Source organism: Catellatospora chokoriensis, from assembly GCF_011297315.1.
Taxonomy (GTDB): domain Bacteria; phylum Actinomycetota; class Actinomycetes; order Mycobacteriales; family Micromonosporaceae; genus Catellatospora; species Catellatospora citrea.
This window is the reverse complement of sequence record NZ_JAAOTI010000011.1, coordinates 167,279-223,269: the sequence shown is the minus strand read 5'-3', so window position 1 is coordinate 223,269 and position 55,991 is coordinate 167,279. Positions and strand designations below refer to the sequence as shown.

Below are 55,991 nucleotides of genomic sequence, written 5' to 3'. Positions count from 1 at the left end.
CGGGCTGCAGTTTCGGGGAAAGTGCAGCGACAGAGCCAGACGTTCGTGCTATTTCCCCGAAACTGCCTGGTGCCTGGTGCCTGGTGCCTGGTGCCTGGTGCCTGGTGCCTGGTGCCTGGACTGTCTGGCGGGTGCGGCGATGCGGGGGTGGTTCGGCGGGGGTGGGCGGGGTGGGCGGGGGTGACGGGAAGGGGGTAGCCGCCTACGCTGTCGCGAATGGCAGACGACGAGCGTCGATCGGTGCGCCGGTTCGCCCGGCTGCTCAGCCCGGCCGGGCTGGTGCTGGCGGGCCTGCTGTTCGCGGCCCCGTTCCTGACCGTGTCCTGCGATGCGCCCGGCGGCTACGGCCGGGCCGCGCCGGGCGGCACGACGACCTACACCGGCTGGGACCTGGCCACCGGCGGCACACCCGACGTGACCGCGGACAAGCTGCTGCCGCCCGAGCAGGGGCGCGGCGACGTGCTCGCCCCGCAGCCGCTGGCGGGCGCGGTGCTGGTGCTGCTCGTGGTCGGCGTGCTCATCGCGATCGGGGTCGGCCGGGCCCGCACCCGCCGCGGCGTGGTGGCCGCGCTCGCCGCGATCGCGGCACTGTTCCTGCTGGTCAATCAGGCTACCGTGCGGTTGCTGGTGGAGGAGCGGCTGCGCGAGCAGCTCACCGGGCCGCTGCCGGCCGGCAAGGACGTCGGGGACTTCGTGCAGGACCAGGGCGGGTTCGGGTTCGCGCTGCTGGCGCTCGTGCTGGTGGCGCTGGGAAACCTGGCCGGCTGGGTGCGGCTGGTGCGCGGCCCTGGCGCGACGGCCGCCGCGGCGGGCGGCGAGGCCGTGACGGCGGCACCCGAGCAGAGCGGACCCGCCGCCACGGCGACGCTCCCCGAGGGCTAACGCTCGTTCAGCTGGTAGGGCAGGATGTGGGGATGGCCGCCACCCACGAGGTCTTCAACCAGGTGCCGCCGCTGACCGGGCACGACGTCGCCGCCGACCCGCCGCTGCTGGCCGCGGTGGTCCGCGAGGGCGCGGCCTGGCACCTCGACGACCTGCACCGGCTCGGCCGGCTCGCGGGCACCGAGCAGGCCCAGCGCTGGGGCGACGAGGCCAACCGGCACACCCCCGTGCTGCGCACCCACGACCGGTACGGCAACCGCGTGGACGAGGTCGACTTCCACCCGTCGTGGCACGAGCTGATGCGGGTCGCCGTCACCGAGGGGCTGGCCGGCGGGCCGTGGACCGACCCGCAGCCGGGCGCGCACGTGGCCCGCGCCGCCGGGCTGCTCGTCTGGAGCGTCGTCGAGCAGGGCCACACCTGCCCGATCTCGATGACGTACGCGGCGGTGCCCGCCCTGCGCGCCCAGCCCGACCTGGCCGCGCGCTTCGAGCCGCTGCTCACCTGCCGGGTGTACGACCCGGGCCTGCGCGCCCCGCAGACCAAGGCCGGCCTGCTCGCGGGCATGGGCATGACCGAGAAGCAGGGCGGCTCGGACGTGCGGACCAACACCACCACGGCCACCCCCGCCGCCGACGGCAGCTGGCTGCTGCGCGGGCACAAGTGGTTCACCAGCGCGCCCATGAACGACCTGTTCCTCGTGCTGGCCCAGGCGCCCGGCGGCCTGTCCTGCTTCCTGGTGCCCCGGGTGCTGCCCGACGGCGCCCGCAACACCTTCCGCATCCAGCGGCTCAAGGACAAGCTCGGCAACCGCAGCAACGCCAGCAGCGAGCCCGAGTTCGACGACACCGTGGCCTGGCTCGTCGGCGAGCAGGGCAGGGGAGTGGCCGTCATCCTCGAGATGGTGTCGCTGACCCGGCTCGACTCCAGCCTCGGCTCCGCCGCCGGCATGCGGGCCGCGCTCATGCAGGCCGCGCACCATGCTCGGCACCGCCACGCGTTCGGCGGGCCGCTGCTGGACAAGCCGCTGATGCGCAACGTGCTGGCCGACCTGGCGATCGAGTCGGAGGCCGCGACGACGCTGGTGATGCGGGTGGCGGGCGCGGTCGACCGGGCCGCGCGCGGCGACCGCGGCGAGCGGGAGTTCGCCCGGCTGGGCACCGCGCTGGCGAAGTACTGGGTGTGCAAGCGGCAGCCCGCGATGGTCGCCGAGGCGCTGGAATGCCTGGGCGGCAACGGCTACACCGAGGACTCCGGCATGCCGCGCCTGTACCGGGAGGCGCCGCTCAATGGCATCTGGGAGGGCTCCGGCAACGTCAACGCCCTCGACGTGCTGCGGGCGCTGGCCCGGGAGCCGCAGAGCCTCGCCGCGTACGAGCAGGAGGTCGCGGCGGGGCTGGGCGGCGACACCCGGCTCGATCAGGCCTGGCAGGAGCTGCGCAAGGAGCTGGCCGACACCGCCGACGCCGAGCTGCGCGCCCGGCGCACCGTCGAGCGGATGGCGCTGGTGCTGCAGGGTTCGCTGCTGGTCCGGCACGCGCCGGGCGCGGTGGCCGACGCGTTCTGCGCCTCGCGCCTGGCCGGCGACCGGGGCCTGGCGTTCGGCACGCTGCCGCCCGGCCTCGACCTGGCCGCGATCCTGGGCCGGGTGCCACCGGCCTGACCGCGACCCTGACCCGCGCGGCGCGCTCCTTGAACCTCGGTGACGCGCCAGGCCGGCGGGGTCGCACCGCCCCGCCGGGCGCGGGCCGCCCGTCAGGAGGCGACGCTGACCGTGGTGGCGCTGAACAGGCCGAACATGCCGAACATGGTGACGGCCATGAAGCACCAGAGCAGGACGAAGGCCGCCAGCAGGCCGGTCAGCACCCAGCCGACGACGACACCGGCGTTGGCCAGCTCGATGCCGCGCTCGCCGGTGGCGGCGATCTGCTGCTTGGCCTTGTTGCCGAAGTAGATGCCCAGCGGCGGGAAGACCAGGATGCCCAGCGCCAGCGACAGGATCGCGTAGACGTTGTACGGCGGCTGCGGCGGGTAGTGGCCGTACGGATACGGCGGCGGCTGCTGCGGTGGCGGGGTCTTCGGCTGCTCGTCGGTCATGGCGGCCCTCCTCGAACCTTCTGCCGTGCAGGTTAGGCCACCTCCGCCACCGGCCGCCGTGGCAGCTGGACGGTCGGTTGGCGTTAACAAGGTGCCCTTCCGCTACGCATAGCGATAAGAAGGTGCCCTTCCTTGCTCGGGTTTGGAGGGTGCGCGGCGGATCAGGGTGCTGGCGCGGACGGAACCGCACGGTCGGCGTGTTCGGTGGGGGTGTGAAATGATCAGTTGATGGGTCGCCCGCCGCAGATCTTCGCCGCGTCCGGACTGCTGCGCCTGCCGCCGGGTGCCGCGCCGCGCAAGCGCAGCGTGCTGATGGAGCACGCGGTCTCGCTGACCGGGGTGCGCCGGGCGCGGATCTGCTACGTGCCGACCGCCGTGGGCGACGACCCGGCCGCGATCGCGGCGTTCGGGCAGGCCTTCGACGACACCGCGCACACGGTCACCCACCTGCGGCTGTTCCCGCAGCCCAACCACGCCGACGTGCGGGCGCACCTGCTGGCGCAGGACCTGATCTGGGTCGGCGGCGGCAGCGTGGTGAACCTGCTGGCCGTGTGGCGGGCGCACCGGCTCGACGCGGTCATGCGCGAGGCGTGGGAGGCCGGGGTGGTGCTCGGCGGCGGCAGCGCGGGCAGCATCTGCTGGCACGTGGGCGGCAGCACCGACTCGTTCTCCGACGACCTGGACCCGGTCACCGACGCGCTGGCGTTCCTGCCGTACAGCAACGGGGTGCACCACGACTTCCCCGACCAGCCCCGCCGGGCCCGGTTCCACGAGTACGTCGGCAGCGGCCTGCTGCCCGCGGGATACGCCACCGACGACGGCACCGGCCTGCATTACGTCGGCACGGCGCTGGCCGAGGCCGTCACCAGCGCCGAGGGCGCGGACGCGTACCTGGTCGACGTCGACGCCGCGGGCGTGGTGAGCGAGCGCCCGCTGGGCGCGCAGCTGCTGTCCTGACCCCGGTGCGGGGAGCCGCCGACGCGCGGGCCGCGCGGTGCGGCGTACCCGCTGGGTGTTGAAAGGAATTTCACGCCGCCTCTGGAGCAGGGGCAGCGGGTCAGGCGCATGCCATAGATGGGTGCGGGTCTTTACATGCCTGAAATCTGTTGCTAGCTTTCAGAAACTTTCAATCGCCTTGCGCAAGAACGGTGTCCGCATCCACCATGGATGAACCGGCCTCCGTCGATGCCGCACGGCCCCGTGTGAGGAGCTGTCGTGAGCGCTCGACGTCGTGCTCGCGCCCGGTGGGGAGCAATGCTGCTCGCCCTGACCGGTCTCGTCGCGAGCCTGGTGCCCGTGCTGACGCTGCCCGCGTCGGCCGCCAACACCGTCACCGTGTTCTACCGGCCGAACCCGGCCTGGACGACCGTCAACATCCACTACGCGCCGACCGGCGGCTCGTGGACGGCAGTGCCCGGGGTGGCGATGGACGCCGCCTGCACGGGTTGGCGCAAGAAGACCATCGACCTGGGTGCGGCGACCGGGTTGCAGGTGGTGTTCAACAACGGCTCCGGCACCTGGGACAACAACAACGGGGCCAACTACAGCCTGGGCACGGGTAACGTGACCGTGTCCGGCGGCGTCAAGGGCACCGGCGACCCGTGCGCCACCGCCTCGCCGTCGCCCACCCCCTCGTCGGCGGGCAACACCGTGACCGTGTTCTACCAACCGAATGCGGCCTGGACCACGGTGAACATCCACTACGCGCCGACCGGCGGGTCGTGGACGGCAGTGCCCGGGGTGGCGATGGACGCCGCCTGCACGGGTTGGCGCAAGAAGACCATCAGCCTGGGTGCGGCGACCGGGTTGCAGGTGGTGTTCAACAACGGCTCCGGCACCTGGGACAACAACAACGGGGCCAACTACAGCCTGGGCACGGGCAACGTGACCGTGTCCGGCGGCGTCAAGGGCACCGGCGACCCGTGCGCCACCACCTCGCCGTCACCGTCGCCGTCCAGCCCGCCGCCGGCCTCGCCGACGCCGTCGCCCTCGCCGAGCACCCCGCCGCCCGCCACGACCGGGACCATGCTCGGCGGCGACCCGCGCAAGGACGCCATCTACTTCGTGCTGACGGCCCGCTTCTACGACGGCGACAACGCCAACAACCGCGGCGGCAGCCAGCACACCAAGTCCGGCAACGCCGCCAACGACGACCCGATGTTCCGCGGCGACTTCTCCGGGCTCATCCAGAAGCTCGACTACATCAAGGGCCTGGGCTTCTCCGCCATCTGGATCACGCCGGTGGTGCTCAACCGGTCCGACTACGACTACCACGGCTACCACGGCTACGACTTCTTCCGCATCGACGCGCGGCTGGAGTCGCCGGGCGCGAGCTACCAGAACCTCATCGACACCGCGCATGCCAAGGGCCTGAAGATCTACCAGGACGTGGTCTACAACCACAGCTCGCGCTGGGGCGCCAAGGGCCTGTTCACACCGACCGTGTACGGCGTGCGCGACAGCCAGTGGAGCTGGTACTACGACGTGCCCAATCCGTCGTTCACCTATGACGGCCTGTTGGTGGAGCCCGGTTCGGGCAAGAGCTACTACACCGGCGACCTGTGGTCGACGCCCGAGCCGGTCGGCAACACCTGCCGCAACTGGGGCGTCTTCAGCGGCTTCTACAGCGCCGAGGGCTACAAGGTCTACCACTGCCAGTGGCCGAGCCCGACCAGCGGGATGTTCCCGAGCAACCTCTACCACCAGTGCTGGATCGGCAACTGGGAGGGCGAGGACGCGCGCAGCTGCTGGCTGCACGAGGACCTGGCCGACTTCAACACCGAGAACCCGGCCGTGCAGCAGTACCTGATCGACGCGTACAACCGGTTCATCGACATGGGCGTGGACGGGTTCCGCATCGACACCGCGGTGCACATCCCGCGCGTCACCTGGAACCGGCGCTTCCTGCCCGCCCTGGAACAGAAGCTGATCAGCAAGTACGGCGCCGCGAAGGCCAAGGACTTCTACGTCTTCGGCGAGGTCGCCGCGTTCGTCAACGACAAGTGGAACCGCGGCTCGGTCAACCACTCCGCCCAGTTCTTCACCTGGAAGGAGCGGGCCGCCTACAGCGCCGACGACGTCACGGCGGCGATCGAGCAGTTCAACTACGAGAACAACCTCGGCACCGGCAACCAGCCCACCAGCACCAACGCTTTCCTGCAGGGCAACGTCTACCACGCGCCCGACCGCACCCAGTTCTCCGGCATGAACATCATCGACATGCGCATGCACATGAACTTCGGGGACGCGCCCAACGCCTTCAACAACGGCAAGGACAGCGACGACAGCGTCAACGACGCCACCTACAACGTGGTGTACGTCGACTCGCACGACTACGGCCCGAACAAGTCCAGCACCCGCTACGCCGGGGGCACCGACGCGTGGGCCGAGAACATGTCGCTGATGTGGACGTTCCGCGGCGTGCCGACGCTGTACTACGGCTCGGAGATCGAGTTCCAGGCGGGCAAGCAGATCGACTGCGGGCCCAGCTGCCCGCTGGCCAACACCGGCCGGGCCTACTACGGCGCCAACGTCGAGGGCAGCGTCACCGCCCCCGACTTCGGCGTGGTCTCCTCGGCCTCCGGCGCGGTCGCGACGACCCTGAACAAGCCCCTGGTCAAGCACCTGCAGCGGCTCAACCAGATCCGCCGGGCCGTGCCCGCGCTGCAGATGGGCCAGTACTCCACCGAGGGCGTGTCGGGCCAGATGGCCTACAAGCGCCGCTACACCAGCGGCACGGTGGACAGCTTCGCGCTGGTCGCCGTCTCCGGCAGCGCCACCTTCACCGGCATCCCCAACGGCGTCTACACCGACGCCGTCACCGGCACCTCGATCACCGTCACCAGCGGCACCCTGACCGCCACCGCCTCCGGCAAGGGCAACCTGCGCGTCTACGTGCTGTCACTGCCCGACAACCCCGCCCCCGGCAAGATCGGCGCCGACACCGCCTACCTCCACCCGTGACAGGCCGAAGGAAGGGCACCCTCTTGTCGCTCCGCGATGGAGAAGGTGCCCTTCCCGGCGCTGTGCGCACGGCGGCCGGACACGCGGGCCGCCGCGCAGCGCGCAAACTGTACGGTCGGATTGCCGACCGCCAGAACACCGGTCTGACCAGGGATAACGGCGTCGCAAGCGGACCGTACGCGGACGATTGCCGCCCAGGCACTAGCTCATAGTGGCGCGGGCGTCGCACAATGCTGATCATGCGTTGGTTCGGTCCGCGATGCCCCGTCAGTCCCGAGGAGGACGCCTGGGTGGCGTCGTCCTTGACGTGGCTCGTGGGCGAGTTCGGCCGCGGGCCGCTGGAACTGCCGCCGGTGCGCCCGGCGGACCTGGTGCCCGCCGGCTACTCCGGTGGCGTGCAGGAGGCGCGCAGCCTGCTCGACGCGATCTGCCTGCGGATGGGCGTCGACCCCGTGCGGGTCGAGCTGGAGCTGCACTCGCGGGAGGTGCCGGACGGGCACCTGCGGCTGCGCGAGGGCCACCCGGTCATCGCGGTGGCGTTCGGCCACGCCGCCGACCCGGTGCCGCTGGTGGCGACGATCGCGCACGAGCTCGGCCACGTGCTGCTCGTCGGCGACGGGCGGATCAAGCCGGACCAGCCCGACGCCGAGCGGCTCGCCGACCTGGTCAGCGTCCATTTCGGGCTCGGCGTGTTCGGCTCCCGGGTGGCGGTGCGGTGCTCGCGCCGCCGCCCCGGCATGACCCTGCCGCTGTATGCGTACGCGCTGGCGAACTATGCGTGGCGCCGCGCCGAGCGCGCCCCGGACTGGCTGGCCGACCTGCGCTTCGGCTCGCGCCTGCAGGTGCGGCGCGGGCTGCGGCACCTGGCCTACCGGGCAGCCGATCCGGCCTCGGCCCACTCGCTGTAGGGCGTGCCCTCCCGCAGCCGCGCCAGCGCCGCGCCCGCGTAGCCGACCAGCGGCGTGGGCAGCTTGCGCAGCGAGAACCAATGCAGGTCGGCGCACTTGTTCGGCTCGGCGTTGACCGGGCTGCCGGACCACTGGCGGACCTGGAAGAACAGGTTCAGCCGCGGCGGCGCCTCGTGATAGTGCAGCAGGTGCACCAGTTCGGCGTGCGCCGGGTCGACGGTGAGGCCCAGCTCCTCGGCCGACTCGCGCACCAGCGCCTTCAGCGGGGACTCGCCCGCCTCCAGGTGCCCGGCCGGCAGGTGCCAGCACCCGTCGGACCAGCCCGTGTTGACCCGCAGACCCAGCAGCACGTCGTCGTCGCGCCGGAGGATCAGGTGTACCGCGACGATCGCCTGCGCCCTGTGCTTCACCTGCGCATTCTCGAACGCCTGTACGATCGCCGTCAAGCGGCGCGCCGGACCCGCGACGCCGTTTCAGGCGGTCCGCACGGCCGGGTGGATCTTTTGTCCGGTGCGGACGGCGAGATTAGGATGCCGCCATGACCACCGTTTCTAATGACTGTGCATAAGTTGCGTATGCGCAGCCGTGTGCCCCGAACGGTGTTGGGCACGCTGGTCTCCCGCTTTCACGGCGGTGTCCGGCGGCGCGCATCGTGTGCGCGATCCGGGAGCACCCGGGCGGGGTCCCTCACGCCCAGGAACACCGGGTCGGGCCTGGACGCTCCGATGCCCGCAGCGATCACTCTGGTCGTCGCGGGGCGGTGGCGTCCGTCGCCTGATCCGGTGCCCGAGGGCGCGTCTGGCTATCGCGATGGCGGCGCCATCGTGACGGGTGGGTTTGCGGCGGGGCGTGGCCATGGGCTGCTGCCAGTGTTCGGCGCCCCATTTCGAGGTGTAGGCCGGGTCGACCGCGACGACCGCCAGGCCGACCGCGGCGGCCATCGAGACGAGCCTGGCTTTGAGCCGGCCGGTGGGCATCCCGGAGATCAGCTGCCTGAACCTGCGTCGGCGGCCGTGCTTCTCCCGGGACTTCTCGCCGGTGAAATCGAGATCTTCCACGGCGATCGCGGTGACGCCCGCACGTTTGGCGTAGTGCAGCAATCCGGTAATGGCGTGGCGGATCTGGGCGTCGCGCCGGTCGGCACCGCCGGACAGGTCGTAGCCGAACCGGCGGGGGTCACCGACCGGGTTGCCGTGCACGTCGAGCAGCCATGCGGCGAGGTGGTCGGCGTTCATGTCGACCCCGACCATCCCCGCAGCCCGCGCCGCGGCCAGCGGAATCGTCTGGACCTGGGGCTGCTGCCACGATGCGGTCAGGTACCAGCGGCCGCGCTGCGGGTCGTAGTGGATGCGGTACGCCACCGCCAGGTTCGCTTCGACACGGTCGCGCCACCCAGCACCGCGGTGCGCGAACACGACCCGGCCCGGCAGGGTGTAGCGGCCGTGGGCCGTGTTGGCCAGATGCGCCAGCGGCACCGGCAGTTTGATCGACACCTGCCCGTCGGGCGTGACGCGGATCGTCTCGTTGCCGTAGCGCTTGCCGGTCTCGCCGTCGGCGGACAGGAACCGCCGTGCCGCCTGCCAGCGTTGCCGCCACTGAGCCTCAGTGAGTCCGGCTTGGTCGAGGTGGTGACGGGTATTGGCCAGCCTGCGCCCACCACGCACCACCCGCACCCGCCCGTCACGCCAGTCCTTGACCGCGGCAGTGTGCCGGTCCCGCAGCATCGCCAGGCGACGCGACTTGCCGAACCACTCCTGCCGCGACCGGTATCCGCCCGGGGCGTGTTTGGCGCCGGGCTGCCCGAGTGGCTGTGCCAGGCGGTGGCCCAGGATCGCCATCCCGGCTTCCAAAGCGCGGATGTGGGCGTCGAGGTTGCGTCGGGCCAGGGCCCACTGGTCGTGGCTGGCCCGGGTGATCGCCCCAGCCCACCGCGACGACGACACCCCGGTCAACGACCGCTTGCGCGCCGCCCACCGGTCCGCGTCGTGCTCGTGGCCGTCACGGCAGCGGGCCTGCAGATCAGCCGACGCCAGCCCGCCCAGATGCTGACCGATCAATGCCAGCACGTGGGCGTCGGCGGGCGTGAGGTGTTTGAGCCGGTCCCGCACCGCCACCCCCGACGGCCCCGTCGCCACGAACGGCGCAGCGACCGGCCGCAACACCCGAGGAAAACCGGCCGTCACCGACCACCACCACCGCGCATCTGCACCCGGCCCCCGACATGCCGCTGCGGCGCGCAGGACCTGCTCGGACCACATCGACCCGCCCATCCCGCCAACCGACCGGCATGCACATTGGACACGAAGGGCAGGCTAGACCCGGGGTACGACATCCCGTGACATCACACCAGCCAGCCCCAAGCCACCCCCGAAAGACGAGGTATACCCATGCACATTCACACACAACAAAGTTCAGTCGAACCGGACCAGTTGCGTGCCCCCGCCACCACTGCGACCGAGCAGAGCATCAAGCCGCTGCGGCTGCTGTTCACGCTCGCGCTGCTCGGCTACGTCGCGCTCCACCTCGGCTTCCAGTTCCTGCGCTGGATCCTGCCGGCGGAGAACACGACGTTGATCTCCCGCTCGCAGTCGGCCGGCTTCCTCGACCTGTTCCTCCTGGCGTTCCCGCTGGTGGCCGTCCTGATCGCCACGCACGTGGCCCCGCAGCTGGCCGGTTCGAAGATCTTCGCGCTGGTCGCGCTGATCGAGTACGCCGTGGCGGTCGTCTTCGGCGGCATCACGTTCCTGATCGGACTGGGCGGCCTCGGCTGGGTCGACACCTTCCCGGAGACGATCGACGCGCTCGGGCACGTGGTGCTCACCGTCGCCCGCCTCGGCCTGGTGGCCCTGGCCGGATACGCCGTGCTGCGGGTGTTCCTGGCCCTGGGCGGTCGGGTCACGCTGCCGGCCGCCCTGCACCCGCCGGCCTGAGGACGGGAACTCCGATGGGCAGCCGGGTTCTGCTGCTGGCCACCAAAAACACCATCGCGTACCGGCGGCGTGCCGGGCGCGAGTCCGTCGCGTCGGGCGCGGAGCTGCACGCCGCTGCGGGCCCGGTCGGCGCGGAGGTCACCGTCGTGGACGTGACCTCCGAGCCGGGCTGGGACATCTCGCCGACCACCATGCTGGCCCTGGGCCGCCGGGTGCGGCAGGCGGCGGGCGACTACGACGGCGTCGTGCTCACCCACGGCGTCGACACCGTCGAGGAGACCGCCTACCTGGTGGACCTGATGGCGGGCCCGGCCGCCGAGCGGGCCGCGATCGTGCTGACCGGCGCGGCGCGGGCGCTGGACGACCAGGACAGTGACGGCCCGGCCAACCTCGCCGCGGCGCTGGCCGCCGCGGCCGACCCGGCGGCGCGATCCCCGCTCGCGGCCTGCGGGCGGAGAAGGCCCGCGTCGCCCTGATGGCCGCACTCTGCGACAGGTACGGCGTGGACGCCGTGCGGGACTGGTTCGCCCGGCTCTGACGTGAAGGAGGGGCACCTTCACCTCGCTCCGCGTGGTAGTAGAAGGTGCCCCTCCCGTCGGTTGGGCTGGAGCGTGGCTGCTCACGCCGTCGCTCGGGCGGGTGAACCTTTCACCCGCGAGGCGGCGGGCCACCTGTCCGGACTACCGTGTCGCACATCCAGTCCGTCCAGGTGTAAGACAGTTGACTGTCAATGGCGGGGATTTGCCCTAGTGTGCGGCTTGAATACCATTGCCGCGCCGTGCGCGCGAGAGCCGGGGAGCGCCATGGACGTCAGGACCGTCGGCGGGACAACGCGTCTGCAGCCGGACTTCACCAGAGTCAACGAGTTGGCGGTGCGGACAGAACGGCTGCCGCGGCGCGAACGCGACGGCGTGCTGCCGTTCCCCGGCGCGATGTGGCTGTGGGTCGGGCTGTCGACGCTGCTCCGCCTGGTGGTGTGGGCGGCCGGGGCGGTGCTGGCGGTGGCCGTCGTCGCGGCGTCGGCCGTGCTGCCGGGTGTGCCGGGACCGGTGCTGTTCGCCGCGGCGGGCGCGCTGCTGGTCGCGCTGCTGGTGCGGGTCGCCCGCGGGCTGCGCCGGCGCAGCGAGGCGAGCCGGCAGGCGGCGGTGGCCCGGGAGTACTGGTCGTGGCGGCGGCCGCCGGTCCGCTTCGAGCACGAGCCCGCCGCGCTGGACCTGCCGTCGTGGCTGGGCGACCCGATGCACCGGCGGCTGCTGCGCCTGGTGCGCCCGCGCCGCATCGCCCCGCACGCCGTCCGGGTGCGCTGGGCGCACCGCTGGGCGCGCAGCCGTGAGCTGCGGGCGGTGGTGCCCCGGCTGACCGGGGCGACCGCGCTGGCCGCGGTGCTGACCGTCGGCGCGTGGCGGGCCGGCTGGCTGAGCGTGTACGCCCCGGCGGCAGTGCCCGCCGACGTGGAGCTGGGCGGCCGGGTGCCCAACCCGAGCGTGCTGCCCGCGCTGGACGTGGTGGTCGCCGCCGTGGCCGACTACACCTGGCAGCTGGTGGACATGGTGCCGCTGCTCGGGCTGGCCGAGGTCCTCGGCTGGGCGCGCCCGGCGGCGCTGGCCGCCGGCGGCCTGCAGGACGGCCTGGCGGTGCTGTTCCGGCTAGCGGTGCTGCTGATCCTCGCCGCGACGGTGGCCGCCATGGTGGGCCGCCGGGTCGACGTCGACGCCAAGCCGCCGCTGCTGGCCGGTCAGGTCGAGCGAGCCCTGGTCGAGGAGCTGGTGAAGGCGCGGCGGCTGCTGGAAGGCGGCGCCGGGCGGGGCGATCAGCGGCTGTTCGACGCCGCCTGCCGCCGGTTGCGCGCCGACGCCGTCGCCGTGCCCGCGCCGTACGAGCAGTGGACCGCCGAGTCGCTGTGCCACGCGCTGGCGCTGGAGCAGTCGTGGATGTCCGACTGGCGAGTGCCGGAGCAGCGCTCGGTGCTGTCCTGACCGTGACCGGCCCCCGCCGGTTGACGATGGTTGCTACCTTCGCCGGTCATGACCGACGGGGAGCACGGGACGGGCACGGACGGGACGAGAGCACCGGGAGCCGACGCGCCCGGCGAGGTGGCGGCGGTGCAGGCGGCCGTGGTGTCGCCGGGCGGCAGGCTGAAGAAGACCGCGGGCAAGGTCGGCACCGGACTGGTCGCGGCCGGCGGGCTGGCGAAGCTGGGCAGCAAGGTGCTGCTGCTCGGCAAGGGCCTGGGCGTGCTGCTGAAGTTCAAGACGGCGGGCAGCATGCTGCTGTCGGTGCTGTTCTACGCCCTGCACTGGGGCCTGCCGTTCGCGGTCGGCTTCGTGCTGCTGCTGTTCGTGCACGAGATGGGGCACGTCGTCGCGCTGCGTGCGCAGGGCGTGCGGGCGAGCGCGCCGATGTTCATCCCGGGGTTCGGCGCCTTCGTCACGGTGGAGGGTGAGCAGCGCTCGGTCGTGGACGAGGCGCTGTCGTCGCTGGCCGGGCCGGTCGCCGGCGTCTGCGGCGTGCTGGCGGTGTACGGGCTGTCCGACCTGACCGGCTCGACGATGCTGCGCGCGCTGGCGTACACGGGATTCCTGCTCAACCTGTTCAACCTGCTGCCCATGCTGCCGCTCGACGGCGGCCGGGTGGCCGGGGCGCTGCATCCGCGCATCTGGTTCGCCGGGCTGATCGGCGCGGCGGTGCTGCTGTACTTCATGCCGTCGCCGGTGCTGGTGTTCGTCCTGGTGCTGGGCGGTATCGAGACCGTGGCGCGGTGGCGTGACCGGCGCGCCGGACGCCAGGACGCCTACTTCGACGTCCCGGCGCGGCGGCGCTGGCAGATCGGCTTGGCATACGTCGCCGTGGCGGCGGTGTGCCTGGTCGGCATGCACTACGCCTACGTGCCCGACCCGCGCTGAGCTCAGTTGAGGATGTCGCTGGAGGGCGGGTTGAAGTCGCGCACCGGCTTGTCCTTCAGGGCGAACTTCAGCGAGTTCGTCACCGCGTCCAGCGGCATGTTGTAGTTGCCGTCGCCGGCCACGTTCTTCACGTAGTCGGGGTCGGCGATGAAGCTGGCAGCGGCGAGTTCGGGCGTGAAGCCGACGAACCAGGCGGCCCGGGTGTCGTCGGTGGTACCCGTCTTGCCGGCGATCGGGCGCTCCATCATGGCGTACACCCGGGAACCGGTGGACCAGTCGCCGCAGCTGCCGCGGGCGGCCTTGTACCCGGTGACGCAGCGCGCGGCGTCGGTCGCGGCGCGGGCCACGTCCTGGCTGAACGCGCGGTGGCACTGCGGAGCGGCGGCCTCGACCTGCTTGCCGTCCACGGTCGTGGTGAACTCCTGGCCCTGCGGCGTCTTGATGGACAGCACCGGGCTGGGCTTGCAGTACATGCCCTCGGCGGCGACGGTCGCGTACGCGTTGGCCATCTCCAGCGGCGTGGTGTCGGCGACGCCGAGCGTGAACGCGCCCCACTTGTCGGCGTGCTTGGGCGAGGCGTGCAGCCGGTCCACGTCGGTGTGCCAGACCAGGCCCATCCTCTCGGCCATGCGGACCGCCTTGTCCGAGCCCACGGCCTGCTCCAGCTGCACGAAGTAGGTGTTCACGGACTTGCCGAAGCCGGAGTACATGTTGTGCTTGCCGGTCATGCTGCCGCTGGCGTTGGACGGGCACCAGCGGTTGCCGCAGGCGGCCGGCCCGCCGGGCTCCACCACGTAGATCGAGGTGTAGCGGTGCGGGGCGTAGAACGACTTGGACATCTTCATGCCCGAGTCCAGCGCGGCGACCATGGTGAACATCTTGAACGTCGAACCGGCCTGGTAACCCGGGATGTCACCACCGCCCAGCAGCGGCGCGACCGTGTTCGGGTAGCTGCCCTTGACGTTGAAGGACCGCTTGATCGGGTCGGAGTTCGGGCCGTTCTTGCTCTGGTCCATCGAGTAGACCCGGTTCACGGTCATGCTGAGCACGCGGCCGGTGCCGGGCTGGACCACCACGTTGCCGTACGCCAGCCGCATGTCGGTCTTGGACCGGCTCAGCAGGTCCTTCATCCCGAACTCCTGCAGCTTCGGGTCGAGGCTGGTCACCACCTTGTAGCCGCCGGTGCGCAGCTTGTCCAGGCGGGCCACCGGGTTGGGGCCGAACGCGGGCTGCTGCATCCACCAGTTCTTGAAGAAGTCGCAGAAGAAGCCCCAGTCGCGGTTGGCCGCGGGCACCGACCCGCAGTCGCGGGGCGGGCTGCTGAGCTTCAGCTTGATCGGCTCGGCGGCCGCCTTGTTGGCCTGGTCCGCGGTGATGAAGTGGAGTTCGGCCATCCGGCGGATCACGTAGTTGCGCCGGTCCAGGGCCGGGCCGGTCTGGTTGGCCGGGTCGAACGACGAGGGCGCCTTGACCAGGCCGGCCAGTGTGGCGGCCTCGACCAGGGTCAGGTCCTTGGGCTCCTTGGAGAAGAAGATCTGGGAGGCGGCGTAGATCCCGTACGCCCGGTGGCCGAAGTAGGCCATGTTGAGGTAGCCCTCCATGATCTGATCCTTGGTCCACTGGCCTTCCAGCTTGATCGCCAGGCGGATCTCGGTCAGTTTGCGCTGCGGGGTCTGCTCGGTCGCCGCGACCGCCTCCTGGGCGGTGGTGGCGCTGTCGCGCAGCGCCATGCGCACGTACTGCATGGTCAGCGTGGAGGCGCCCTGGGAGACCTCGCCCTGCTGGCGGTTGGCCACGAAGGCGCGGGCGATGGACTGGAAGTCCACGCCCATGTGCGAGTAGAACCGGGCGTCCTCGGCAGCGATCACGGCGTTGACGATGTTCGGGTTCAGCGATGCCAGCGGCACGAACTTGCGATGCTCGTCGTAGAACATCGTGATCAACGACTTGCCGTCGCTGGCGTAGACGTAGGTGGTCTGGCCGACCTGATGATCCTTGAGCTCGGTCGGCATGTTCTGCAGGATGGCCGCGCCCTTCATGGCTCCGATGCCCGCCGGTACGGCCAGCGGTAGCGAGGCGAGGGCAAGCACGACCCCACCCAGGACACCGGCGCGGAGCATCCCGCTGTACCGGCCGAAAGCGCTGATTAACCGCTGCACCATAGCCACGAATATAGGCAGCTCAGCATACCGAAGTGAGGAAGATTCACTAATGCTTATGCGGACCGGTCCCGTGTGGAGAAAGCTCAACCGCGAAAGCAGTCCGTGGGCTGCCCCACCACGTCCACCGGCTGGTGGGCGTAGACCAGACCGGCGTGCGGATCGTCGGGCCGGCCCACCGAGGCTGTGGTGATCACCAGTGTGTCCAGCCGCGGTCCGGCGAACACACAGCTGGTCACCAGCGGCGTCGGCAGGGCGACCACCCGGTCCAGCCGGCCGTCCGGGGTGTAGCGGCGCACCGCGCCCCCGGCCCACAGCGCCACCCACACCCCGCCCTCGGCGTCCACGCACATGCCGTCGGGATGGCCCTCGTCGATCTCCGTGAGCGTGCGCCGTGCCCCCGGCTGCCCGGTGTCCAGGTCGTAGTCGTAGGCGTCGACCCGGCCGGTCGGGGTGTCGACGTGGTACATCGTCGCGCCGTCGGGCGACCAGCCCAGCCCGTTGCTGATGGTCAGCCCGGTGAACACGGTGGTTAGCGCGGCCGCGCCCGGATCGAGGCGGTAGAGCGCGCCCGCGCCGGGGCGCTCGTCGTAGGCCATGGTGCCCAGCCACAGCCGCCCGGCCGGGTCGGCCTTGGCGTCGTTGGAGCGCAGCCCGTCGGTGTCGCCGGGGTAGCCGGGCAGCCGCTGCTCGCCGCCGCCGGGCAGCAGGCGCACCGGGCCTGCCGGCAGGCAGGCCACGAAGCCGCCGCCGCACACCGGCACCGCCGCGCCGACGTGCGCCGAGGTGCGCAGCTCGCCGGACTCCGCGCCGTCCGCGGAGCGCCACAACACCCGGCTGCCGAGGATGTCGACCCACCAGACCCGGCCGTCGCGGTGCGCGTACAGCGGGCCCTCACCCAGCTCACAGCGCCGGGAGTCGAAGACCTCCACGTCCGACATCGGGTCGGCCCTCCTGCCGTCCGAGGCCCCCCGGCGCAGCCGGCGGTCCTCCCGATCCACCATAGGGCCGCAGCGAGCCGGTCAGGCGGCTGTCGCCCACATCGCCAGGTTCTGGAAGCGCACCTGCCAGGGCGCCGTGCCCACCCGCTCCGCCGTCGAGACCCCGAGGACGACCCGGCCCTCGGCGAACACGGTGTTGTCCACCGGGGCGGCGATCTCCCTGCCACCGATGAAGAAGCGGAACCTGGACTGCGCGCCGGACACGGCGACACGGGTCTTACGGTCCAGGGCGACCGGCCTGGTCAGCGGGATCTCCCGCAACGGCAGGCCGGCCTGCGGGTCATCCTTGGCGTGCCGGAGCACGTAGGCGACGTTCTGGCAGACCCGCAGCTCGTAGCCGTACAGCCCGCGCTTGCGGTACCAGAGCCCCGCGCAGGAGCCCTCGGTCAACAGCGTCACGTCGACCTCCAGCCGGAAGTCCTGCAGCGCGTCGGCGGGGCCGCCGCACTGGTAACTCCAGTCCTTCAAGGTGGTCGCGACGTAGGCGCCATCGGTGAAAAGGCAGGTGGCTCCGTTGGGATCGGTGTCCAGGTCTTCCCAGTAGAGCGCCTTCGCCAGCGGGTCCCTGAGATACGGCTGCGGCGCGGGGGACCGGCTGGGCGAACGGGAGGGGGACGGGGATGGCGACGCCGACGCCGACGGCGACGGCGCGGTGCTCGGCGACGGCGACGGCGTGGGGGAGCTGCTCGGGGACGCGCTCGGGGAGGACGACGGCCCGGTGCCCGCGGCGAACCCGGCCGGCAGCGCGCCGGTCAGCAGGGCCACCGTGAGGCCGCCCAGCAGCAGCGTGGTGGCGCCGAGCCCGGCGGCGGCCGGCTTGGCCCAGCGGGAGTCGCGCAGCCGCGGCGTGGCAGCCTCCGGCTGCTGGCTGGTCGGATCGGCGTCGACCACCGCGAACCTGCTGCCCGCCTCGGCCGCGGCGGCGGCCTGCCGGGGCAGCTCGCCGGAGCTCAGCGCCCGGTCCGGCCCGTGAGTGAGCAGCCGGTCCAGCAGGTCGCGGGCAGTGGGGCGATCGGCGGGGTCCTTGGCCAGGGCCGCCTCGACCAGCTCGCGCAGCGGCCCGGCGAGGCCGTCGAGGTCGGGTTCGGCGGTCATGATGCGCACCGCGACCGCGGGCATCGAGTCGGCGGCGAAGGTGATCCGGCCCGTGCCCGCGAAGGCGACCACCGCGCCCCAGGCGAACACGTCCGCCGCCGGGGTCAGCGTCTTGCGCGCCTTGGTGTCCAGGCGCTCCGGCGCCATGTAGGCCACCGTGCCGATGAGCTGGTCGGTGCGGGTGTTGCCGGGCTGCCCTTCGACGGCGCGGGCGATGCCGAAGTCGATGACCTTCGGGGTGCCCGGCGCCAGCAGCACGTTGCTGGGCTTGAGGTCGCGATGGATGACGCCCGCGCCGTGGATCGCCGTGAGCGCGGTGGCCACGCCGATGGCCAGGCCGTGCAGGTTGGCCGGAGTCAGCGGCCCGCGCTGCTGCACCACGTTGGACAGGCTGGGGCCGTCGACGTACTCGACCACCAGGTAGGGGGAGTCGTGGTCGGGGTCGGCGTCGAGCACCTCGGCGGTGCAGAACGGCGGCACCTGCTTGGCCCGCTCCACCTCGCTGCGGAAACGCTGCCGGAACTCGGGCTCCCCGGCCAGGTCGGCCCGGATCACCTTGACCGCGACGAGGCTGTCCTTCGGATCGCGGGCCAGGTAGACACTGCCCATGCCGCCCTCGCCCAGGCGTCCCAGGAGCGTATAGCCGCCCAGCTCACGTGGGTCCGTGGGCCGCAGCGGCCGCGAAGCGTCGGCGCCGACCATGATGGACTCGATCTCCCGTTCTCGATGCCCGCCGAGGCCGCGGCTGCATGCGCCGCGGCCTTACGGACCGTCCCCGCTGAGTCACGCGACATCCTGCCATTTGCCGGCGCTCGCCGTAACCCTGCCGCGTCACCAGACGCCTGACGGGGGCCGGGAGGTTGCTCAGCTGGTGATGCGGTGCAGGATCAGATCGTGGACATGGTGTGACTTCTCGTCACCGCGGAACTCCATCTCGTACACGTGCGTGCCGACGTTGATGGCGATCGCGCCGGTCGAGAAGAACTGCCCGGCCCAGGACTTGTTGCTGACCACGCTCACGCTGGTGATCTTCGTATAGGGAATGCTGGTGATGGCGGTCTTCTTGCCCACAAAGGACTTGTCCTGAATGATCACACGGCGGTCGGTGAGCCCGATGAAACCCGTGCCGGCCCCGATGGCGTCGTACACGGCGATCACCTGCTCGCCGGGCAGCAGCCCGCTCTGGATCTGCTGGAGCTGCTCCTTGCGGTCGTACACGATGCTCGTCGTCATGCCCCGACGCTAACCGCGCGCCGCAACCTCAGCAGAGTCATGCGGAGCCCGCTCCGCGGCCTTGATCGATGCCCATCCTCCGCTTCGCTCCGGCTGAACACCGAGCGGCCGCCACGACGGGCTCCTGATCACCCGCACCAGTCGGCCAGGACCTGCGCGGTGTGCTCACCCGGCAGCGCCGGCGGACGGCCCGGCTCGGCCGGGGTGCCCGAGAAGCGGGGCGCGGGCGCGGGCTGGACGACCCCGTCGCGCACCAGGTAGGTGCCCCGCGCGGCCAGCTGCGGATCGGTCGGGGCCTGAGCCATCGACAGCACCGGGGCCACGCACCCGTCCGTGTCGGCGAACAGCTGTGCCCAGTGCGCCTGCGGCTGCGCCGCGAACCGCCGCGCCAGCAGCTCGCGCAGCTCGGGCCAGGCCGCCCGGTCGTACTGCGGGGTGTCGGCGGGCAGGTCCAGCCGGGCCAGCAGCTCGGCGAAGAACTGCGGCTCCAGCGCGGCCACCGCGACGTGGCGGCCGTCGGCGGTGGCGTACACGTCGTAGAACGGCGCGCCGCCGTCGAGCAGGTTCACGCCGCGCTCGTCGAGCCAGGTGCCGCCCGCGTGCATGCCCCACTGCATCGCCATCAGGTGCGCCGCGCCGTCCACGATGGCCGCGTCGACGACCTGGCCCGGCCCGCCGCCGCGCACCCGCCACAGCGCGGCGAGCAGGCCCGACACCAGGTACATCGCGCCGCCCGCGAAGTCGCCGAGCAGGTTGAGCGGGATCTGCGGCGGCCCGCCGGCCCGGCCGATCGCGTGCAGCGCGCCGGTCACCGCGACATAGGTGAGGTCGTGCCCGGCGGTGCGGGCCCGCGGCCCGTCCTGGCCCCAGCCGGTGATCCGGCCGTACACCAGTTGCGGGCGGCGGTGCAGGCACACGTCGGGCCCGAAGCCCAGCCGCTCGGCGACGCCCGGCCGGAAGCCCTCGATCAGCACGTCGGCCCGGTCGACCAGGCCCAGCAGCAGCGCGACGCCGTCCGGGTCCTTCAGGTCGACGGCGACCGCGCGCTTGCCGCGCTGCAGCAGGTCGAACCGCGGGTCCACGGCGGTGACGCCGCCGCCGGGCCGGTCCACCCGCACCACGTCCGCGCCCAGGTCGGCCAGGTACATGCCGCAGAACGGAGCGGGGCCGATGCCGCCGACCTCCAGCACCTTCAAACCGTCCAGCGGACCCATGGCGGTGATGGTACGCAGTCACTCCCGGCTGAAGGTCCACACCCCGTTGGTGTCGATCACGACCACGACGGTGCCGCGGGGCAGCATGGTCTCGCCGGTGAAGTCGCCCTCCTGATTGATCAGCGTGGCGCTGTCCGAGCCGATCGCCTGCACGGTGAACTTGCCGGTGCCCCGGTGGTCGAACGCGACCTTGACCGACTCCGCCGCGGTGCGCGGGATCAGCAGCACGTCCGCACCCACCCCGGACGCGGTGCCGCTGAAGGTCTGCGCGGACGCCAGCGGCCGCACCACCATGCGCCAGCCGCCGTCGGCCTGGATGCTCACCGCGTCGGGCCGGATCTCGCCCAGGTCCAGCGGGCGTACGCCCTCGTAGTTCTCCGCGGCGCTGACCAGCGTCTGGATCTCCTGGCCGTCGGCCTTCACGGTGCGCACCACGAACGGGCCCGTGCCGGCGTAGGTGAGCGCGACGGTGTGGAAGGTGCTGCCCAGCTCCACGGGCACCACCTGCGGCCCGACACCCTCGAAGACCTGGTCCTGGGGCAGGGCCTCGGTGGCGCGCCGGCTCGGGGTCGGGATCGGGCGGCCCTGCGCCTCGCGCGTCGGCTCCGCACCGGGCCCGCCGATCGCGGTCGCGCTCGGGTCGGCGACCGCGGCCGGCGACCCGTCACCCCAGCGCACGGCGAGGAATCCGCCCACGCCCACCACGGCGCACAGCATCAGCCCGGCCGCGCCGGCCAGCCCCCAGACCCACCACGGCCGGCGGGACGGCGGTGCGGCGTGCGCGGGCACGTGCCCCGCCGCGTGGGCGGGCGTGTGCGCGGCGTCGGGCGGGAGCACGGCCGGTTCGGCCGCCGGCACGCCCGGTCCGGCCGCAGGCTCGGCGGCGAACGCCATGACCGGCACGCCTGCGAGCGGCACGCCTGCGGGCGGCATACCTGCGGTCGGCATGCCCGCGGACGGCATGTCCGCGCTCGGCATGCCGGCAATCGGTGCGGGGTCCTCCGCAGCTGACGTCTCCACCGGCGACGGCCACGCGATGCCCGAGGTCAGTGGTGCGGTGACGACGGGTTCAGGTGTGTGCGGGCCGGGGTCGGCGGCCGAGGCGGTCGCCGGTTCCCGCTCCGGTCCCGCGATCGGGGCCACCGCCGGGTCGGGCTCAGGCCGCGCCCACATGGCCGCCGGTTCGGGCTCGGGCGGCGCCCACGTCGCCGGTTCGGGCTCGGGCGGCGCCCACGTCGCCGGTTCGGGCTCGGGCGGCGCCCACGTCGCCGGTTCGGGCTCGGGCGGCGCCCACATCGCCGCCGGCTCGGGCTCGGGTCGCGCCCACGTCCCCGCCGGTTCGGGCTCGGCGGGCACCGACCCTTCCGCCGGCTCGAGTGTCAGGGGCGCGCTGTCGCCTTCGGCCGGTTGCGCCCAGGCCGGTTCGGCCGACAACGCGGGTTCGGCGGCCCAGACAGACGCGGCCCGCTCGTCGGTCCAGGCCGGCGGCGGCTCGTCGGTCAGGAGCGGTTCGGGCGCGGGCTCGGCGATCCAGGCGGGCTCCGCCGACATCGCGGGATCGACCGGCCAGGCGGGCCGCGGCCGCTCGTCGGACCACACCGCGTCCGGGGCCGCGGCCGCGTCCATCGCCATGGCGGTCTGCGCGGCCAGGGCCGGTGCGGGGTCCGGTGCCGTGGCGGCCGGCGTCGCGGCGACGGGCGGCGCCTGCGCGGAGGTCGCCGGGTCGCTCGCCTCCATCGCGGTGGCCAGGACGGGCTCCGGCTGTGACGCCGGGTCCACGTCGGTCGGGGCGGGCTCGGCGGCCGCGTCTCCGGCCGACCAGGCCGGCACCGCGTCCGGCACCGGGTCGGCCGGCGGCAACCCGGCCAGGGGCTGGTCGCGGTCCGGCGCCGGATGGCCGATGAGCTCGTCGAGGCTGGTGAACGGCTCGTCGTCGGGCAGCTCGAACATCAGCGTGGGGTCGTCGGCCCCGTCGCTGACCCAGAACTGCCAGTCGTCGGGCGCGGGCGGCCAGGCGGGGTCGGGTCGCCAGCCCGCAGGAGGAGTCCAGTCCTCCGGAGGCGCCGGCCATCCCGGTGGTGAGTGGTACTTCCAGCCCATTGCCCTACCCCCGTCGTACTTGCCGCAGCGCACTGACGTGCGCTGCCGTCACCGGGGGTGACCTGATAATACGTGCCGGGCGCGGTCCGCGTGCGTGATCCACAGACGACGCCGTGACCTCGCCGAGCTTGTCGCGCGATGCTCACTCTGATGTCATACGGGGGTATCGATCAGGTCGGTGGCGGAGGCAGCGGTGGCGCGTACGAGGGAACCGGGCCGGGCACACCGGGAGCGGCTGCTCCACATCCTGAGCCGCGGTCCGGAGCGGCCGTCGGAGCTGGGCTTTCGGGCCTGGCTGGGGGTGGCCCGCCGGACCGTGGTGGAGTTGCTCAACGACGAGCTGGCGGACCGGGCCGCGGCGCTGACCTACTACAGCGTGACGTCGATCCTGCCGGGCATGCTGGTGCTGGTCGCCGGGGTGGGCCTGTTCGGGCGGCCGACCAGCGACGCGGTCGCGGAGAACCTGAGCGAGCTGACGCCGCCGCCGGCCCGGCACGCGGTGCTGGAGATCATCGACAACCTGCGCTACGACCAGCGGGCGGCGGGGGTGGCCCTGGCGGTCGGTCTGGCCATCGCGTTCTGGTCGGCCACCAGCTACATCGGCGGGTTCATGCGGGCCGCGAACGTGATCTACGACGTGCCGGAGGGCCGTCCGCTGTGGAAGACGGTCCCAGTGCAGCTGTTCGTCACCGCGGTGACCGGGGTGTCGCTGGCCGCGAGCGCGCTGGCGGTGGTGCTCAGCGGCCGGGTGGCCACCAGCGTCGGGCGGGCGTTCGGCGTCGAGGACGCCACCGTGAAGGTGCTCGACGTGGTGAAGTGGCCGGTCCTGGTGGTGGTGATAAACCTGCTGCTGGCGCTGCTCTACTGGGCCGCGCCGAACGCCCGGCTGGGCGGGTTCCGCTGGATCACCCCGGGCACCATGGTGGCGATGGGCACCTGGATCACGGTGTCGGGCGGCTTCGCGTACTACATCGCGACCTTCGACTCGTACAACCGCACCTACGGCGCGCTCGGCGGCGTCATCGTGTTCCTGGTGTGGCTCTGGCTGACCAACGTCGCGGTGCTGCTCGGCGCGAAGTTCGACGCCGAGTTGGGCCGGGCGCGGGCGATCGCGGCGGGCATGCCGCCCGACGCCGAGCCGTACCTTCCCCTGCGCGACGTGCCCAAGCAGGAGCCCCGCAACGGGCTGCCCGCCCTGGAAGCGGCTCCCGCGGACCGGCCGGCGGACGAGGAGGTACGGCCCGACGAGGGCCGGTCGTGATCAGGCCAGCGCGCGCTCGACGGTGCCGACCAGTTCGGGCGACTCCGGGGTGACCTGCGGGCGCAGCCGGGCGACGACCGCGCCGGACCGGTCGACCACGAACTTCTCGAAGTTCCACTTGACGTCGCCCGCCTCGCCGTCGGCGTCGGCGGTCTGCGTGAGCAGGTCGTACAGCGGGTGCCGGGCGGGGCCGTTGACGTCGATCTTCTCCGTCAGCGGGAAGGTGACGCCGTAGTTGACGTCACAGAACTCGGCGATCTCCTCGGCGCTGCCCGGCTCCTGCCCGGCGAACTGGTTGCACGGCACGCCGAGCACGACCAGCCCCTGGTCGGCGTAGGCCTCGGCGAGCTTCTGCAGCCCGGTGTACTGCGGGGTGAGTCCGCAGCGGGAGGCGACGTTGACGACGAGCACGGCCTTGCCGCGGTACTGGGAGAGGTCGGCGTCGGCGCCCTGCAGGGTCTTGATCGGTACGTCGTAAAGGCTCATGGGGGCCAACCATAGCGCTGGTGCCCGCAGGCACTCCGGTCTGCCACGATGTCGGTCATGACAAGCATCGAGCCCGCCACCGGCGTGAGTCCGGCGGCCCGCGCCGCCCGCGCCGCGGGGTGCGCCTTCGTGTCCCTGGCCGTGTGGATGGGCCTGGCCTACGCGGTGATCCAGCTGCGGGGCTGCGTCGGCGGCATGGAGTGCCTGGGGGACGCGATCGGCATCATCTTCGGCTGCCTGCTCGGTGCGGCGCTGTCGATGTGGGGGCTGCTGCGGCTGGCCCGGGTGCGCCCGGCGTGGCAGGTCGCGCTGGCCGGGCCCGGGGTGTTCCTGCTGCTGGTGTTCGGCCTGGTGGGACGGTTCTTCCTGGGCGTGCCGCAGCTGTGGGTGATCGCCATCATGGCCGCGTACGCGCTCGCCGCGGTGCTGGTCGATCCGCGGGTGTCCGCCCGGGTGCGCTGGATCACGCTCGGCGTGCTGGTCGCCCTGCTGGTGGCGGGGCTGGCCCGGTTCTGAGCACGGACCGCCCCGGACCTGAGTGACCGTTCAGGTTACTTCGCAGTAGGCTGCTGTCATGCGTGATGCGGTGATCATCGGAGCGGTCCGTACCCCCGTCGGCCGGCGCAACTGCGGCCTGTCCGGCGTGCACCCCGTCGACCTGGCCGGGCAGATCCTGCAGGACCTCGGCGACCGCACCGGGTTCGACCCGGCCGACGTCGAGGACGTCATCCTCGGCTGCGTGTCGCAGACCGGCGAGCAGTCCTGGAACATCGGCCGCAACGCGGTGCTCGCCGCCGGCTGGCCGGAGACGGTGCCCGGCACCACCCTGGACCGCCAGTGCGGCTCCAGCCAGCAGGCCGTGCACTTCGCCGCCGCGACCGTGCTGTCCGGGCAGGCAGACTTCGTGGTGGCCGCGGGCGTCGAGTCGATGAGCCGGGTGCCGATGGGCTCGTCGGTCGGCGAGCTCGGCTTCCCGTACGGACCCGAGGTGCGCAGCCGCTACGCCGGGGTCGAGGGCTTCGCCGGGGACGCCCCGGTGCCGTTCAACCAGGGCGTCGGCGCGGAGATGATCGCCGCGCGCTGGGGCTTCGGTCGGGCGCAGCTCGACGAGTACGCGCTGGCCAGCCACCACAAGGCCGCGGCCGCCTCGGACGGCGGCCTGTTCGCCGCGGAGATCGCCCCGGTCGGCGACGTGTACGCCGACGAGGGCATCCGGCGCGAGACGTCGCTGGAGAAGCTGGGCCAGCTGGCGACCCCGTTCAAGGCCGACGGCGTGGTCACCGCGGGCACCGCGTCGCAGATCTCCGACGGCGCGGCGGCGATCGCGGTCACCACGTCGGCGTGGGCGGCCGAGCACGGGTACACCCCGCTCGCCCGCATCCACACCGCGGTGGTGGCCGCCGACGATCCCGTGATCATGCTCACCGCGCCGATCCCGGCCACGGCCAAGGCGCTCCAGCGGGCCGGGCTGTCCATCGGCGACATCGGCGCGTACGAGGTCAACGAGGCGTTCGCGCCGGTGCCGCTGGCCTGGCTGGCCGAGACCGGCGCCGACCCGGCCCGGCTCAACCCGCGCGGCGGCGCGATCGCGCTCGGGCATCCGCTGGGCGCCAGCGGGGCGCGGCTGATGACCACGCTGCTGCACCACATGCGCGACAACGGCATCCGCTACGGGCTGCAGACGATGTGCGAGGGCGGCGGCATGGCCAACGCCACCATCATCGAGCTGCTGTGACTCCGCCGCGCAGCTTCTCGCGCACCGTGGCGGCCTCGGCGTGCCCCAGCTCCTCGAAGATCTCCAGGGCCCGCGTCCAGTAGGACGCGGCGGCCGCCGGATCGCCGACGGCACGGTGGCTGTCGCCGAGGTGGGCGTTCGTCTCCGCCTCGCCGAACCGGTCGCCGAAGTCGCGGTACAGCGCGAGGGTCTGCTCGTAACAGGCGATGGCCTGCTTGTGGTCGCCGAGCTGGGCGTGGGCGTAGCCGAGGCTGTCCAGCGTGTGCGCCTGCCCGTTGCGGTCGCCCAGCTCGCCGAACAGGGCCAGCGCCCGCCCGCAGTGGTCGAGCGCGGCCCGGTGGTCCCCGGCCAGCGCCCGGTACCAGCCGATCCCGTTGAGGGCCCGCGCCTGGCCCGGCAGGTAACCGGCGGTGGTGTAGAGCGCCAGCGCCTGCTCGGTGTGGTGCAGGGCCTGCTCGGTGCGGCCCTGCATCTCCAGCGCGACGCCGAGGTTGTGGTGGGTGTGGCCCTGCCCGGCGTGGTCGTCCACCGCCCGGTACTGCTCCAGCGCCGCGTGGAAGCTGGCCAGCGCGTCGTCGTGGCGGCCCAGCCGCACCTGCGTGCGGGCCACGTGCCGGTGCAGGTGGGCCTGGGCGGGCCGGTCGCCGAGCCGGGCCGTCGCACCGAGCGCGGCGGTCAGCACGGTGATCAGGTCGGACCAGTGGCCGCGCCGGTCCAGATAGGTCGTCAGCTGCCAGGACAGCTGCCACGCCCGCAGGTCCCAGCCCGCCGCCGCGGCCCGGTTCACCGCCGCGACCAGGCAGGCGTGCTCGGCGGTGAACCAGGCCACCGCGGCGGTCGCGTCGCCCGGGTCGTCGACCAGCGTGCCGTCGGCGGGCGGGTCGATCGCCAGCGGCTGGCGTACGGCCTCCAGCCGCCGGTCGGCCTGCCGGGCGGTGTGCAGGTAGTGGTCGAGCAACCGGCCGAGGGCGGCGTGCCGCTCGGCTTCGGGTTCCGCGCTCTCGGCCAGCTCGGCGGCGTACCGGTGCAGCAGGTCGTGGCACTGGTAGCGCCCGGGGACGTGCTCGGTGACCAGGTGCGCCCGGTCCAGCTCGGCGAGCGCGGCCTGCGCCGCCGCGAGCGGGACCCCGGCCAGGCTCGCCGCGGCAGGCCCCGCCAGGTCGGGACCGGGCTGCAGGCCGAGCAGCCGGAACATCCGGGCGGCGGGAGTGCTCAGCGCGCGGTAGGACCAGGAGAAGACGGCCCGCACGTCGGTCGCGGCGTCCCAGCCGGTGAACGCGTCCAGGCCCGCGCCCTCGGCGCGCAGCCGGTCGGCCAGCTCGCGCAGTGGCACGTCGGCCGAGATCGCGGCGCGGGCGGCGACGATGGCCAGGGCCAGTGGCAGGCCGCCGCACAACCGCACGATCTGCTCGACCGCGTCCGGTTCGGCGGCGACCCGGTCGGGGCCGATGCGGCGGGCGAGCAGTTCCCGCGCCTCGGCGTCGGACAGCAGGCCCAGTGCCAGCGGGCGCGCGCCCTCGGTCGCCACCAGGGCGGGCAGCTGGTTGCGGCTGGTCACCAGCACCAGGCAGGTCGGTGAGCCGGGCAGCAGCGGGCGTACGTGTTCGGCGTCGCGCACGTTGTCGAGCACCACCAGCACCCGCTTGCCCGCCAGCAGGCTGCGGTACAGGCCGAGGCTGCCGTCGAGGGTGGCCGGGATGCGTTCGGGCGGCACCGCGAACGCGTCCAGCAGGCTGCGCACCGCCTCGGCCGGCCCCATCGCGGTGCCGTCCGGGTCGAAGCCGCGCAGGTTGAGGTAGAGCTGTCCGTCGGGGAAGCGGTCGGCGATGCGGTGCGCCCAGTGCACGGCCAGCGTCGTCTTGCCCACCCCGGCGGTGCCGGAGATCGCGGAGATCACCACGGTGGTCAGGCCCCGGTCGCCGGGCAGCAGCCCGGCCAGCTTCTCGAGTTCGGCGGCACGGCCGCTGAAGACGGGCGTGTCCGCGGGCAACTGCGCGGGCACCGTGCCCGCCGGTGCCGCGGCGGCGGCTTCGGTGAGGGTGTCCAGGTCGGACACGGCGACGCGGTCCAGACGGGGATCGTCGCGCAGCACCGCGGCGTGCAGGCGGCGCAGCGCCGCACCGGCGTCGATGCCCAGCTCGTCGGCGAGCCGGGCGCGGGCCGCCCGGAACACCTCCAGCGCGTCGGCGCGCCGCCCGGCCCGGTAGTGGGCCAGCATCAGCAGTGCGAGCAGGCTCTCGCGGAACGGGTGGGCGGCGGCCAGCGCGGCCAGTTCGGAACCCGCCTCGGCGTGCCCGCCCAGGTCCAGCCGCAGCCCGAGGCTCTCCTCCCGGGCCCGCAGGTGCTCCTCCGACAGCCGCTGCACCTCGTCGGCCAGCAGCGCGTCGGCGGGCAGGTCGGCGTAGGGCTCGGCGCGCCACAGCCGCAGCGCCTGCGCGAACAGGTCTGCGGCACCGGCGTCGTCCCCGTCGCGGCGGGCGGCCCGGGCCCGCGCGAGCAGGTCGGCGAAGGCGAGGCTGTCCAGCTCGGCGGCGGTCGCGGTGATCCGGTAACCGCCCGGACCGTGGGCGACCCGGGCCGGGTCGCCGAGCGCGGTGCGCAGGCGGTGCACATACACCTGCAAGGTCTTGCGGGCGGTCGCGGGCGGGCTGCCGTCCCACAGCGTGTCGGCCAGCCGGTCCGCGGAGATCGGCTGGTTGGCCCGGCTGAGCAGCACGGCGAGCAGGCGGCGCAGCATCGCGGCCGGCAGCTCGACCGGTGCGCCGTCGCGGTGCACCGCGAGCGGCCCCAGCACGCCGAATGTGATCACGCTTGCTCCCATGTCCCGCCCAGGGTGTCCGACCTTCCAGCAGATGGTCAAGTCAGCGCGCAACCGCCGCGCAACCGCCCGCCCGGAGGATGGTCCACAACACGATGGGGCGTGGCGATGCGGCCTGTCGGTCTGTCAACGGGGGCGGGCCGCCGGGCCGCCCTTGCCCGTGCCGCAAAGCCGATGGCGTGAACCGGCTCCGACGCGCTACAACACCGGTATGACTGTGGCGCCGTTCGATCCCCGGCTGGGTCTGCGCGAGCAGCTGGCCTGCTGGCACGAGGTGGCGTCAGCCGCGGCCAGCCACGACGACCCGGGGCGGACGCCGCTGCCGGCCGCCGCGCACGCCGCGGCGCTGCGCGCACCCCGCCCGGACGGCACGGTGCAACGCTGGCTGGGCTGCGCCGACGGTGAGGTGGTGGGTCTGGGCGAGCTGTTCCTGTCCGATCGGGAGAACCTCGGCTGGGGATTCGCGGAGGTGACCGTGCATCCGCGGCATCGCCGGTCGGGGCACGGCACCGCGCTGCTGGCCGCGATGCGCACCGCTGCCGCCGACGCGGGCCGGGACACGCTGGTGCTGAGCGCGGTCCAGGGCACCCCCGGTCCGGACTGGGCCGCGGCGCGGGGCGCGCGCAAGGCACAGGAGCTGTGGGAGTCCGAGGCAGACCTCGGCGCGCTCGACCCGGGCGCGCTCGGCGACCGGCCCGCGCCGGGATACCGGCTGGTGTGCTGGTCCGACGAGGTCCCCGGCGAGCTGCTGGCGTCGTATGCCGCGGCCGTGGACGCGATGGCCGACTCGCCCGACGGCGGGCTCGGTTACCGGTCCGCGCCTAACTCGCCGGAGCTGGTGCGGGCGAGGGAGCGCTGCGCACGGGCCGCCGGGCTGCAGCGGCGGGTGGTCGCCGCGGTGCACGAGGCCAGCGGCGCGGTGGCCGGGCTGACCGTGCTGGAGATCCCGCTGCTGGCCCCGGCACTGGCCCACCAGGACGACACCGTGGTGGTGCCCGCGCACCGGGGGCACGGGCTCGGCCTGTGGGTGAAGGCGGAGATGGTGCGGCGGCTGGCCGCCGACGGCGGGGTGGTGCGCCGGGTGCGCACCACCACCGACCCGTCGAACAGGCACATGCTGGCGATCAACGAGCGGCTGGGGTTCCGCCGCGTCGGCGTGCGCGAGCAGTGGAAGCTGCCCGTGTGATCACTGCACGCAGAACTCGTTGCCCTCGGGATCGGCCAGCACCACGTGGTGGCTGCCCGGCTCCTGCACCTCGCGCAGGATCGTGGCGCCGAGGCCTTCGAGGCGCTTGACCTCGCCGTCGCGGTGCTCCGGCCCGGCGTGCAGGTCCAGGTGCAGCCGGTTCTTGACCTGCTTCGGCTCCGGCACCCGCTGGAACAGCAGGCGGCGGCCCAGGCCGACCCCGCTGACCGGCTGCACCGGGTCGTCGGGGTGGCGCACCGCGGCCAGGTCACGGAAGGCCTTGCGGCCGTCGACCTCCAGGTAGAGGTCCTCGCCGAGCACACCCTGGCCGACCAGCTGCTCGATCAGCGCGGAGTTGTCCTCGACCTGGTAACCCAGGGCCTGCGCCCAGAACGTGGTCTGCGCGTGCGGGTCGGCGCAGTCGATGACGACCTTCCAGTCCAGTGCCATGACGCTCTCCTCTCGTCCGGTCTGTACCACCGCCATGTAACCACATATAGTGGTTACATGGAACCGGGCTTCGTACTGCGTCCGCCGTCGGGTGGGGTGTTCCGGTTCGATCCCGGCACGCTCTGGCTGGACCTGCTGGTCTCCGGCGGCCCGGGGGAGCTGGCGGTGTTCGAGACGCTGCACGCGCCCGCGGATGCGGCCACCTGGTCGGGGCTGTGCCGGCTGCGCCTGGACCCGGCGCGGGTACACGTCACCGCGGGCGAGCTGGCGGCCCTGGTGCGGCTGCGCGACGGGCTGTGGGAGCTGGCGTGGGCGCTGACCCGCGGCCACCCGGTCTCGCCGGGGATCGCGGCCCTGGTCGACGACGCGGCGGCGCAGCCGTCGCCGGCCCCCCGGCTGCGGGCCACGGGGCTTGGCTTCGCTCGGGAGTGGACGCTGCCCGTCACCGGCACGCAGCTGCTGTCGGCCGTCGCGCGCGACGTCGTCGACGTGCTTACCGGCCCGCACGCCGACCGGGTGCGCGAGTGCGGCGGGCACCGGTGCGGGCTGGTCTTCCTGGACACCTCGCGGCCGGGCAGCCGCCGCTGGTGCTCGATGGAACGCTGCGGCAACCGCAGCAAGGTGCGCGCCCTGCGGGAGCGGCGCGCACCTGATGCCGGCTAGCTCAGCTCTTGTCGCCGCCGCCCTTGTTCTGCTTCCAGGACCAGGGGCCGGGCAGATCCACCCGGTGCGCCCGGGTGCGGGAGTTCCACGACCAGCGGCCGATGCGGAGACTCCATGAGGACAGGCCGCCCTGGGTGAAGTTCAGGCGCAGGGGGCCGAGTTTCCAGGTCTTGCGGAACAGCAGGCTCATGCACCCCATGTAACCGCACACGCACCACTCAAAACGTGGCGGCGCGTGCCAGAAGCGCGGACCGGTCCAGCGGGTCCACTTCGGTCGCCGCGACGGTGCACGCGTGCGCTCCGACAATGGCACCGTATGTCGCGCACCGCTCCGGCGGCAAACCGGTGAGCAGTCCATACAGGAATCCGGCGGCGAACGCGTCACCCGCGCCGTTCGAGTCCACGACCGGCCGCGGCGGGGCCACCGCGGCGAACCGGCGCACCGTGCCGTCGTCGCGGGTGAGCAGGAAACCGCCCCGGTCGCCGTCGGTGGCGACCGCGATCCGCGCCCGGCCCAGCGCCAGCACCCGGCGCAGCGCCGCCTCGGGGTCGGCCAGCGCGGTCGCCGACACGAAGACCACGTCGGCGGCCGCGGCGAACTGCTCGTGGTAAGGGTTCTCGCCGTCCCAGTTGTGCAGGTCCGTGGAGACGGTCACGGCCAGGTCCGCGAGCCGCGCCAGGGCGTACGCGCCCGGATGGGTGATGCACACGTGCACGTGCCGGCACCCCGCGGCCAGCTCCGCCAGCAGCGGCTCGGGGAAGCGGTCGTGCTCGCCGCCGCGGCTGACGTCGTACAGCGACAGCCGCCGCCCGGCCGGGTCGACCAGGTTGACCGCACGCTTGGTGCCGGTGCTGCTCGGCAGCTCGGTGAACGCGATGCCCGACGTCTCGTGCAGGGCCCGCACCAGCGCGCCCTCCGGGTCGTCGCCGAGCACGTCGACGTGATGGACGGGCAGGCCCAGCGCGTGCAGCCCGAGCGCCAGGAAGTCCCCGGTCTGCCCGGCCCGCGTGGTGATCGCCGGGACCAGATGACTGTCCGCATAGGGCAGCGGCAGCTGCGGGACCTGCACGATGGTGTCCACGCCCGCGCCGCCGAGCACCAGCACGCCGAGTTCGGGGTGATGAGGAACACGCATGGTGTGTCGCCTTCCGTCGATGGGTAGTCGACGTTTCAGCCCGTACGGTCCGCAGCCGAGGTCATGCGGTGTCCGCCGAGGTCGCGACAGGTGCGGTCGATCATCACGGATGCCGGGCGGCCGCGTCAAGGCTGTGCTGTCCCGACAGGCGACCATGGCGGAGCCTGGCTAGGCTCCTGGAGCTGTGCCCCGGGACCGTATCCGGGCACCGATGGGGAGGGAACCACGTGAAGACACGACGTTTCGGTGTGGCGGCAGTAGGCCTGATCGCGCTCGCCACCCTGGCGACCGGCTGCAGCAAGGCGGCCGACAAGCCGGGCGCGACCGCGTCCGCGAGCACGTCGGCGGCGGCGTCCGCGCCGGCGGCGGCGCAGGGCTCGGCGTCCGACGCGCTCGCCGCGGCGGCGGCCAAGTTCAAGGACACCACCGCCAAGATGACGATGAGCATGGCCGGGGGCGGTGCGGCCGTGAAGATCACCGGCCAGCTCGACGGCCCGGGCAGGAAGTCCGCCTCGGTAGCGGATGTGCTGACCCTCAAGATGGAGGTCGTCCAGATCGCCGACCAGGTGTGGATGAAGCTCGACGGCGCGCCCGGCATGCCGAAGGGCTGGATGCACATCGACGTCTCCAAGCTCGGCCCGCAGAGCTCGCTGCGCAAGTCGATCGAGGACCCGTCGTACAGCGCCAAGATGCTGGCCACGGCCGCGCAGGTGCAGTGGGACGGGGCCGGCAAGGTCAAGGGTGTGCTCGACCTGTCCCAGTCGCCGTCGATGAATCCGGCTCTGGCGACCACGCTGGGCGACAAGATGAAGGCGGTGCCGTTCACCGCGACCATCGACGGCCAGGGCCGGCTGACCACGATGACGGTCGCCCTCGGCGGGCTGGCCCCGACGGCGGGCGTCGGCGACATGACGATCGCCTACAGCGACTTCGGCGCTCCGGTGACCATCGAGAAGCCGACCGGCGAGATCGTCGAGGCCCCGGCCGCGGTGCTGGCCACGCTCTGACACCGCGATGCGGATGACGCCGCGACGGCGGTGACGCCGCCCGCACCCGGGACCGGGTGCGGGCGGCGTTTCGCATACGGCCGCCCGGGTAGGGGTGGCGACGTGATCATTGGAACGGTGAAGGGTGACGCCGTGCCGACCTGCCCCGGCGCCCGCTGATGGACGCCGAGCGCCTGCTGCGTGCCGTGGTCGTGGTGACCGCGGCGCTGCTGGCGGCCATGGTCGCGGGCTGGCTGTCCGCGCTGGTCGTGCGCCGGGTCGGCCGCCGCCGCTACCGCCGGTTCATGGAGCAGCTCAGCCAGGCCTGCCGCCGCCCGTGGCGGGCCATGCTCGTGGTGGTCGCCCTGCTGGTCGCGCTGCCGTTCACCGACCTCGCCGGGTCGGCCCGCGAGATGGTGCACCACGCCCTGGTCATCGCCCTGATCGGGGCGTCGGCGTGGCTGGCGGTGCGGGTGCTGTTCGTGCTGGAGGACGCCGCGTTCCGGCGGCTGCCGGTGGACGTGGCCGACAACCGGCGCTACCGGCGGGCCCGCACCCGCATCGGCATGCTGCGCCGGCTCACCGCGGTCACCGTCACCGTGCTGGCCGTCGCGTCGATCCTGATGACCTTCGCGCCGCTGCGCACGCTGGGCGCGTCCCTGCTGGCGTCGGCCGGACTGGCCGGGGTGGTGGCCGCGCTGGCGGCCCATGCCACGCTGGCGCACATCTTCGCCGGGCTGCAGCTCGCTTTCACCGACGAGCTGCGCCTCGACGACGTGGTGGTGGTCGAGGGGGAGTGGGGCCGCATCGAGGAGCTGCGGCTGACCTACGTCGTGGTGCGGCTGTGGGACGAGCGGCGGCTGGTCCTGCCCACCACGTACTTCACCACCACGCCGTTCCAGCACTGGACCCGCAACGACTCCCGGGTGCTCGGCGCGTCGGTCCTCTACCTGGACCACCGCATGCCGGTCGACGCGCTGCGGGCCGAGGCGCAGCGCGTCGTCGAGGCGTCGCCGCTGTGGGACCGCCGGGACTGGGTGCTGCAGGTCGTCGACACCACCGAGACCGCGATGGTGGTCCGCGTGCTGGCCTCGGCCGACGACGCGGCGAAGGCCTACGACCTGCGCTGCGAGATCCGCGAGAAGCTCATCGCGTACGTGCGCGAGCACCACCCGGAGGGCCTGCCGCAGACCCGGGTCGCCGTCGTCGCGCCACCCGAGCAGCCGTGACCCGGCCGGTCAGTAACGCACGCTGATCCGCCGCGCGACCCCGTCGACGCGGGCGTCGCCGCCGATCGGCAGGATCTGCTGCGGGTCGGTGTGCCCGATGTCCAGGTCGAAGACGAGCACCGCGTCCGGCGCGTACGCCGCCACGGCCCGCCGGATCGCGGCGCGCTGCTCGGCCCGGTACGCCGCCTTCTGCTCGGCAGTGTTGCGCCGGTCGAAGTTCCAGGCCTTCGCCCGCCCGACCAGCACCGCGGCGAACCGGCCCAGCATGCCGCGCTCGCCCATGCTGCGCAGGGTGTAGTAGACGTCGGCGGCGCTCGGCATGTCCTCGGAGGTCTCCAGGACCAGCATGTGCCCGTCGAAGCGCTCCGGCGGCGCGACGAGGCCCGCCTGCAGCAGCCAGGACAGGATCTCCAGGCAGCCGCCCCACAGCGGGCCCGCCACGACCCGCTGCGGACCCTCCCAGGTCCAGCCGTCGGCCGGCGACATCGGCGGCGGCACGGCCCGCAGCGCGGCGTCCGCCCAGTCGTTCGGCTCGTCGCCGAAGTCGGCCGAGGCGGTCAGCTCGTGCCAGCCGCTGGTGAACAGGGCCGCGCGCAGGCTGTTCGCGCTCACCGGGTGCGTCGCGCCGCCGCGCGCCAGTGAGGTCATCACCGCCCCGCCGTGATAGCCCACGACACCGAGTCCGAACAGGTGGCCGAGCAGGTTGGTGTTGTCGGAGAAGCCGAAGAACGGCTTGGGGTTGGCCCGGATGACGCCGTCGTCCAGGTGGCGCAGCACGGTGATCTGGTCGTCGCCGCCGATGCTGGCCATGACCGCGCTGATCGACGGGTCGGCGAACGCCGCGGTGATGTCCTGGGCGCGCTCACGCGCGGAGGCGGCGGCCGCGCGGGTGGTCGGGAACTCCACCGGCAGCAGCCCGAACTCGTCGCGCAGCCGGGACAGGCCCAGCTCGTACACGTCCGGGAAGACCGCGGGCAGCCCCGCGCTGGGGGACAGGATCGCGATGCGGTCGCCGGGGCGGGGCTTGGGCGGGTAGATCATGTCGGCCATCCGCGGAACCTAACCGATCGGCCCGGCCCGAGCACCCGGTTTCAGTCGAGCAGGCCCTGTTCCTCGGCGCGGGTGATGGCGTCGGCCAGCACGTCCAGGTCGACGACCGCGTCGCGGATGGTCGCGGCGACCTCGAGCAGCGGCTCGGTGTCGGCGGCGCGCACCGAGAACAGGTCGGCCTCGGAGTCGAACTCGACCATGTCGAGCACCTCCGGCGTGCGTTCGGCCAGCAGCACCTGCACCACGCCCTCCCAGGCGTAGCCGTTGCCGAGCCAGCCCTGCTCGTCGAAGATGTCCACATAGTCGTCGAAGTCGTCGAAGGTCAGGCTGAACTCACCGGAGTCGTGCTCGACCAGCTTGCAGGGGTCGAAGTCGGGGTCACGTGCCATGTCCGCGAGCATAGGCCGTGGCACATGTCATTGCGGTTTCGTCGAAAGGCTGACTTCGCCTCGTCCGAACCGGTGAAATCTGCGCGGTCAACCCGCTGTTCGCCACGCGGCCACCGTTGCGGCACGCGACGCGGGGCAGTCCCGGCCGATGCCAATTCCGGCGGGTGTGAGCAGGAAGAAGCGCTCTGAGTGGCGAATCAGCGGTTCGACCATCTGTGCGACCGCGCGAGAACATGGCAGGCTTTCTCATCGTGACGATGGTCAGGCAGTGGCAGCGGGTCTCGGCGTACGGGTTGGCGCGCGAGGGCGACACCGTGCTGCTCGTGCAGATCGGCCGCAGCGCCCACGGGGACCTGGGCAAGTGGATGCCGCCCGGCGGCACCATCGAGCACGGCGAGCACCCGGCCGAGACGGTGGTGCGCGAGTTCGCCGAGACCACCGGCCTGGAGGTGCGGGTCGACGGGCTGCTGGAGGTCGGTTCCGACCACCGGCAGCTGACCGGCGGCATCGACTTCCACGGCGTGTTCATGCTCTACGGCGTGACCGTGCTCGGCGGCGACCTGCGCCCCCAGCCCGACGGCATCATGGTGGAGCCCAGCTGGCACAGTGCCTCCGAACTGGACTCCATCCCCATGCTCGACGCGGTGCGCGACGTGCTGCGCACCGCCGTCAAGAAGTAGGCTCGCCGCCCACCGCCTCGCGCCGGGCCTGGCGCAGCGCCTCGGTGATGCGCGGGCCGCGGCGAGTGAAGCCCAGCTGCGTGGTGGCCTCGGCGACGACCTCGTCCTCGGTGCGGTTGAGGCCGTCGCTCTCGATCCAGCGGATCAGGTCCACCAGCGTCTGCCGCGGCACCTCGGTGATCTGCGCGGCCGGCGGCAGCTCGGGCTTCGGGGCGCTGCGCGCGGTCGCCGACGGCAGCCGCAGGGTGACGCCCTCGGCCACGGTGTCGATCGGCAGCCCGGCCGACTCCGACACCGCGAGGTCGTACACGGCCCGCGCCTTGGCGATCTCCACCTCGCGCTGGCGCATCCAGTCGGTGGACCAGATGCGGTGGAAGCGCCAGCCCAGCCGCTCCAGGTGCTGCTGGCGCAGCCGGTCGCGGTCGCGCACGGTCGGCGAGGCGTGGTACGACGCCCCGTCGGCCTCGATCGCCAGCACCAGCCGCTCCGGGTCGTCCGGGTGGGTGGCGGCGAAGTCGATGCGGTGCCCGCCGACGCCGTGCTGCACCACCAGCGGGATGCCCGCCGCGGTGAGCTTGGCCAGCACGTCGGCCTCGAACGGGTTCAGCGCCGGCGCGGTGACCGTGGCCAGCGTCTCGCGGCGGCCACCGGAGGAGGCGTACGCCAGGAAGTCGCGCAGCATCACCGCGCCCTCGGCGCGCAGCCGCTGCGGGTCCATGTCCAGGTGGGTGAACGAGCTGACCACGGTCATCCGGCGGCGGGCCCGGGTGATCGCCACGTTGAGCCGCCGGTGGCCGCCCTTGGTGTTCAGCGGCCCGAAGCGGTACAGCATCCGCCCGTCCAGGCCCTTCGGGTAGCCGACGGTCAGGATCACCGCGTCGCGCTCGTCGCCCTGCACCCGCTCGATGTTCTTGACGAAGAACGGTTCGTGCCCGTGCTCGGAGAAGTACGGCTCCAGCTCCGGCCGGGTGGCCAGCGCCCGGCGCAGCGCGGCGTCGACCCGTTCGGCGTGGGTGATGCCCATGGTGATGACGCCGAGCGACTCGGCGGGCCGCTGCGCGGCGTGGGCGAGGATCAGCTCCACCACCCGGCGCACCTCGGCGCTGCCGCTCTCGGCCGACGCGTCCGGGTCGGCCTCGCCGCTGACCAGCACGTGGCTGATGCAGTCCCCGGCGTCCGCGCCCGGGAACGTGGTCAGCGCGTTGCCGTTCGGGCTGTACACGTGCCGGTCGGAGAACGCGATGAGCCGCTCGTCGCGGCTGCGGTAGTGCCAGGCCAGGTGCCGCACCTGCGGCAGCGGCAGGGTGTGCGCGAACGCCTGCAGCAGCGACTCGACGTCGTCGCCGAGCGCGGTGCCGTCGTCGGGGGTGTCGGCGTCGCCGTCGGCGCGCTGGAAGAAGTTGGTCGGCGGCAGCTGGTGCTCGTCCCCGGCCACCACGACCTGGCGGCCGCGCATGATGGCGGGCACGCCGTCGACCGGCTCGACCTGGCTGGCCTCGTCGAAGATGACCACGTCGAACAGGACCCGGGCCGGTAGCACCTGGCTGACCAGCAGCGGGCTCATCGCCCAGCACGGCTTGAGCGCGGTCAGCGCGTCCGGCGCCTGCTCGAACAGCCGCCGCACCGGCAGGTGCCGGGCCTTCTTCGCGGCCTCGCGGCGCACCAGCTGCTGCTGCTCGGGGAACTCGTCCAGCACCGCCATCAGGTTGCGGGCGGCCAGGTGCCGCACCCGCTGCGCGGCGGCGGTGATGTGCGCGGCGTCGGCGGTGTGGAACTCGGTCACCGCCGCGTGCAGGGCCGCGCCGTGGAACGTCGACAGGTGCTCGTCGGTGAAGCGCACGTGCTCCAGCACCGAGCTGAGCCACGCGTGGTCGAACGCGGCCCCGGCCCGCGCGGTGTCCCCGCCGACGGCGCGCGCGGCGAGCTCGTCGAGCAGCCGCCGGCCCCGCCACTCCACCAGGGACGCGGCCAGCTCGTTGCGGCGCGCGGTGCGCAGCAGGTCGGCCTGGTCGCCGGCGAGCCGGTCCAGCTCCGGCTGCAGCAGCCCCAGGTCGTCGTTGTCGACCGGCACGTTGCCGCGCAGCGCCTCCAGCGCGCCCGCGAACTCGGCGAACGCGGCCAGCGCCGGGGCGGCGGCCGGGCTGGTGCGCGGCGGCTGCCCGTCGCGGCTGACCACGCGCCAGCGGGTCAGCTCGTCGGCCGCGGCGACGGCGGCCCCGTGCAGCTCCGCGGTGCTCGGCCGGCCGGGCGCGAGCCAGTGCGCCCGGATCTGCTTGAGCACCTTGCGGCGCTGCCAGAAGCCCATGCCGCCGCGCTCGGGACCGGTCGCGGAGGCGGTGATCCAGGCGGCGAGATCGGCGGAGTACGCCTCCGGCCGCAGCCGCCGCAGCGTGGCGTCCACCTCGGACAGCAGCGCGGCCATCTTCTGCGCCGAACTCAGGGTGCCCGGCACGGACAGGCCCAGTTGCGCGGCCAGCGCCGTGAGCTGCTGCCGGGCCGGGGCCAGCGTGGTCGCGGCCTGCGCGGCCAGCGCGTACGCCGACTGCGCGGCCGCGCGATCGGGGATCGTCGAGCGGACCCACGGCCCCGGGCCGGGCTCCGGGTCGAACGCGCCGAGCTGCGCCAGCTCCGTCACCGCGGCGCGCAGCCGGGCCGCGGTCGGCGCGTCGAGGCGGGCCAGGTCGTCGCCGGACCAGCGCTGCGGGGTCATGTCCGCCGGGCTGATGCCCAGCAGCCGCGACTGCAGCTCGAACATGGACAGGCCCCACGGGTCGTGCCTGGTGTGCAGCGCGGCGTGGTGGGCCGACAGCGCGGTGCGCGCGTCGACCAGGCTGCGGTCGGTGTCCTCGGTGGTCGGCCGGGTCTCGTGGCGCGCCCGCTGCAGCCGCGAGTCCAGTGCCCGCGCCAGCTCGCGGCGGCTGCTGTGGTCGCCGTGCAGGTTCTGCACGAGGTCGTCGAGGCCGACCTGGTTCAGCCGGTCCAGCACCGCGTCGATGGCGGCGCGCTTCTCCGCGACGAACAGCGCCGTGCGCCCCCGTGCCGCCAACGCCATGATCATGTTTGCGATGGTCTGGCTCTTGCCGGTCCCCGGCGGGCCCTTGACCACCAGGTGGTGCCCGGCGACCGCGGCGTTGACCGCGTAGCTCTGCGACGAGTCGGCGTCCAGCACCAGGAACTCGTCGGCCGGGGGCAGCCGGTCCGGCGCGTCGGCCTCGACCGGCGCGGTGGCGTACAGCTCGCTCAGCGCCCGCGGGTCGCCCGCCAGCGCGGCGATGACCTCGCTGCTCTCCAGCAGCTCGCCGTGCTCGGTGATGTCGGCGACCATCGGCAGCTTCTCGTAGAGGAACGTGCCCACCAGCAGCTCGGGGCTGACCGTGAAACCGCGCACGTCCTGCGCCGCCTTGGCCAGCTGCTCGAACAGCGGCGCGGGATCGTAGGGCCCCTCCGGCAGCGCGTCGAGCAGCGTCTCCGGGTCGAGGTCGAGCCGGTGCTCCTTGAACAGCTTGAACAGCAGCACCGGATTGACCGTCGGCTCCGGATCGAGCGTCAGCGCGAAGTCGGTCTCCGCGGCCGACGTGGTGCGCACGGTCAGCCGGTGCAGCAGCACCGGCGAGCGCGGCGTGCGGTCGGCCTCCCACCAGCTCGCGATCCCGCTGGCCAGGTAACCGACGTCGACCCCGCGCTCCTCGGCCAGCGTGCGCATCCGGGTCCGGATGGTCCGCGCGCGCCGCATCGCGTCGGCGTGCGCGACGTCGTCCGGAAACAACTGACGCAGCGTGACGGTGCGCCCGGCCGTCAGCACCGTCACCGCCTCCGGTCGGGCGTCGTCGAGCCGCAACGTCCCGGCCCGCAGATCGCGGTAGTACGCCAGCTGGTTACGCCCGGAGTCGTCCACCAGCGCATCTGCCCACCGCCTGGTGGCGAGCGCGACATGGGACGGCTGCGGCAACTGCGGTGCACTGTCGGACACGGTCACGGCCCAACGATGGCAGACTCCCGCACCCCCGCCAAGCGCCCCACCGAAAGGAAGGGCACCTTGCCATCGCTATGCGTAGCGGAAGGGCACCTTCCTAACGGGGGACCGCGGGCGCGCCGCGGGTGATCGCGGCTTGGTGTCGAAAGCTTTGGTCGTGCCCCACGATCTGACACGAAACAGTGATCATCGCTCGGGGGCCGGCGGGTCAGCGGGATGCCGAGCCGCGTATCGGCCGGTCGCGCGTGGTGGCGGGCCGCGCCGCGGCCGCTTGCTCCGCGGGCACGCCTCGGGTCGCGTGGGCGTGGGCGTGGCTGGTGATGACGTGCAGCAGGTCGTCGAGGCCGGCGGTGAACTCGGTGTCCCAGTCGGGCGGCTGTGCCAGTACCCCCGAAAGCTCTTGATGCGCGGGCGCGGCGCCGCCCGCGGCGGTGGCCCGTGCGTGCCGGCGTGGGTCGGCCGGCGCGAAGCGGCCGGTGATCTCGCCGATCGCATAGCCGAGCACATAGGTCGAGACCAGCCGTTCCAGCCGCGGCACCTGCGCCGCCGGCACGCCCGCGTCCAGCAGCGCCCGGTAGAGGGCGTCGACCAGGCGCACCGCGTCGGGCGTGACCGCGGGCCGGGACAGCAGCAGGGGATAAGCGGCCGGGTGCCGGTGGGCGAGCGCGCGGCCCGCGTGGGCGATGGCGCGCAGCCGCACGTCCCACGCGCCGGGAGTGCCCGCCGCGGGCAGCAGCTCGGCCAGCATCAGGTCCACCAGTCCGTCGAGCAGGGCGTCCTTGTTGCCGACGTACGGGTACAGCGCCATCGGCGTCACCCCGACCCGGGCCGCGACCGCGCGCATGGACAGCGCGTCCAGGCCGCGCTCGTCGGCCAGCGCCAGCGCGGCGGTCAGGATCTCCCGCCGCCGGGCCTCGACACCCAGTTCCGCCATGCTCTACAGTGTAGATCTATACAGCGTAGATCACAAAGGAGGCGCGGCATGCTGTACGCGTCCGGCCTGCGCAAGGCGTACGGCCCGGTCACCGCCCTGGACGGCTTCGACCTCACCGTCGCGCCCGGCGAGATCTGCGGCCTGATCGGCCACAACGGCGCGGGCAAGAGCACCTTCGTCGAGGTCATCACCGGCCTGACCCGCCCGGACGCGGGCGTCGTCACCGTCGGCGGCCTGGCGCCCGCCCGCGCCCGCCACCTCGTCGGACTCGCCCCGCAGGAGATCGCGCTCTACCTGTCCGTGACCGTCGAGCACAACCTGCGCCTGTTCGGCGCGCTGGCCGGGCTGCGCGGGCGCGGCCTGCGCCGGGCGATCGACGACACCGCGCAGGCGCTCGGCCTCACCGACGTGCTCCGGCGGCCCGTCGGCCTGCTCTCCGGCGGGCAGCGCCGGCGCGCCCAGGCCGCGACCGCGATGCTGCACCGGCCCGCGCTGCTGCTGCTCGACGAGCCGACCACCGGCGCCGACCCCGGCACCCGCGCCGCGCTGCTGCACCTGGTGCGCTCGCACGCCGCCGCCGGGGCCGCAGTGCTCTACACGACCCACTACCTGCCCGAACTGGTCGAGCTCGGGGCCACGCTCGCGGTCTGCCGGGTCGGGCGGGTCATCGCCCGCGGCAGCCAGGACGAGCTGCGGGTCGGGCACGAGACCCTCGACGACCTCTACCATGCCCTGGCGGTCGACCATGCGTAGCCTCGCCCTCGTCCGGCTCAACCTGGCCCTGCTGGCGGCCGAACCCGGCGCGGTGATCAGCCGCATCGGCATGCCGCCTGTGATGATCACCGTGCTGCGGCCGCTCTACCGCGCCGCCATCGGCGACCAGGGCACCACCCACGCGGTCACCGGCATGCTGGTGCTGTTCTCGCTGCTGGGCCTGTCCATCGTCGGCGGCTCGCTGCTCACCGAACGCTCCTGGCACACCCTGGACCGGCTGCGGGCCACCCCCGCGTCGCCGTGGCAGATCCTGACCGGCAAGGCGGTCGCGCTCGGCGGCGTGCTACTCGCCCAGCAGGCGGTGGTGCTCGGGTACGGCGTGGTCGCGCTCGGGCTGTGGGTGGCCCGCCCGGACCTGCTGGCCCTGGCGGCCCTGGCCTGGGCGGTGACGCTGCTGCTGCTCGGCGCCGCCGCGGCGATGATGGTACGCAGCCACAGCGAGCTCGGCGCGGTCAACGATCTCGGCGCGCTGCTGCTGTCCACGCTCGGCGGCGCGATGGTGCCGCTGTCGCTGCTGCCCGGGTGGGCGCAGGCCGTCGCGCCCGCGTCGCCGGGTTACTGGGCGCTGCAGGCGCTGGGCGGCGCGGCGACCGGCGACCCGGACGCCGTGCTGCACGGCGTCGGCGTGCTGCTGCTCGTCGCGCTGGTCGCAGGCCTGTACGCCGCCTGGCGCATGAACCGCGGCTGGGGCCGCAGCCGGCTGCTCTGAACACTCCGTTGGCGCCGAGTCGGCCGTCGCGCAGGCGTCGCTCGCCGCCGCCCGCTTTTCAATAGATGCTGGCCTATGACGATGAAAAATCGGCGATCATATTCAACGTAATAGGCCAGCGTCTATGCGTGGCGCGGTCGGGTGACGCCCCCGGGTCACAGGTAGCAGCCGGTGGACGGTTCGGGTGTGAGCTGGACCAGGTCGCGGTCGCCGCGCTGGATGGCGAACAGCTCCGCCAGCGTGGCGCCGGACGAGCTGAGGCCCGCCGTGCTGCCCAGCCAGGCGCTCGCCTGGGCGAAGGGCAGCGGGCCGACCTCGATCTGGGCCAGGCAGCGGCCCGGGCGCACCACGGCCGGGTGCAGCTTGTTCAGCGGTTCGTTGGTGGTGAGGCCGACGAGCACGTCGCGGCCCTGCGCGAGCAGGCCGTCGGTCAGGTTCAGCAGGCGCGACAGCGCCTGGCCGCTGGACGCCTTCGCGGCCGAGGAGATCAGCTCGTCGCAGTCCTCGACCAGCAGCAGCCGCCAGCGCCGCTCCTCCTGCTCGTCGTCGCCGATGGCGACCTCCATCAGGTAGCTGGAGTCGTGGAACAGGTGCTCCGGGTCGAGCACGCAGTCGACCTGGCACCACGACGACCATGCCCGCGCGAGCGCGCGCAGCGCGGTGGTCTTGCCGGTGCCGGGCACGCCGTGCAGCAGCAGCAGGCGGCCGCTGATCGAGTCGGGCGTGAGCGTCATCAGGCGTTCCAGCGAGCCTGCGACGTCGGCGGAGTAGTTGTCCCGGATCGCGTCCCACGACGGTGTGGTGATCGGCCGGGTGCTGCGCTGCGCGCCGCGCTTGGCCGAGTGGTGCCAGAAGCCCATCGGCACGGTGTCGGCGCGCTCGACGTGGTCCTCGCGCGCGTTGCGCGTGGCGGCGTCGAGGATGCGCAGCGCCAGCTCCTCGGTGGTCGCGGTGACGGTGACCTCGGCGACGCCGCCGCGCCAGCGTGCGGCGCGCAGCGTCCAGCCGTCGCCCGCGGCGAGGTGGCTGCGCAGGCCGTCGTCGGTGGCCACGCGCAGCACCCGCCCCTCCTCCGGCAGCAGGTTGGCGTCCTTGCGGACGCGGGGCAGGCGGGCGGTGTGGGCGTACGGCTGCTCGCCCGTGCTGAACGGGGCGAGGATCATCGCGTCGACGACGTCCCGAGGAGTGTCGGAGTCATCAAGGGTGAGGTTGGTCGACAGCTGTGGCAGAGTGCCCATACCTCGATGATCTCGCAATTGGACCTGCGCACATAGCAGTTTTCCGGCCCCGTCGCCCGGCCTGAGCGTGCGCCGCGCTCAGATCCCGAGTTTCGCCCACGGCCCCCAGATCGCGAATGTCATCCCGTGTATGGCCAGCACGTTCACGAACAGCGTGTGCCCGTCCGGGCTGAACGCGCAGCCGGCGAACTCGTCGGCCTCGCGGGACACCCCGGCGCGGTTGGTGAGCCGGTTGAGCGCGATGTCGAGCACCTGCCCGTGCCGGGTGAGCCCGCGCACGTAGTTGTTGTTCGCGCCGTCCTCGCACAGGATGAGCGTGCCGTTGGGGCTGGTGGTGATGTTGTCCGGGAAGTCCAGTCCGTCGACGGCCGGGCACTGGTAGACCAGCCGGAGCACCTCCTCCGCGCAGTGGTAGGCCCAGACCTGGCCGTGGCCGTTGCCGTAGCCGCTGTCGAAGGGCCCGTCGTCCTTCTCCGGCCGGCCGCCGCCCTGCGTGGAGGTGAAGAAGACGACGCCCTGCCGGAAGGTCGAGCCCTCCAGGCGCGAGAACAGCGCCGCCCCGCCGTCGCGGCCCTGGTCGCCCACGTGGCGCAGCGCCTTGTGCTCGCTCGTCGGCGCGGGCACGCCCGCGGTGTACGGGAAGCTCGGCGCCGGGTCGTCGATGTCGACCCAGGTGACCGGGAAGACCGCGCCAGGCTCCTGCGCGGCGGCGAGGTCCAGGCGGGGGCGGCCCTTGACCGCCAGCGCCTGCAACCGGCCCCCGTCGGCGATGCCGCGCCCGTCGGTGCGCAGCGGGTCCGGCGCACGCGGCGGCAGGTACCGGTAGAAGCAGCTGGCGAAGGCGAAGTTGTCCTCGGTCAGGTAGAGCGCGCCGCCGGCCGGGTCGTACGCCACCGACTCGTGCGCGAAGCGGCCCGCCGCCATGATCGGCCGCGGCTCGACGGTGCCCTGCGCGGGCACCTCGAAGATGAAGCCGTGCCGCTCCCGCAGCTGGTAGTTGCCCAACCCGGCCACGTCCGGGCCGTGCACGGTCTCCTCGCAGCTGATCCAGGTGCCCCACGGCATGCGCCCGCCGCAGCAGTTGGTGTGCGTGCCGCTCAGGCTGGTGTGCGAGCGCACCACCTCGCCGTACCGGGTCACCTCGGTCGTGGTCGCGCCGCCGCCGGCCGCCGGGTCGTACGTGACGTGGCCCGGCCCGAACGCCGACCCGGTGACCTTGACCTCGTGGTTGCGCACCAGGATCGTGTTGCCGCCCGGCGCCTGGAACGCGCCCATGCCGTCGTGGCTGCCCGGCAGCCGGGAGCCGTCGTCGAGCACCACCGGCCACTCCGTGTCGTGAAAGGAGCGGTAGGCGAAGCCCTCGGGCACCCACAGCCGCGCCACGCCGTCGCGCAGGTCTGCGGTCGGCGCGAGTTTGATCCGTGTCGGCGGCTGCGGCGGCGCGCTCTGGCGGGCGAGGAAGCCGCTGAAGGGACCGGCGGCGAACAGCCCGCCCGCCACGGCCGCACCGCCGAGCAGCGAACGCCGTTTGATCACCATCATCGCGCTCACTTCCGTGCGTCGAGGGAGCTACGGAGGTGCAACGAGCGAACCACCCGCATGATCACGCATCGACACCGGCAGAGGTCCCTCCGTGTGCGGCCATCCGGTCGAGCACCTTGGCGGCCTTGGCCGTCAGCACCTCCGCCGGGTCGAAGCCCAGGCTGCGGATCGCCACGAACGACGCCAGCGCCACGTCGGCCAGCTCGTCGGCGACCTCTCGGGGCGTGTGCGTGACGCCCTTGCGCGGGTTCTGGCCCTGCACGCCGATCCAGGCGCTGGCCGCCTCGCCCGCCTCCTCGGTCACCTTGAGGATGCGCATGGTCTGCTGCTGCGGTCCGCTGCCGTGGTGCGTGTCCAGCCACCGCACCGCCGCGTCCACCGCCCGCCGGCTCGTCTCGTCCACCTGGCGCACCCTACCCGCCTCGCCGCGCACCGCCGGTGCGGCGCGGTGCGTGCAAGGTCATCCGACTTGCCTGGCAATCGTGCGTATCTTGAGCCCGCATCCGCCCACTTGCCAGGCAAGTCGAACGATCTCGACCCGTGTGGCGCGGCGCGACCGCTCAGGTCCGGTGACGGCGGTGCGGTGTCGTACCCGGTGGTTAGCGTGCGGGCATGGCGTTGGACGTGAGTGTCGGGACGGGGCCGTTGGCCGAGGCGGCGGCGCAGTTGCTGCGGTTGCTGCCGGTGCGGGCGCACCAGCCCGCGCTGGCCGGGGTGCTGCTGCGGGCCGACGCCGAAGGGCTGGAGCTGGCGGCGTCCGACGGCGAGGCGTGGGCGCGGGTGCGGGTGAGCGCCACCGCGCACACCGACGGCGAGGCGGTGGTGTCGCGGCGCGCGCTGGCCGACACCCTGGCCACGCTCGACGCCCCGCAGCTGCGGCTGTGCACCGAGGGCGCGCGGCTGGCGGTGCGCACCGACCGGGCCCGCTTCGCGCTGCCCCGGCTCGACCTCGACACCTTCCCCCGGCCGCCGCAGGCGCCCGCCGCGGTGGGCGTGCTCGCGGGCGCGGACTGGCGGGCCGCCGCCGCGGTGGCCGGCGCCGCCTCCCGCGAGGACGCTCTGCCGCTGTTCACCGCGGTGCGCATGCGTTCGGCGGGCGCGGTCGTCTCGATGCTGGCCACCGACCGCTTCCGGCTCGCCGCGGCGCGGCCGGCCTGGTCACCGGAGCCCGGCGCGGAGCTGGACGTGCTGGTCCCGGCGGCGCTGGTGGCCGAGCTGGGCCGCCAGGCGGGCCGCTCGGCCCAGGTGAGGCTGCACGCCGAGGACGGCCGGTTCGCGCTGTCCTGGCCCGGCTGGACGGTCGGCACAACCTCTCTGGCGGTCGCCTTCCCCGACCGGCAGCTCGACCAGCTGCTGGCGGCGCAGGCAGAGGCGACGGTCCGGGTGGACGCCGACGAGCTGGCCGCCGCGGTCGGCCGCGCGGCGCACTACGCCGGGCCGCGTGGCGCGGTCACCCTCGAACTCGGCGACAGCGAGCTGTGCGTGCGCGGCAGTGACCCCCTGGCCGGGGAGTCGTCCGAGACGCTCAAGGCCGACCTGCTGGGCGACCGGCTGACCCGGCAGTACCAGGCCCGCTACCTGCTCGACGCGCTGCGCCCGTTCGCGGGCCGCCAGGCGCGCCTGGAGATCCAGTCCGCGCTGCGGCCCACCGCGTTCACCGCCGCGTCACCCGAGCCAGGCGTCGACCTGCGCTACCTCGTCGTGCCCCTGCGCCCAGTGGACGCGACCAACCACGCCTGACCGCAGCTCAACCACGCCGGCCGCCCGACCCGGCCGCCGCATCGACCGAGCGCTGGCGCCATGCGGTTCCCGCAGCTTCGGGGAAAATCCAGGAATCGACGTCCCCTTACGCGCACTTTCCCCGAAACTGCGGGACCGGCAGGATCACAGCGGCGGGGCGGTGCCGGTGGTGCGCTGTTCGGCGGCGAGGGTGACCAGCTCGGGGTACCAGGGGGCGTCGGTGAGGAGGAGGCGGCGGGCCTCGTCGAGGGCGTGGGCGCGCACCTCCAGGACGGTCTCGCCGTCGTCGGGGTTGTCCGGTGCGCCCTCGATGCTCACCTCGGCGAAGCACCACAGCCAGGCCTTCTCCGGGTGCGGCTGGTGCGGCCGGTAGGGCGCGGGCAGGTCGGACACCGCGTGATGCGCGCCGATGACGTGCAGCGGGCCGCGCAGCACCGCGCCGGCCTCCTCGCGCAGCTCGCGGGCGGCGCACTCGGTGACGGTCTCGTCGGGCTCGCGGGTGCCGCCGGGCAGGAACCACACGTCCCGCTCGTCCCGGCAGAGCACGATCCGGTCTCCGGCGAACCCGACGACGTGCACGTTGGTGACGAGCCGGTCCTCGGGCGCGGTCGTGGAGAACCGGCAGTCGACGCCGGCCCACTCCCAGCGCTGCGGGGCGAACAGCAGCGGAAAACGGTCATGAGGGGATGCCACGGCCGGATCGTACCGGCGGGCGGCTCAGGAAAGGGGGTTCGTGGCGGGGACGGCGAGCAGGTCGAGGAAGGCGTGCTGGGTGTTGCCGGTGTCGCGCAGCAGCTCGCGGGCCTTGGCCAGGGGGATGAAGCGGCAGGTGACGACCAGGCCGGTGTCCCAGACGCCGGGGTCGCCGATGACGGTGTGCCGCCACTGGGCGCGGTCGTCGTCGGTGCGCAGGTGGAAGTAGACGTTCAGGTACGGCCGGCGGGTGTCGGCGAACCGGCCGCTCTGCACGCCCACGACGCTGAGCACGGACAGCGCGCCGGACACGCCGGTCTCCTCGTACGTCTCCCGCACCATCGCGTCGTTGAGCAGCTCGCCCCGCTCGACGCCGCCGCCGGGCAGGTGCGTGCCGGGTGTGCTCGGATACTCGAAGATCAGCACTTCCAGCGCGTCGTTGGCGCCGCGCGTCACGTAGCCGGTGACCCGCACCCGGGTGGGCCGGTGCGCGCCGATGCCGCTGACCGAGACGAACAGCCCGACCTGCACCAGCGTGACGAGCAGTGCCCCGACCGCCCACCACAGCGCGAAGTCGCCGAGCACCGACGCGACGACCAGGCCGAGCCCGAGGCCGCCCGCGATGGGCGCGGTGACCTGCCACCACAGGGGTGCGGCGGCCAGCCGACGGCGGTCCCGCCAGATCCACCACCAGGCCAGCGCGGATCCGGCCAGGGCCAGCACCGCGCCGACGGTGTCGAGCAGGCCGGGGCCGTGCGCGTCGCTGAACGAGATCAGGCGGGGCCCGTCGTCGGGCAGGGCCAGCAGCAGGCCGCCCAGCAGGGTGCAGACCGCCCAGGCGGCGATGACGTGAGCACGGCGCACCTTGGGCTGCTCCTCCACTGACGACGGTGGTTGCACCATATAGGCCCGCCTCACCGTTGTGGGGGAGCGTCGTGGTGTCCGGCCAACAGCTCCTGGAACCAGATCTTCGCCTTGATGGCGGGTCGGCGCAGCTGGGTCTCCCGCCACGTGGACCGGGCCAGCTTCGCCTGGGCTCGCGGGGTCGGCCGCAGGTAGCGCCAGCGCGCCCAGGGGGAGTGCGGGCGGGCCAGCCGGATCGCACCGACGATCAGCAGCACCGGGACGAACAGGCCGATCAGCCCGGTCCAGATCTTGCCCTTGACCAGGGTGAGCAGCACCAACCCCAGGTGGGTGGAGGCGATCGCACCGGCGATCACCCAGCCGACCCCGCCCGCGGCGGCGGCGCGCAGCATCAGGGAGTCGATCCCCGCCGGTCGGATGCCCAGCACCAGCAACCCGGTCACCGCGACCGCCACGAACACCGCGTCGATCGAGGTGCGGCCCTTCTCCGACCAGTACACGTCCTCCAGGTGCAGGATCAGCGCGAACTCGTCGAGCACCAGGGCCGAGCCGATGCCGAACAGGGCGGCGAGCACCGACCGCCAGAACACGTACTCGTCCGGCACGACCAGCGCGGCCACGCCTGCGACCAGCATGAACACCACGCCGAAGACGACGTGGTGGATGTGCAGGCCGCCGCCGGGGGTGACGTTGCCGGGCCACCACTTCACCTGTGCCCGGATCATGCGCACCGAGCAGCGGATGAAGACGAACCCGAAGATCACCCCGGCGAAGAAGCAGAACAGGGGCAGCCGGCCGGTCTCCACGACCGTGCGGTGGAACCAGTCGGACACCGTCCCACCCCCGCCTCCATACCTGAGCTTTCATCGTATTTGCTGCGTTAAGTGTAGTGAGTGCCATATGTTCGTGTTGACGGCCCGGATACTTCGCCGACGAGACGAGGTGGCACGTGGCTCCACCAGCTGCAAACGCGGCGACCCGCGCGAACGGACGGAACTGGCGCGACAAGGTGCCCCGCGTCTTCGCCATCCTGATCGCCTGCATCGCCGCGATCAGCGCGCTGGCCGCGGTCGGCGGCGCCCTGGGGCACAGCACCCAGCCGGTGCGCCGCATCCTCGACGACGTGCTGATCCCGGTCCCGGCGAACCTCGCGTACGCGGCGTTCATGGCGGTGCTCGCCGCGGCCACCGCCCGGCGCAAGAAGATCGCCTGGTGGACCATGATCGTCTACCTGGTCATCGACGTGGGATCGAGCGTGCTCGCGCTCGGCGTGATCACGCTGGTGCCCGAGGGCGAGCTCGTCGACGATGCCGGGGTGCCGCTGTTCAGCGGCTGGGGCCGGGTGGCCACCGGCATCGCGGTGGTCGTCGGCGTCGCGGCGCTGGTCATCCTGTTCCTGGCCCGCGAGCAGTTCTACGCCCGGATCCGCAAAGGCGCGGTGTGGAAAGCCCTCGCGGTCTTCGCGGGCGTCGCCGCGGTCGGCATCGGCCTGGGCTACAGCCTGGTCGCCGCGTTCCCCGGCACGCTCGGCTCGGACGCCGGGGAGCAGCTGGCGTACGCCGCGGAGAAGGTGCTCGGCGGCGCGTTCGAGTTCGATGTGACCCGCGACGGCGCCGCACCCGGCTGGGTCAACTTCGTCCTCGGCCTGTTCGGCGCGATCGCGGTGTTCGCGGCCCTGTTCACGCTGCTGCGCTCGCAGCAGGTCAACGCGGTGCTGGAGCCCGCCGACGAGGTGAAGGTGCGCGGCCTGCTGGACCACTACGGCGAGCGCGACTCGCTGGGCTACTTCGCCACCCGGCGCGACAAGCTGGTGACCTTCTCGCCGAGCGGCAAGGCCGCCGTCACCTACCGCCCGGTCAACGGGGTGAGCCTGGCCAGCGGCGACCCCGTCGGCGACCCGGAGGCCTGGGGCGCCGCTATCTCCGCGTGGCTGGAGGAGGCCCGCAGCTACGCGTGGACCCCGGCGGCCATGGGCGCCAGCGAGGAGGGCGCCACGGCGTACCACAAGGCGGGTCTGAAGGTCCTGGAGCTCGGTGACGAGGCGATCCTGCTGACCGACCGGTACTCGCTGGACGGGCGGGAGATGCGCCAGGTGCGCCAGGCCGTCAACCGGGTCGAGCGGGCCGGCTACACCTCGACGGTGCGCCGGCATGCCGAGATCCCGGCCGACGAGATGAAGGAGATCGCGGAACTGGCCACCCGGTGGCGCGACACCGACAGCGAGCGCGGCTTCTCCATGGCGCTGGGCCGCCTCGGCGACCCCAACGACGGGCAGTGCGTGCTGGTCGAGGCCCGGGATCGGGACGGCATCGTGCGCTCGATGCTGTCGTTCAGCCCGTGGGGCCGCCGCGGCCTGTCGCTGGACCTGATGCGCCGCGACCACGAGGCCGAGAACGGCGTTATGGAGTTCATGGTCACCGCGCTCATGAACGCGGCGCCCAAGCTGGGCGTGGAACGGGTGTCGCTGAACTTCGCGGTGTTCCGGGCGGTGTTCGAGGAGGGCGGCCGCATCGGCGCCGGGCCGGTGCTGCGGCTGTGGCGGCGGGTGCTGATGTTCTTCTCCAAGTGGTGGCAGCTGGAGCAGCTGTACCGGTCGAACATCAAGTACCAGCCGGAGTGGGTGCCGCGCTACCTGTGCTTCGGCGAGCGGCGCGACCTGGCCAAGGTCGGTCTGGCCTCGGCGATCGCGGAGGGCTTCCTGACCGTGCCGGGCACGCCGGTGGCCGCGCTGGACGCGACCGCGGCACCCGTGCTGGAGGGCCTGCCCGCGCCCGCGGAGCCGGCCGAGCTGGCCGGTGCGGCGCACGACGAGAGCGTCACCGAGCAGATGGCGGTACGCCTGGCCAAGCTCGAACGGCTGCGCGCTGCCGGCGTCGACCCGTACCCGGTGGGCTTCCACCCGACCGCGACCTGCGGGCAGATCCGCGAGCGGCACCCGGAGACGCCCGCCGACACGCGCACCGGCGACCGGGTGTCGGTGGCCGGCCGGGTGATGCTGCTGCGCGACCACGGCCACATCGCCTTCGCGACCATCCGCGACTGGGACGGCGACCTGCAACTGATGATCGACCGGGACGTCGCGGCGTGGACCGACGCGATCGACATCGGCGACCACGTCGGCGTCACCGGCGAGGTGGTCACCACCAAGCGCGGCGAGCTGTCGGTGCACGTGGACACCTGGGAGATCACCGGAAAGTGCCTGCGCCCGCTGCCGGACAAGCACAGCGGCCTGAGCGACCCGGAGGCGAAGGTCCGCCAGCGCTACCTGGACCTGATCACCAGCAGCACGGCGCGCGAGCTGCTGCGGGCGCGCAGCGCGGCGGTGCACAGCCTGCGCCAGTCGTTGCGCGACCGCGGCTTCATCGAGGTGGAGACGCCGATCCTGCAGCGCATCCACGGCGGCGCGAACGCACGCCCGTTCACCACCCACATCAACGCCTACGACCTGCGCCTCTACCTGCGCATCGCGCCCGAGCTGTATCTGAAACGGCTGGCCGTGGGCGGCGTGGAGAAGGTGTTCGAGCTGGGCCGCACCTTCCGCAACGAGGGCGTGGACTACAAGCACAACCCCGAGTTCTCGATGCTGGAGGCCTATCAGGCCTATGCCGACTACGACTCGATGCTGACGCTGACCCGCGAGGTGGTGCAGTCGGCGGCGCGGGCCGCCAACGGCGAATGCGTGATCATGCACGACGGGCAGCCGCACGACGTCTCCGGGGACTGGACGGTGCGCACCGTCGACGAGGCGATCTCGTCCGCGCTGGGCGAGGAGATCACCGCCGACACCGACGTGGAGAAGCTGCGCAAACTCTGCGACGACGCGAAGATCCCGTACGACCCGAAGTGGGGCCGCGGCGCGGTGGTGCTGGAGATGTACGAGCGGCTGGTCGAGGAGAAGACCGTCATGCCGACGTTCTACAAGGACTTCCCGACCGACGTGTCCCCGCTGACCCGGCAGAGCCGCGTCGACGCGCGGCTGGCCGAACGGTGGGACCTGGTCGCCTTCGGCACCGAGCTGGGCACGGCGTACTCCGAGCTCACCGACCCGATCGAGCAGCGCCGCCGGCTCACCGAGCAGTCGCTGCTGGCCGCGGGCGGCGACCCGGAGGCGATGGAACTGGACGAGGACTTCCTGCAGGCGCTCGAATACGCCATGCCGCCCACCGGCGGTCTCGGCATCGGCGTCGACCGGCTGGTCATGCTGCTCACCGGCCGGTCCATCCGGGAGACCCTGCCGTTCCCGCTGGTCCGCGGCACCCGCTGAAGCCATACGACCTATTTAGGCATTTTGGTATGGTGCTGGTACGTAGGCCGCAGGAGGAGTCATGCGTGCCGGATCGGCACCCGGGAACCGCCGGCGCGCGATCGTCACCGCGCTGGTGCTGGTCGTCGTCATCCTCGTCGGCGGATTCCTGCTCGGACACCTCGCCGGCAGCCGGTCCCGGACCGGGCTTGGCGACCGGTCGGACGCGCCGAAGACCCCGCGTGACCGGGTCGGCCCGAAGGCCCGGCTCGCGCTGCCGCCGCTGCCGCCCCGGCCCCAGCCGATCACCGGGCCCGACCGCCCCCCGCTGCCCGCCGAGAAAGGCGGCCCGTTCGGCAGTCGGCTGACCACCGGCACCCCCGAGGTCGCGCTCACCTTCGACGACGGCCCGGACGAGGTGTGGACGCCGCAGGTGCTGGCGCTGCTGCGCGACTACGGGGTACGGGCCACCTTCTGCATGATCGGCGCCAAGGCCGCGAAGTATCCGCAGCTGGTACGCGATGTCGTCGCGGACGGTCACACGCTGTGCAACCACAGCTGGAGCCACGACGTGTGGCTGGGCCTGCGGGACGAGCCGACGGTGCTCGCCGACCTGAAGCGCACCAGCGCCGCGCTGGTCGCGGCGGCGCCCACGGCGCGGATCTCGTACTACCGCCAGCCGGGCGGCAACTGGACGGCCACCGTGGCGGCGGCCGCGCGGCGGCTGGGCATGACCTCGCTGCACTGGCGGGTCGACCCGCACGACTGGCAGAACGGGCCGTCGTACCGCATCGCGGCGGACGTCACCGGGCAGGCCGCCCCGGGTTCGATCGTGCTGCTGCACGACGGCGGCGGCGACCGCGCCCGCACCCTGTCCGCGCTGCGCACCATCCTGGCGAACCTGATCACCCGGTTCCACCTGGCCCCGCTGCCGCCGGGCAGGGAAGAGCCCCGGCCGTCCGGGACCGATCGGTCCGGACAGCCGGGGCGATGACGACCGCCGCGGTGGCGTGCGGTTATCGGGTCAGGGCGTCCACGACTTCCTGGGCACGGGTCTCGTGCTTGGCGTAGTGGTACGGGAAGGCCGACACCTGGACCGCCTGGATGGCCAGGGTCAGCGGCATGTCCTGCCAGCCCTGGACGTTGTCCAGCGCCTTGTAGAACTGGGTCGCCGCGTACTTGGGCTGCATCAGGTCGCGCACGGTGCCCCAACCGGAGGTCGGGCGCTGCTGGAACAGGCCGACCGAGTCGTGGTCGGAGCCCTCACCCTGGTTGGTGTAGTTGTACGACTCCGCGTACACGGTGCTGGCCAGGTTGTACAGCTGGCTCTCCTGCATCGCGCAGGCGATCGCCGCGACGTAGGCGCGCTTGGGCAGGCCCAGCTGCTGACCGGCCTGCACGATCGCCTGGGCGTTGCGCATCTGGGTCATGTCCAGCCCGGCGACGGGGCGCAGGACGGGCTGGGGGGCGGCCTTCGGCTTCGCGGCCTTGGGCTTGGCGGCCTTCGGCTTCGCGGCGATCTTGGGCGCTGCCTTCGGGGCGGCCTTGGGCGCTGCCTTGGGGGCTGCGGCCTTCGGGGCGGCCTGGGGCGCTGCCTTCGGGGCTGCGGCCTCGACCGGCTTGGTCGCGGTGGTCGCGGCGCGGTCCATCGACCGCGTCGCGGCCTGATCGGCCACGGCCCGGCTGGCGCTCGCGGTCTGCAGGGTCACCTGGTGCTCGGGTGCGCCGGCGCCGGCCGCCACTCCGCCGACCGTGGCGGCGCCCAGGGCGCCGACGAGGCCGGTCACTGCCATCAGCTTGCGCGAGTCGGCCGACTTGAGCCGGCTGATCGCCTCCGCGAGGGACTTGAGGGGACTGGTCAGGGGATTCTGGCGGGTTGCCGCTCGATGACGGCCGACTCCGCGCTGCTCGTGTGCTCCGTTGCCACGCATTCGCCGATCCTAGAAAGGCGATCGACCGCTGCCCACCTGCGAATAGTGGTCGGGACCACTGTTGAGCGCTACGAAGGCGCAGGTCGAGGCCCTAGTCCATGCATTCAGGCTGTGTTGATGTAGTACTTTCGGACGATGGGAATACGGACATTTCGCGCCTCCCTGGTTCATGACCAATCGACCTGAAACGGTGCGAAACCGGATAACCTGAGAGCGGGACTCAGGCAGGAGCGCTATGGACTGGAACCTGCTGGCCTGCGCCCGGCACCACCTCACCTACGCCCCGGACGAGCCCGCACTGCGTGATCACCTGCGGGTGGACACCGTCGACGGAGCGGCCTGGCGCTGCCTGCGCTGCGGGGACTACGTGCCCGGCTCGCCGCGGGCCGCCGGCCCCGCCGACGAGGCCCCCGTGCCGCTGCGCGGGCAACTGCTGCGCGACGCCGTGGTGCTGCGGGCCCTGGCGGTCGAGCGTGCGCTCCGTGGCGGGCTCCTGCTGCTGGGGGCGTACGCCGTCTGGCGCTTCCGCGGCGCCCAGCCCGCCGTGCAGATCGCGTTCGACCAGGATCTGCCCCTGCTCCAGCCGCTGGCCGACCGGCTGCACTGGAACCTCGCCGAGTCGCCGCTGGTGCACCTGGTGCGCACCGCGCTGGCCACCCGGCCGCAGACGCTCACCTGGATCGCCGCCGGCCTGGCCTGCTACGGCCTGCTCCAGCTCGCCGAGGGCACCGGGCTGTGGCTGCTGCGCCGCTGGGGTGAGTACCTGGCCGCGATCGCCACCGCGGCGTTCATCCCGCT

General features: G+C 73.0%; 48 protein-coding genes (1 of these 48 cut by a window edge). 23 read left to right on the top strand and 25 right to left on the bottom strand.

Translation table 11 applies throughout. The features are described from left to right. Window positions 1–216 precede the first annotated feature (216 nt). Window positions 217–882: a hypothetical protein gene (locus tag HAV39_RS18610; RefSeq protein WP_191840472.1), complete on the top strand. Its 666-nt coding sequence runs from the start codon at window positions 217–219 to the stop codon at window positions 880–882. 32 nt (window positions 883–914) lie between these two features. Then, on the top strand, window positions 915–2,543 hold the full coding sequence (locus tag HAV39_RS18605; RefSeq protein WP_191840471.1) for an acyl-CoA dehydrogenase family protein: 1,629 nt from the start codon (window positions 915–917) through the stop codon (window positions 2,541–2,543). A gap of 92 nt (window positions 2,544–2,635) precedes the next feature. Here the strand turns inward: HAV39_RS18605 and HAV39_RS18600 are convergent, their stop codons facing one another. Further along, on the bottom strand, window positions 2,636–2,977 hold the full coding sequence (locus HAV39_RS18600; RefSeq protein WP_120319944.1) for a DUF4190 domain-containing protein: 342 nt from the start codon (window positions 2,975–2,977) through the stop codon (window positions 2,636–2,638). 228 nt (window positions 2,978–3,205) lie between these two features. On the opposite strand from HAV39_RS18600, the gene HAV39_RS18595 reads away from it, so the two are divergent. From HAV39_RS18595 to HAV39_RS18585, 3 genes are all read left to right on the top strand, one after another. Then, window positions 3,206–3,934: a Type 1 glutamine amidotransferase-like domain-containing protein gene (locus HAV39_RS18595; RefSeq protein ID WP_191840470.1), complete on the top strand. Its 729-nt coding sequence runs from the start codon at window positions 3,206–3,208 to the stop codon at window positions 3,932–3,934. A 258-nt stretch (window positions 3,935–4,192) separates the two neighbouring features. After that, window positions 4,193–6,940 carry a carbohydrate binding domain-containing protein gene (locus tag HAV39_RS18590; protein ID WP_244958828.1) on the top strand — a complete coding sequence of 916 codons (2,748 nt, stop codon included), beginning with the start codon at window positions 4,193–4,195 and terminating at the stop codon, window positions 6,938–6,940. A 239-nt stretch (window positions 6,941–7,179) separates the two neighbouring features. Next, the gene (locus tag HAV39_RS18585; protein WP_191840469.1) at window positions 7,180–7,848 is read left to right on the top strand and encodes an ImmA/IrrE family metallo-endopeptidase; all 669 of its coding nucleotides are present in this window, start codon (window positions 7,180–7,182) and stop codon (window positions 7,846–7,848) included. Here HAV39_RS18585 and HAV39_RS18580 read toward each other — a convergent pair. Together HAV39_RS18580 and HAV39_RS18575 are read right to left on the bottom strand one after the other, a co-directional pair. Further along, complete coding sequence (locus HAV39_RS18580) at window positions 7,809–8,258, bottom strand: NUDIX hydrolase (RefSeq protein ID WP_191840468.1); 450 nt, start codon at window positions 8,256–8,258, stop codon at window positions 7,809–7,811. The two genes, HAV39_RS18585 and HAV39_RS18580, sit on opposite strands and share 40 nt — an antisense overlap. A 141-nt stretch (window positions 8,259–8,399) precedes the next feature. Further along, window positions 8,400–10,007 carry a hypothetical protein gene (locus tag HAV39_RS18575; RefSeq protein ID WP_203736740.1) on the bottom strand — a complete coding sequence of 536 codons (1,608 nt, stop codon included), beginning with the start codon at window positions 10,005–10,007 and terminating at the stop codon, window positions 8,400–8,402. A gap of 228 nt (window positions 10,008–10,235) precedes the next feature. Here HAV39_RS18575 and HAV39_RS18570 point away from each other — a divergent pair, with 228 nt between their 5' ends. From HAV39_RS18570 to HAV39_RS18555, 4 genes are all read left to right on the top strand, one after another. Next, window positions 10,236–10,778 (top strand): hypothetical protein, encoded by a 543-nt coding sequence (locus HAV39_RS18570; RefSeq protein WP_191840467.1) that lies wholly within the window; start codon window positions 10,236–10,238, stop codon window positions 10,776–10,778. Window positions 10,779–10,792: 14 nt separating this feature from the next. After that, on the top strand, window positions 10,793–11,254 hold the full coding sequence (locus tag HAV39_RS18565) for an asparaginase domain-containing protein (RefSeq protein WP_191840466.1): 462 nt from the start codon (window positions 10,793–10,795) through the stop codon (window positions 11,252–11,254). 327 nt (window positions 11,255–11,581) lie between these two features. Beyond that, entirely contained in the window at window positions 11,582–12,754 is a 1,173-nt protein-coding gene (locus tag HAV39_RS18560; protein ID WP_191840465.1) for a hypothetical protein, read from the top strand. Window positions 12,755–12,802: 48 nt separating this feature from the next. Beyond that, window positions 12,803–13,681, top strand: coding sequence for a site-2 protease family protein (locus tag HAV39_RS18555; protein WP_191840464.1), 879 nt, complete (start codon window positions 12,803–12,805; stop codon window positions 13,679–13,681). A gap of 2 nt (window positions 13,682–13,683) precedes the next feature. On the opposite strand, the gene HAV39_RS18550 is transcribed toward HAV39_RS18555, so the two are convergent. From HAV39_RS18550 to HAV39_RS18525, 6 genes are all read right to left on the bottom strand, one after another. After that, window positions 13,684–15,843 carry a transglycosylase domain-containing protein gene (locus HAV39_RS18550; RefSeq protein WP_191840463.1) on the bottom strand — a complete coding sequence of 720 codons (2,160 nt, stop codon included), beginning with the start codon at window positions 15,841–15,843 and terminating at the stop codon, window positions 13,684–13,686. Between the two features lie 83 nt (window positions 15,844–15,926). Continuing rightward, on the bottom strand, window positions 15,927–16,781 hold the full coding sequence (locus tag HAV39_RS18545) for an SMP-30/gluconolactonase/LRE family protein (protein ID WP_191840462.1): 855 nt from the start codon (window positions 16,779–16,781) through the stop codon (window positions 15,927–15,929). An 81-nt stretch (window positions 16,782–16,862) separates the two neighbouring features. Continuing rightward, on the bottom strand, window positions 16,863–18,638 hold the full coding sequence (locus tag HAV39_RS18540) for a serine/threonine-protein kinase (protein WP_191840461.1): 1,776 nt from the start codon (window positions 18,636–18,638) through the stop codon (window positions 16,863–16,865). A gap of 162 nt (window positions 18,639–18,800) precedes the next feature. Then, window positions 18,801–19,169, bottom strand: coding sequence for a PH domain-containing protein (locus tag HAV39_RS18535; RefSeq protein ID WP_191840460.1), 369 nt, complete (start codon window positions 19,167–19,169; stop codon window positions 18,801–18,803). Between the two features lie 128 nt (window positions 19,170–19,297). Next, on the bottom strand, window positions 19,298–20,383 hold the full coding sequence (locus tag HAV39_RS18530; RefSeq protein WP_191840459.1) for a CaiB/BaiF CoA transferase family protein: 1,086 nt from the start codon (window positions 20,381–20,383) through the stop codon (window positions 19,298–19,300). Window positions 20,384–20,401: 18 nt separating this feature from the next. Next, a complete protein-coding gene (locus HAV39_RS18525; protein WP_191840458.1) occupies window positions 20,402–22,483 on the bottom strand; it encodes a hypothetical protein in 2,082 nt (693 codons plus the stop codon). Between the two features lie 193 nt (window positions 22,484–22,676). On the opposite strand from HAV39_RS18525, the gene HAV39_RS18520 reads away from it, so the two are divergent. Continuing rightward, window positions 22,677–23,744, top strand: a complete 1,068-nt coding sequence (locus HAV39_RS18520; protein WP_120319958.1) for a YihY/virulence factor BrkB family protein — start codon at window positions 22,677–22,679, stop codon at window positions 23,742–23,744. Here HAV39_RS18520 and HAV39_RS18515 read toward each other — a convergent pair whose 3' ends face one another. Beyond that, a complete protein-coding gene (locus tag HAV39_RS18515) occupies window positions 23,745–24,230 on the bottom strand; it encodes a glutathione peroxidase (RefSeq protein WP_120319959.1) in 486 nt (161 codons plus the stop codon). A 57-nt stretch (window positions 24,231–24,287) separates the two neighbouring features. Here HAV39_RS18515 and HAV39_RS18510 point away from each other — a divergent pair, with 57 nt between their 5' ends. Together HAV39_RS18510 and HAV39_RS18505 are read left to right on the top strand one after the other, a co-directional pair. After that, complete coding sequence (locus HAV39_RS18510; RefSeq protein WP_120319960.1) at window positions 24,288–24,746, top strand: hypothetical protein; 459 nt, start codon at window positions 24,288–24,290, stop codon at window positions 24,744–24,746. A gap of 58 nt (window positions 24,747–24,804) precedes the next feature. Beyond that, window positions 24,805–25,965, top strand: coding sequence for an acetyl-CoA C-acyltransferase (locus HAV39_RS18505; RefSeq protein ID WP_191840457.1), 1,161 nt, complete (start codon window positions 24,805–24,807; stop codon window positions 25,963–25,965). Here the strand turns inward: HAV39_RS18505 and HAV39_RS18500 are convergent. Then, window positions 25,949–28,774: an AfsR/SARP family transcriptional regulator gene (locus HAV39_RS18500; RefSeq protein WP_191840456.1), complete on the bottom strand. Its 2,826-nt coding sequence runs from the start codon at window positions 28,772–28,774 to the stop codon at window positions 25,949–25,951. The two genes, HAV39_RS18505 and HAV39_RS18500, sit on opposite strands and share 17 nt — an antisense overlap. Window positions 28,775–28,994: 220 nt before the next feature. Here HAV39_RS18500 and HAV39_RS18495 point away from each other — a divergent pair, with 220 nt between their 5' ends. Then, window positions 28,995–29,969: a GNAT family N-acetyltransferase gene (locus tag HAV39_RS18495; protein ID WP_191840455.1), complete on the top strand. Its 975-nt coding sequence runs from the start codon at window positions 28,995–28,997 to the stop codon at window positions 29,967–29,969. Here the strand turns inward: HAV39_RS18495 and HAV39_RS18490 are convergent, their stop codons facing one another. Beyond that, complete coding sequence (locus HAV39_RS18490; RefSeq protein WP_191840454.1) at window positions 29,970–30,419, bottom strand: VOC family protein; 450 nt, start codon at window positions 30,417–30,419, stop codon at window positions 29,970–29,972. Between the two features lie 57 nt (window positions 30,420–30,476). On the opposite strand from HAV39_RS18490, the gene HAV39_RS18485 reads away from it, so the two are divergent. Continuing rightward, window positions 30,477–31,082 carry a CGNR zinc finger domain-containing protein gene (locus tag HAV39_RS18485; RefSeq protein ID WP_191840453.1) on the top strand — a complete coding sequence of 202 codons (606 nt, stop codon included), beginning with the start codon at window positions 30,477–30,479 and terminating at the stop codon, window positions 31,080–31,082. A 1-nt stretch (window position 31,083) separates the two neighbouring features. Here HAV39_RS18485 and HAV39_RS18480 read toward each other — a convergent pair whose 3' ends face one another. After that, window positions 31,084–31,272 (bottom strand): DUF4236 domain-containing protein, encoded by a 189-nt coding sequence (locus HAV39_RS18480; RefSeq protein WP_120319966.1) that lies wholly within the window; start codon window positions 31,270–31,272, stop codon window positions 31,084–31,086. Window positions 31,273–31,300: 28 nt separating this feature from the next. Further along, window positions 31,301–32,218, bottom strand: a complete 918-nt coding sequence (locus HAV39_RS18475) for a PfkB family carbohydrate kinase (RefSeq protein ID WP_191840452.1) — start codon at window positions 32,216–32,218, stop codon at window positions 31,301–31,303. A gap of 227 nt (window positions 32,219–32,445) precedes the next feature. On the opposite strand from HAV39_RS18475, the gene HAV39_RS18470 reads away from it, so the two are divergent. Together HAV39_RS18470 and HAV39_RS18465 are read left to right on the top strand one after the other, a co-directional pair. After that, window positions 32,446–33,225: a hypothetical protein gene (locus HAV39_RS18470; RefSeq protein WP_191840451.1), complete on the top strand. Its 780-nt coding sequence runs from the start codon at window positions 32,446–32,448 to the stop codon at window positions 33,223–33,225. A 158-nt stretch (window positions 33,226–33,383) separates the two neighbouring features. Next, window positions 33,384–34,433 carry a mechanosensitive ion channel family protein gene (locus HAV39_RS18465; RefSeq protein WP_191840450.1) on the top strand — a complete coding sequence of 350 codons (1,050 nt, stop codon included), beginning with the start codon at window positions 33,384–33,386 and terminating at the stop codon, window positions 34,431–34,433. A 9-nt stretch (window positions 34,434–34,442) separates the two neighbouring features. Here the strand turns inward: HAV39_RS18465 and HAV39_RS18460 are convergent, their stop codons facing one another. Together HAV39_RS18460 and HAV39_RS18455 are read right to left on the bottom strand one after the other, a co-directional pair. Continuing rightward, window positions 34,443–35,483: a S66 family peptidase gene (locus HAV39_RS18460; RefSeq protein ID WP_191840449.1), complete on the bottom strand. Its 1,041-nt coding sequence runs from the start codon at window positions 35,481–35,483 to the stop codon at window positions 34,443–34,445. 41 nt (window positions 35,484–35,524) lie between these two features. Further along, complete coding sequence (locus tag HAV39_RS18455) at window positions 35,525–35,872, bottom strand: Imm51 family immunity protein (protein WP_191840448.1); 348 nt, start codon at window positions 35,870–35,872, stop codon at window positions 35,525–35,527. A gap of 257 nt (window positions 35,873–36,129) precedes the next feature. Between HAV39_RS18455 and HAV39_RS18450 the strand changes: the two genes are divergently transcribed. After that, complete coding sequence (locus HAV39_RS18450) at window positions 36,130–36,552, top strand: NUDIX hydrolase (protein ID WP_230690074.1); 423 nt, start codon at window positions 36,130–36,132, stop codon at window positions 36,550–36,552. On the opposite strand, the gene HAV39_RS18445 is transcribed toward HAV39_RS18450, so the two are convergent. After that, window positions 36,542–40,528 carry an AAA domain-containing protein gene (locus HAV39_RS18445; RefSeq protein WP_191840447.1) on the bottom strand — a complete coding sequence of 1,329 codons (3,987 nt, stop codon included), beginning with the start codon at window positions 40,526–40,528 and terminating at the stop codon, window positions 36,542–36,544. The genes HAV39_RS18450 and HAV39_RS18445 overlap by 11 nt on opposite strands. A 205-nt stretch (window positions 40,529–40,733) precedes the next feature. Beyond that, complete coding sequence (locus HAV39_RS18440) at window positions 40,734–41,459, bottom strand: TetR/AcrR family transcriptional regulator (RefSeq protein ID WP_191840446.1); 726 nt, start codon at window positions 41,457–41,459, stop codon at window positions 40,734–40,736. Window positions 41,460–41,507: 48 nt separating this feature from the next. Between HAV39_RS18440 and HAV39_RS18435 the strand changes: the two genes are divergently transcribed. Together HAV39_RS18435 and HAV39_RS18430 are read left to right on the top strand one after the other, a co-directional pair. Then, window positions 41,508–42,212, top strand: coding sequence for an ABC transporter ATP-binding protein (locus HAV39_RS18435; RefSeq protein ID WP_191840445.1), 705 nt, complete (start codon window positions 41,508–41,510; stop codon window positions 42,210–42,212). Further along, on the top strand, window positions 42,205–42,942 hold the full coding sequence (locus HAV39_RS18430; protein ID WP_191840444.1) for an ABC transporter permease: 738 nt from the start codon (window positions 42,205–42,207) through the stop codon (window positions 42,940–42,942). The genes HAV39_RS18435 and HAV39_RS18430 overlap by 8 nt, the downstream gene beginning before the upstream one ends. Before the next feature lie 155 nt (window positions 42,943–43,097). Here the strand turns inward: HAV39_RS18430 and HAV39_RS18425 are convergent, their stop codons facing one another. The 3 genes from HAV39_RS18425 to HAV39_RS18415 all read right to left on the bottom strand — a co-directional run bounded on the left by HAV39_RS18425 (window position 43,098) and on the right by HAV39_RS18415 (window position 46,125). Then, a complete protein-coding gene (locus HAV39_RS18425) occupies window positions 43,098–44,180 on the bottom strand; it encodes a DUF5925 domain-containing protein (protein ID WP_120319977.1) in 1,083 nt (360 codons plus the stop codon). Between the two features lie 78 nt (window positions 44,181–44,258). Beyond that, window positions 44,259–45,722, bottom strand: a complete 1,464-nt coding sequence (locus tag HAV39_RS18420; protein WP_203736694.1) for a PhoX family protein — start codon at window positions 45,720–45,722, stop codon at window positions 44,259–44,261. Window positions 45,723–45,783: 61 nt separating this feature from the next. Beyond that, window positions 45,784–46,125 carry a MazG-like family protein gene (locus tag HAV39_RS18415; RefSeq protein WP_191840443.1) on the bottom strand — a complete coding sequence of 114 codons (342 nt, stop codon included), beginning with the start codon at window positions 46,123–46,125 and terminating at the stop codon, window positions 45,784–45,786. A 209-nt stretch (window positions 46,126–46,334) separates the two neighbouring features. On the opposite strand from HAV39_RS18415, the gene HAV39_RS18410 reads away from it, so the two are divergent. Continuing rightward, window positions 46,335–47,462 (top strand): DNA polymerase III subunit beta, encoded by a 1,128-nt coding sequence (locus HAV39_RS18410; protein WP_203736695.1) that lies wholly within the window; start codon window positions 46,335–46,337, stop codon window positions 47,460–47,462. A gap of 144 nt (window positions 47,463–47,606) precedes the next feature. Here the strand turns inward: HAV39_RS18410 and HAV39_RS18405 are convergent, their stop codons facing one another. Genes HAV39_RS18405 through HAV39_RS18395 form a run of 3 tightly spaced genes read right to left on the bottom strand, consistent with a single transcriptional unit; the run spans window position 47,607 to window position 49,852 of the window. After that, window positions 47,607–48,155, bottom strand: coding sequence for an NUDIX hydrolase (locus HAV39_RS18405; RefSeq protein WP_191840442.1), 549 nt, complete (start codon window positions 48,153–48,155; stop codon window positions 47,607–47,609). Window positions 48,156–48,179: 24 nt separating this feature from the next. Next, window positions 48,180–49,058, bottom strand: coding sequence for an NUDIX domain-containing protein (locus HAV39_RS18400; RefSeq protein ID WP_191840441.1), 879 nt, complete (start codon window positions 49,056–49,058; stop codon window positions 48,180–48,182). Window positions 49,059–49,069: 11 nt separating this feature from the next. After that, a complete protein-coding gene (locus HAV39_RS18395; RefSeq protein ID WP_191840440.1) occupies window positions 49,070–49,852 on the bottom strand; it encodes a hypothetical protein in 783 nt (260 codons plus the stop codon). Between the two features lie 116 nt (window positions 49,853–49,968). Here HAV39_RS18395 and lysX point away from each other — a divergent pair, with 116 nt between their 5' ends. Together lysX and HAV39_RS18385 are read left to right on the top strand one after the other, a co-directional pair. Next, window positions 49,969–53,283: a bifunctional lysylphosphatidylglycerol synthetase/lysine--tRNA ligase LysX gene (lysX, locus tag HAV39_RS18390; RefSeq protein ID WP_191840439.1), complete on the top strand. Its 3,315-nt coding sequence runs from the start codon at window positions 49,969–49,971 to the stop codon at window positions 53,281–53,283. Window positions 53,284–53,344: 61 nt separating this feature from the next. Then, entirely contained in the window at window positions 53,345–54,256 is a 912-nt protein-coding gene (locus HAV39_RS18385) for a polysaccharide deacetylase family protein (RefSeq protein WP_191840438.1), read from the top strand. Window positions 54,257–54,278: 22 nt separating this feature from the next. Here the strand turns inward: HAV39_RS18385 and HAV39_RS18380 are convergent, their stop codons facing one another. Beyond that, the gene (locus HAV39_RS18380; RefSeq protein WP_191840437.1) at window positions 54,279–55,193 is read right to left on the bottom strand and encodes a hypothetical protein; all 915 of its coding nucleotides are present in this window, start codon (window positions 55,191–55,193) and stop codon (window positions 54,279–54,281) included. Window positions 55,194–55,428: 235 nt separating this feature from the next. On the opposite strand from HAV39_RS18380, the gene HAV39_RS18375 reads away from it, so the two are divergent. Then, window positions 55,429–55,991 carry the 5' portion of a DUF2127 domain-containing protein gene (locus HAV39_RS18375; protein WP_191840436.1) on the top strand. It continues 208 nt past the right edge of the window, so the window shows 563 of its 771 coding nt (coding positions 1–563); the start codon lies at window positions 55,429–55,431; its stop codon lies off the right edge, out of view.

Bases quoted from the DNA above. Each gene is read 5' to 3' on its own strand.
- HAV39_RS18410 (WP_203736695.1), top strand. From the start codon at position 46,335: ATGGCGTTGGACGTGAGTGTCGGGACGGGGCCGTTGGCCGAGGCGGCG.
- HAV39_RS18510 (WP_120319960.1), top strand. From the start codon at position 24,288: ATGACAAGCATCGAGCCCGCCACCGGCGTGAGTCCGGCGGCCCGCGCC.
- HAV39_RS18545 (WP_191840462.1), bottom strand. From the start codon at position 16,781: ATGTCGGACGTGGAGGTCTTCGACTCCCGGCGCTGTGAGCTGGGTGAG.
- HAV39_RS18475 (WP_191840452.1), bottom strand. From the start codon at position 32,218: ATGCGTGTTCCTCATCACCCCGAACTCGGCGTGCTGGTGCTCGGCGGC.
- HAV39_RS18450 (WP_230690074.1), top strand. From the start codon at position 36,130: ATGGTCAGGCAGTGGCAGCGGGTCTCGGCGTACGGGTTGGCGCGCGAG.
- HAV39_RS18435 (WP_191840445.1), top strand. From the start codon at position 41,508: ATGCTGTACGCGTCCGGCCTGCGCAAGGCGTACGGCCCGGTCACCGCC.
- HAV39_RS18600 (WP_120319944.1), bottom strand. From the start codon at position 2,977: ATGACCGACGAGCAGCCGAAGACCCCGCCACCGCAGCAGCCGCCGCCG.
- HAV39_RS18530 (WP_191840459.1), bottom strand. From the start codon at position 20,383: ATGGGTCCGCTGGACGGTTTGAAGGTGCTGGAGGTCGGCGGCATCGGC.
- HAV39_RS18440 (WP_191840446.1), bottom strand. From the start codon at position 41,459: ATGGCGGAACTGGGTGTCGAGGCCCGGCGGCGGGAGATCCTGACCGCC.
- HAV39_RS18480 (WP_120319966.1), bottom strand. From the start codon at position 31,272: ATGAGCCTGCTGTTCCGCAAGACCTGGAAACTCGGCCCCCTGCGCCTG.
- HAV39_RS18490 (WP_191840454.1), bottom strand. From the start codon at position 30,419: ATGGCACTGGACTGGAAGGTCGTCATCGACTGCGCCGACCCGCACGCG.
- HAV39_RS18555 (WP_191840464.1), top strand. From the start codon at position 12,803: ATGACCGACGGGGAGCACGGGACGGGCACGGACGGGACGAGAGCACCG.
- HAV39_RS18560 (WP_191840465.1), top strand. From the start codon at position 11,582: ATGGACGTCAGGACCGTCGGCGGGACAACGCGTCTGCAGCCGGACTTC.
- HAV39_RS18605 (WP_191840471.1), top strand. From the start codon at position 915: ATGGCCGCCACCCACGAGGTCTTCAACCAGGTGCCGCCGCTGACCGGG.
- HAV39_RS18385 (WP_191840438.1), top strand. From the start codon at position 53,345: ATGCGTGCCGGATCGGCACCCGGGAACCGCCGGCGCGCGATCGTCACC.
- HAV39_RS18400 (WP_191840441.1), bottom strand. From the start codon at position 49,058: ATGGTGCAACCACCGTCGTCAGTGGAGGAGCAGCCCAAGGTGCGCCGT.
- HAV39_RS18595 (WP_191840470.1), top strand. From the start codon at position 3,206: ATGGGTCGCCCGCCGCAGATCTTCGCCGCGTCCGGACTGCTGCGCCTG.
- HAV39_RS18495 (WP_191840455.1), top strand. From the start codon at position 28,995: ATGACTGTGGCGCCGTTCGATCCCCGGCTGGGTCTGCGCGAGCAGCTG.
- HAV39_RS18570 (WP_191840467.1), top strand. From the start codon at position 10,236: ATGCACATTCACACACAACAAAGTTCAGTCGAACCGGACCAGTTGCGT.
- HAV39_RS18460 (WP_191840449.1), bottom strand. From the start codon at position 35,483: ATGGCCGACATGATCTACCCGCCCAAGCCCCGCCCCGGCGACCGCATC.
- HAV39_RS18380 (WP_191840437.1), bottom strand. From the start codon at position 55,193: ATGCGTGGCAACGGAGCACACGAGCAGCGCGGAGTCGGCCGTCATCGA.
- HAV39_RS18550 (WP_191840463.1), bottom strand. From the start codon at position 15,843: ATGGTGCAGCGGTTAATCAGCGCTTTCGGCCGGTACAGCGGGATGCTC.
- HAV39_RS18420 (WP_203736694.1), bottom strand. From the start codon at position 45,722: ATGATGGTGATCAAACGGCGTTCGCTGCTCGGCGGTGCGGCCGTGGCG.
- HAV39_RS18455 (WP_191840448.1), bottom strand. From the start codon at position 35,872: ATGGCACGTGACCCCGACTTCGACCCCTGCAAGCTGGTCGAGCACGAC.
- HAV39_RS18540 (WP_191840461.1), bottom strand. From the start codon at position 18,638: ATGGTCGGCGCCGACGCTTCGCGGCCGCTGCGGCCCACGGACCCACGT.
- HAV39_RS18585 (WP_191840469.1), top strand. From the start codon at position 7,180: ATGCGTTGGTTCGGTCCGCGATGCCCCGTCAGTCCCGAGGAGGACGCC.
- HAV39_RS18485 (WP_191840453.1), top strand. From the start codon at position 30,477: ATGGAACCGGGCTTCGTACTGCGTCCGCCGTCGGGTGGGGTGTTCCGG.
- HAV39_RS18430 (WP_191840444.1), top strand. From the start codon at position 42,205: ATGCGTAGCCTCGCCCTCGTCCGGCTCAACCTGGCCCTGCTGGCGGCC.
- HAV39_RS18565 (WP_191840466.1), top strand. From the start codon at position 10,793: ATGGGCAGCCGGGTTCTGCTGCTGGCCACCAAAAACACCATCGCGTAC.
- HAV39_RS18515 (WP_120319959.1), bottom strand. From the start codon at position 24,230: ATGAGCCTTTACGACGTACCGATCAAGACCCTGCAGGGCGCCGACGCC.
- HAV39_RS18425 (WP_120319977.1), bottom strand. From the start codon at position 44,180: ATGGGCACTCTGCCACAGCTGTCGACCAACCTCACCCTTGATGACTCC.
- HAV39_RS18535 (WP_191840460.1), bottom strand. From the start codon at position 19,169: ATGACGACGAGCATCGTGTACGACCGCAAGGAGCAGCTCCAGCAGATC.
- HAV39_RS18610 (WP_191840472.1), top strand. From the start codon at position 217: ATGGCAGACGACGAGCGTCGATCGGTGCGCCGGTTCGCCCGGCTGCTC.
- HAV39_RS18465 (WP_191840450.1), top strand. From the start codon at position 33,384: ATGGACGCCGAGCGCCTGCTGCGTGCCGTGGTCGTGGTGACCGCGGCG.
- HAV39_RS18505 (WP_191840457.1), top strand. From the start codon at position 24,805: ATGCGTGATGCGGTGATCATCGGAGCGGTCCGTACCCCCGTCGGCCGG.
- HAV39_RS18525 (WP_191840458.1), bottom strand. From the start codon at position 22,483: ATGGGCTGGAAGTACCACTCACCACCGGGATGGCCGGCGCCTCCGGAG.